Origin of the sequence: Streptomyces hokutonensis (assembly GCF_042751305.1) — a bacterium.
Classification (GTDB): Bacteria; Actinomycetota; Actinomycetes; order Streptomycetales; family Streptomycetaceae; genus Streptomyces; species Streptomyces hokutonensis_A.
This window is the reverse complement of sequence record NZ_JBHYWD010000029.1, coordinates 1-42,474: the sequence shown is the minus strand read 5'-3', so window position 1 is coordinate 42,474 and position 42,474 is coordinate 1. Positions and strand designations below refer to the sequence as shown.

Genomic DNA, 42,474 nt, shown 5'->3' with positions numbered 1-42,474 from the left:
CCGCTCGCCGCGCGCGGGCGGGGGGGCGCGTGCCGCGCCGCCCCCCCCCCCCCCCCACCGCTGGGCTGCTGTGAGGTCAGACGACTCGCTGGGTCCGGTAGTAGTCGGCGACCTGCTCGTGGTAGCCGGCGTCGCCGACGTGCTTGTCCTTGTCGAACTCGGGGGACTCCCTGATCTGGTCCCTCGTGAGACCGACGTAGATCTTCTGCTCGGCCTGGTCGACCGTCTTCACGGTTCCGGCGGGCAGCAGGACGTGCTTGCCGAAGATCCACACACCGGTGTCGACGACGAGGTAGGAGGAGTTGACGTCGTCCGAGTGCTTGTCGACCTTGCCGATACCACCGTCGGTGGCCTCGACCTTGTATCCGATCAGGTCGGTGCCTGTGGTGTGGCCGGTGGTCGGCTGGTAACCCCAGATGCTGTCACTCATGGAGAACGACTCCCTCATCGAGATTGTTTGTTGCTTCCGCATTTGCGCCCGTATTTGCACTACGAACTCGTGCGGGCGTCATCGAATTCGGTAACGCCTGTTCGGATCTTCGGGAATCCGAATTCCTCGGCCGGCTGGCCGGAACGTGATGGGTGTCCGCCTACCAGCGGTACCAGCGGCCACGCTTGCCACCGCTTGCCGTGGGGCGGATCACGAAGCCGAGAACCCACACGACCAGCACGATGACGGCTATCCACCACAGGGCCTTGAGTGCGAAACCGGCTCCGAAGAGGATCAGGGCAAGCAGAAGAACAAGAAGAATAGGAATCATTGTTATCAACCTCCGGCCCTTCGTGTGCCCTGGGGGGCGATCTTCACTCCTGCGGATTTAATGTGTTTCTTGGGGTGGCCATAAGCTGCGGCTTCACTGGAGGTGGGCTTCCGCAACCCGCGCCGTTTCCAGGTGTCGGCAGCTCGGGGTTGTGGTCGTGCACGGTCCCCTCGGTGCTGTCCGGGTGCAGGTGCCGCCGCCGTGTCGCAGGGCGCCGGAGATCTTCGAGGAAGTCCGTGGCCGGTTGAGCGGGTGCTGGCGGCCCTTGCTCCTGTGTCGGTCACTGTTCGAGGCTGATTGCCTGTCTGTCGAACACGCGGAAATCTGTGTTTGTTGGAGTAGACATTGGGGTGTGGGTGTGATTATGGTTCTCTCGTAGCCCAGAGAGACAGCAGGGCCTGGCAGACACGAACTGCCGGGCGGAGCAGTACATGTGAGTGCAGTTGGCAGGACGGTGCGGTGGTGGAGTCGCGAAGCCAGGGCGGTTGCAGGACGGCGACGCGGCTGGCGACCGTACCGGGTGGCCCGTAGTGATCAGGGGCCGCCGTGAGCAGGACCGCAGTGGCAGTACCCCCGTTGTAGGCAGTTGATCCCAGAGGGAAGAACGGAGGAGCCGAGCGCCATCAGGATCGCCCGGGCCGGATTTTGAACCCGGGTACCGCAGGACATCGACAGTGAGGTGGTCTCCGGTCAAGCAACCGCGATCCCAGCAGGCCCGGCAGAATGCCGGTCGGGTCTGCGGAAGCAGAGGGCCGACGCCCTGTCAGGGTCGGCAGATGGTGTAGTAGTTCCTTCGGGGCCCTGGTGCGATGAGCACCAGGGCCCCTCCACGCGTTCCATGGAGAGGTGCAGATGACAGCAGACGACTCGTTCAGCCGTATCGATGACGACGACTATCCCGCCTACACGATGGGCCGGGCCGCCGAGCTGCTCGGCACCACGCAGGGCTTCCTGCGCGCCATCGGCGAAGCCCGCCTGATCACCCCGCTCCGCTCCGAGGGCGGTCACCGCCGCTACTCCCGCTACCAGTTGCGTATCGCGGCCCGGGCCCGGGAACTCGTCGACCACGGCACCTCTGTCGAGGCCGCCTGCCGCATCATCGTCCTCGAAGACCAGCTCGAAGAAGCCCAGCGCATCAACGCCGAATACCGCAAAGCCGCCGACGCGCAGCGCGCGGCGGACGCCTGACCCGTCGGCGCGGAAGCCGACGGCAGGATTCCCGGGGCGGCCTCACACAGCGGTCGGCAGAACGGCGGCCCGCCCCGCCCGGCGGTACGAGGCGCCGGGCTCCGGCGATGTCGTCGGCGGAGCCCTTTCACGTTCCGACCGGCCGTCCACGCGGCGGCCAACCCGCCGATCAGCAACTCGTGCGGCTTTCTCCACCTCCCTGACCGCTGGACCCGGAACTGCCGGTGCTCGTCAGCCTCGCCCCGCAGGTCCAGGAAGGGGACCGGTCGGCGTGCGCATCGCGGCCGGTGGACGAGTCAGAGGAAACGTCGTATCGGCAGGACGGCCGTCTCCATGACGCGCTGGAGCAGCGCGCGTCGCTTCCACCGGCCGGCACTGATGAGTTCGCTGTGCTCAAGGTCTTCCGTGAAGTGGCGGTCCAGCGTCGCGGTGAACGTGGGGTCCAGCACGGCGAGCATGACCTCTTCGTCGTGGTCGAGGGAGCGACGGTTGAAGTTCGTCGAGCCGATGAGTGCCGTGGCCCTGTCGACGGTGACGACCTTGGTGTGGAGCATGGTCGGCTGGTAGTGGTAGATCTTCACCCCGCAGGCGGTGAGCTCCTCGTAGTAGCGCCGGCCCGCGAGTTGGCAGACCCGCTTGTCGGTGTACGGGCCCGGCAGCAGGATCTCCACCTCGACCCCTCGGCGGGCCGCGGCGCACAGCAGCTCGATGAAGTACGCGTCGGGTGCGAAGTAGGCGGTGGCCAGCCGGAGCCTTTCCTCCGCCGTCTCGATCATCACGCGGAACAGGGTCTGCATGTCCTGCCAGCCGAAACTGGCCGAGCCCCGCACCACCTGCACCACGGCATCGCCCCGGGGGATGTGGTCGGTGAACCGGTCGCGGTCGTCGAAGAGTTCGTCGTGGCACTCGGCCCAGTTCTGGGCGAAGGCGGCGGCCAGCCCGTCCACGGCGGGTCCGCGCACCTGGACGTGGGTGTCGCGCCATTCCTCCGGGCTGCGCGCGTCGCCGCACCATTCCTCGGCGATGCCGACGCCGCCGGTGAAGGCGGTCTCCTCGTCGACGACAAGGACCTTGCGGTGGCAGCGATGATTCTGCTTCAACGGAGACAGGTACAGCGGCTTGCGGAACCAGGCCACCTGCACCCCGGCCCGCTCCATCGCCTCCAACCGGTCCTTCTCGATGAGCCGGCTCCCGAAGCCGTCCAGCAGCAGCCGTACGCGCACTCCTTCCCGCGCCCGCTCCGCGAGCGCGTCGGCGAACTGCCGGGCGATGTCCCCCTTCCAGTACACGAACGTCATCATGTCCACGGTGTGGCGGGCGGAACGGATCCGGCCCAGCATGGCGCCGAAGATCTCGTCCCCGTTGCGCAACGGGAACAGCGCGTTGCCTTCCGTGGCCGCGATCCCTATGAGCCGTTCCAGCCGGCGTCTGGTGCGCCGGGCCCGATCGGCGAGGACGCCACCGGCGTCCTCCGCGCCGCCGGCCTCATCGGACCCGACGGTTCCCGCCGTGTCGGCGGCTGCGACGGCTGCGTTCTGCGTGTTCGGCATGGCTGCACCTTTCCTGGACACCGAGCCGGGAGACAGAACCCGGATGCCCTCGTACTTCGCGGGCATCCGGAATGGCATGGCTACTGGATCGGCAACGGCACGCGGACAGGGACAGGCCCGCCGTGCGGCGAACAGCAAGACGGTCGCGGCGGCGGCCCGTGCGGGCTTCGTCGCCCGCGGGGTCATCTACGTACTGATCGGCGTCCTCTCCCTGCGGATCGCCTTCTTCGGCGGGGGTGAGCAGGCCGACCGGGGTGGCGCGATCGCCGAGATCGCCCAAAAGCCCTTCGGCACCGTGCTGTTGTGGCTGCTGGGGATCGCTCTGGCCGGGATGTCCCTGTGGCGGCTGTCCGAGGCCGCCTTCGGGCAGGCGGGCCCCGACGGCGACAAACCGGGCAAGAGGGCGATGGCGGCGGGCCGTTTCGTCTTCTACGGCTTTGTGTCGTACTCCGTGCTCTCCTACGCGGCCGGGGACAAGGGCAGCGGCAGCGGCAGTTCCGACAAGAACTCCCAGGACGTCACGGCGAAGGCGCTGGACTGGCCCGGCGGGCAGTGGATCGTCGGCATCGCCGGTGCCGCGGTGACCGCTGCCGGCCTGTGGATCGCCGTCCGGGCCCTGCTGCGCAAGTTCGAGAAGCACCTCAAGATGGCCGAGATGTCCCCGAAGACGCGTCAAGTCGTCACCTTCCTGGGCGTGTTCGGCGGCACGGCCCGCGGCATCGTCTTCGCCACCGCGGGAGGCTTCGCCATCAGCGCGGCCGTCCAGCACGAGCCGGGCAAGGCCAAGGGCATGGACGACACCCTGCGAACGTTCGCCGACACCCCGGCGGGCCCCTGGCTGCTGACGGCGATAGCGATCGGCCTCATCGCCTTCGGGGTCTTCTCCTGGGCCAACGCACGGTGGCGCAAGATCTGACGGACAACAGAACACGGCCCGCCGGGCGAGGGCGGCTGCGCCCTCTCCGGGTTCCCGGCCCGCCGGCGCCTGAGCCCGAACCGCCTCGTCCACGGCATCGGCCGGCCCGCAGCCGATCCGGGCGCCCCCGCCGAGGCACCCGCCCGTTTCAAGTCGGCCGACGCGAGCACGTCCTGGGCGTCGGTGGAAGAAGCCGCCCTCCCCGCCCTGCTGGTGTGGTTCCACCGTGGAGGCGTCTGACCGGGCTTTCCGCTGGCGGGTGGGCTGCCCGAGTCCTCCCTCCAGGGTGAGGTCACGGGGCTGAAGATCGCCTGGCCGCCGTGGCGTCCCTCTCGCGTCCGCCGGCAGTCGGCGGCGCCGATCCGGCCGAGGCGCGGGACCGGCTCGTCCTCGTGCTGTCGACAAGACGACGCTGGTCTCCAAGCTGGACCGACTTGAGCGGGAGGGGCTGATCGTCCGCACCTTCTCCGCACGTGATCGCCGGGTCCGCATCCCGGAGGCGACGGCCGGCGAGCATCCCGGCCGCCCAGCAGGCGTTCCTGAGCCTGGCCACGTCCACCTCGGCGGCGGTGACGGCGGCGGGAGCGCTGTGTAAACATCGTGGTACCCGTCTCCGGGGCCGACCGGGGGACGGGCCCCGGGACTATGCTTCTCGTGGACGTCCCAGACCCCGGCGGGCCACCACTGCTTGGCCACTTGGCCACGTGCCTGCGGAGAGCGGAGCATTCGTCCCCTCGCCGCGCGCATCCCCGAGGGAACCGGCTGGGTCCCACGCCCGGAACATCGGCTGCCGGACCGGTCATTCACCTGCCCGCACGACAGTACGACCGTCCCGGTTTCCCGGCGCGGTCTCGTGAACCGAGGCACCCCGCCATGCGCGTCCCACCCGTCCTGAACGTCCACCGGCACGACACCGACAACCAGGCGTTGATCACCCTGACCGGCGAGATCAACCTCAACTCCGCGCCCCTGGTGCACGCGTCACTGGAGCGCTGCCTCCACGACGGCATCCGCGCCATCGACGTCGACGTCACCGCCGTGACCTTCTGCGACCGCAACAGCCTCAACGGCTTCCTCTACGCCTTGATGCACACCGCCGCAGCGGGAGGAACCCTGCAACTGCACCACCCCAGCCCGGCGTTGGAACGCCTCGTCGCGCTCACCGGCTACGGTTCCCTGTTCCTCACCCTCCCGGATGCCCACGCCGGGTACCGGACGCCTCCGCAGCCCTTTCTCCTGCCCCCGGCCGCACAATGGCTCGCTCCGACCCTCCCCGCTCTCCCGGGCGGTGTGCTGTGACGGCCCCACCCGGGTCGAGCCGACCGCGGACGGGCGCAGGCCGTCCGCCGCTCGCCACGCGCACGACGCGCCTGAGTCTGCGGCGGCTCAACCGCTGGCAGGCCGAGGGACTGCGCGAGGACCTGGCAGACCTGTACGCGGAGTCCTGCGCCACAACGCCCGGTTGGGAGCACCGCCGCCGTAAGGACTTCCTGCGGCGTCTCACTCACGACACCTGGCGACCGGGGTTCACCATGCTGACCGCCCAGGCACCCGGCCTGGTGGGATACGCGTTCGGATTCCCCGTAGCGCGTGACGGCTCCTGGTGGAGCGGGTTCCGTGGACCACTTCCGCAGGACGTCGCCCAACTCACCACGTCCGGACGGGTCTTCGCCCTCAGCGGGACGGTGGTCCGTCCCTCCGAGCGTCACCACGGCCTGGCCGACCGGCTGCAGGAACATCTGCTCGCCGACCGCCGGGCCCTGCTCGGCGTAACCCTGGTGGACCGGACCCATCGTGCGGCCTGTGCCGGCTTCCGGTCCCGGGGATGGCACGACATCGGCCTGCTCTACAGGCCACCGGGCCCGACCGTGCTGCGGGCCCTGGTCCTTCCCCTCGGGGACCAGGGGTGAGGCACCCGCGTGGGGGATCACCGGATGAACGGCGGGCAGGCAGGCGTGAGTTGTGCCGACTGCCACCGGGTCCCGCCGTTCGGCCGACAACCTGGTCGTCGGCTTCGACCCGATGAACTTTCTGTGCCTGCCGGCCGGCCGCTGTGTCGGCATCCTCGGGGTGAGCGCCGCGTGGAGGGCTTCCGCACCGACACCCTTCGCGGAGTCGTCCCCATGAACGGTCATCTGCGTCCGGTTCGTAACCTCGCCACCGCCGGCTCATCGGACGGTTGGTGCGTCGCACCCCCGGTCTTCCGCGTAGAGCCGCCGCAGCGCATGCCGCAGCGCGCGCCGCATGAGCCGTGAGAGCGGTTCACCCTCCCAGGCGGCGACCACGGCGGCTGCCACCTCGGGGAGTTGGGCGTTGCACTGCCGCGCTACGTCCACCAGCAGGTTCCTGGCGGGCTCGCGGCGACAGGGGGCCAGGACCATCACCATGCCGCACGCCTGGTCGACGACCGTCCGGCCGGCCAGCACGCGACGGAGCTGATCGATCTCGGCACGCAGCGCCACGACATCCTGGCCCGCCGGCCCCTCCTCCACCGGGGCTTCGGCCCTCGTCGGATTCCACCAGTCCTTCGGACGGAAGGCTGTGCGGCGCATGGCGTCTGCCTCTCGACGGGTTCCGCGCGTCCGGTGTGGCGAAAGCCGTCCCGGAGCCTCTGGACGTCGGGCGGTTCATCGCTCACCCACGCCGTTCACGGTCCCTGCGGTCCTCGCGCCTCCAGCGGGCCCGGTGCCGGCGGCTGTAGCGGCGGTCCCAGCGGTCCTGCCGATCCCGGAGGTTCTCGTAATCCCGGTACTCCTCGAGATCGGAACCGTCACGACGGATCCAGCCGCCACCGCCGCGGCCGTGCCGGGTGGTGGCGAAGACCAGCACGGCCGCGGCAACCCACCACAGGGGGTGGAGGAAGCCGAGGCCGAACAGGACCACGATCAGGACGAGAAGCAGAACGAACACGGCGGGCCTCCCCGGGGCGGAACAACGCGACACTGCCGGGGGCCGGGGCCTGTCCCAACAGCGTAGCTCTGCCGAGAGGCTGCGGACAGCGACCCGTGTAACGGTCTGCCACCCGGAACGAATGGCCACTTGACGCCTGTCGCGGGAGCGCGGCGAGGGGCTAACGTGAGGGGTACGGCCCGAGCCCCCGGCAGCGTCGATCGCATCTCGCGTCCCTTCGGGGGCGTATCTCGCGCATCAGTGCCGGAACCCGTCCCGCCCCCACGGGCCGCTCCCGCACCGCCGTAGCCACCGGACCCCGGCGCGGCACCGATGCGTCCCGGGCGGGCACTCTTCCACTGCCCGCCGCCTGGCACGCACACCACCGCAGGCGGCACACATGTACGCCCTGATCCTTCCGGCCTCGACCCCCTTCGTCCTCCTCGCCACCGTGCTGGGCCTGTCCTGGTGGGAGGACCACATCCTGCCGGCACCAGAGCCGGTCGAGGCCCTCATCGAGGACCTGTTGGCCCCAGCGGCCCCCGCGGAACCCAGGAACTCGCCCGACCTGGAGGCCCGGCAATGATCCTGTGGATCCTTCTCTTTCTGCTGATCCTGGTGGTGTTCGGGTTCGGCTTCACCACGCAGGCCCTCTGGGAGGACAGTCATGAGCATCGGACAGACCATCAGGCACAAGACCCAGGCATTCAAGGGCCGGGTCACCGAACGCATCGGCCGCACCACCCGCAACAAGCGCCTGCAGCGGCACGGCAGGACCGACCAGATCTCAGGAAACCTGAAGCAGTTCGGCGACAGGGCCAAGAAGGCCTTCAGGCACTGACCGGCACGGCGCCGAGCCGGAGTTCGTGACCGTCCTCACGTACGCGGGCGGTCATCCGGCAGGTGAGGCCGCAGGTCAGGGAGACGAAGGTGTCGTGGATTTCGAGGCGTCGTTCCCATCGGGTGGCGTGCCCGCTACCGGTCGGCCGTGAGGAAGTCCTCCAGGATCTCGGCGAACCGTGCCGGCTGCTCCTCGGCCGGGTAGTGGCCGCAGTCGTCGAGGACGACCTCCGTGACGTCGTCGGCCGTCAGCTGCATCGTCCGGGCGGCGTTCTCGCCGCTCCACAGCGCGCCGCCGACGGCGAGGACCGGCAGCGTCAGCCGGGTCCTGCCGCGCTGCTCGTTCTGCGCGATCGTCTCGTCCAGCGCCCGGTAGTACGCGAAGCTCGCCCGCAGCGCGCGGGGATCCGCGGTGATCGCGTCGACGTAGACGTCGACGGCGTACCCGGGGATCGCGGTCGGCGTGGCCGCCTTCGTGGCGAACTGCCAGCCGAAGAAGAGCCGTTCGCGTCCCCGGACCAGTTCCTCGTTGAGGTCGGTGAGCCGGTTGAAGCCGAACTGCCAGAGCTTGAGGTTGGCTTCGGCCGGGCCGAAGAACGGCGGGGACGGCGTGAGACCGGGGATCAAGGCTTCGACGATGGCGAGGCGGCCCACCCGCTCGGGGTGATCGGCGGCGAGGGCGTAGCCGGTCCACGTGCCGATGTCGTGGCCGACCACGTCGAAGCGGTCGTGCCCGAGCGCGGCCATCAGCGCGACCAGATCGGCGGCGAGCGTGCCTGCGTCGTACCCGTCGTCGGGCTTGTCGGAGAGCCCGGCGCCGCGCGAGTCGACGGCGACGACGGTGTGCCGGCGGGCGAGCGCGGGCATCACCTCCCGCCAGGCGTACCAGGTCTGGGGCCACCCGCCGATCAGCAGCAGCGCCGGCCCTTCCCCACCGGTGACCGCGTGCAGCCGCAGTCCGTTCACCTCCACGAGCCGGCTGGTGAAGACGTCGAGGAATCCGTCGGGCAGTCGCAGCGAACTCAAGTTGGTCATGCCGGGGACCCTACCCATCTTTGAACGATCAGTACAAGATGTGTAGAGTGACGGACCATGGCAGGCCGCAAGCAGTTCGACGTGGACGAGGCGCTACGACGTGCGATGCACGTCTTCTGGCGCTGGGGTTATTCGGAGGCCTCGATCGATCGCCTCACCGAGGGCACGGGCCTGGGCCGGGGCTCGCTCTACGGCACCTTCGGCGACAAGAGCGCCCTCTTCCGCAAGAGCCTCCAGCGGTACGCCGGGACCTACCACCCGCAGTACGAACAGGCACTGTCCGGGCCGCACCCGAGCCCGAGCGCCGTAGTGGCCGCCTACCTGCAAGTCGCCCTGAACCGCATCGCCGACCCGACGGTCCCGGACGGCTGCCTGCTCACGGTGTCGGCAACGCAGCTCCCGGCCCTCGACGCGGAGGGGCAGGCGATGGTCCGCGCCATGATCGACGGTCTGCGGGCGCGGCTGGAGCAGGCGTTGCTCGCGGCGGGGGCCGGTGAACAGGAGGCCGCGGAGCTGGCGTTGTGCACGCTGGCGACGAACAAATCCCTGGCGGTGCTGAGCCGCGCCGGCTTCTCGGGCGCGGACCTGGCGACCGTCGCGGCGGCCGCCGCCAGGAATGCCGAGGCTGTGCCGAGTCGAACGGCCGGACCGTCGGGGCCGCGCGGGAATTAGTCGACCTGCTTCGGCATCAGGGCGACCACCGATCAGTGGCCGACGCCGGTCACTCGCCCCCGGGCGGCTGCCAGTCCGCCGGCGCCGGCAGCGTGCCCTGCGCGATGGTGTTCGCGTAGACGCTCTCCAGCGCCTGGCTGAGCGGCCCGACGAGCTCGCGCGGCAAGCCGTCGAAGAACAGGCGGCGCACGAGTTCCACGTGTCCCGCGGCCGCGGCCTCCAGCACCTTCCGGCCGTGCCGGGTCAGACTCACCTCGGTCACGCGCCGGTCGTTCGCGGACAGGCTGCAACTCACCAGTTCCCGCTGGGTCATCCGCCGCACGTGGTGCGAGACCCGGCTGCGCTCCCAGCCGATCTGCGCGGCCAGCACCGTGATCGGCATCGGGCCCCCGTCGGCGGTGCTGAGGGCCGTCAGGACGTCGTAGTCCGGCAGGGACAGATCGCTGTCGGACTGCAACTGGCGATTCATCTCGTACGTCAGCCGCAGCTGGAGCCGGATGTACGCCAGCCAGGCCCGTTGCTGTTCGCCGTCGAGCCACCCGCCCTCGGGCACCGGTGCGCCGCCGTTGGCATTGCGTGACATGTCACCTATGCTTTCTGTCCAGCACCACCGTCGAGGCGTGCCGCCCCCGCATCATCTCGCGCGGACCGCCAGGAGCAGGAGGTACCGATGCCGTACGCGGCAGTGCTCACCGGATACGGATCGACCGAGACGCTCGTGTGGTCGGAAGTCGCCCTGCCCGTACCCGGGCCCGGCCGGATCAGGCTGCGGGTGCACGCGGCGGGAGTCGGCCCGACCGATCTGAAGATCCGGCGCGGCGACCTCCGGGAGGTCTTCCCGCTGCCCGACCCCGCCGTTCTCGGCTTCGAGGCGGCCGGCACCGTCGACGCCCTCGGCCCGGGCGTGACCGGTGTGTCGCCGGGTGACGAGGTCGCCGCCCTGCTGCCCACGCTCGGCGGGTACGGCGAGTACGCCCTCGCCTCGGCCTGGACCCTCAAACCGGCGAGCGTCGGCTGGGCCGACGCCGCGGCGCTGCCCGCCTCGGCCGAAGCCGCCGTCGGCGTCCTGCGGCAGCTCGGCGTCACCTCCGGCGAGACCCTGCTCGTCCTCGGGGGAGGCGGCTCGGTCGGTGTGATCGCCACCCAACTGGCCGTAGCCCAGGGCCTCACCGTCTTCAGCGCCACCGGCCCGGGCGACGAGCGGTTCGCCAAGGACCTCGGCGCGATCCCGGTCCGCTACGGATCGGCGCTCCTCGCGCAGTTGCGCGCACACGTCGGCAAGGTGGACGCCGTCCTCGACGCCGGCGGCAGGGGCGGCCTCCGCGACGCCGTCGAACTCGCGGGCGGCCCCGAGCGGGTGATCACCCTCGCGGACGAGCGCGCGGCCGACTTCGGCGTCGTCCTCTCCGCGCCCACCCCGGACCGTGCCCCCGACGCGGTCGAACAGACCATGCCCCTGCTCGCTTCCGGGCAACTCCGTCTGCGTGCCCAGCGGTTGCTGCCGATGCGGGACGCCGCGCAGGCGCACGCCCTCCTCGAAGCGGGCACAGCGCACGAAAAGATCGTCCTCACCGTCTGACGGTCTGTCGCAGCGCACTGTCGAGACCAACCACAGGGAGAGCCGGATGGAGAGCCCGATCGAGGTGGTGCGCAGGTTCTGCGCGGCGTGGTCGGACAACGCCGGGGCCGCCGAACTGGCGGCCTTTTTCACCGACGGCGCCGTCTACCACAACATCCCGCTGGAGCCGATCACCGGCCGGGAGGCCATCGCCGACACCATCACCTCGTTCATCCGCCCCGGCCCGCCGGGCATCGAGCACATCGAGTTCCGCGTCCTCGGCATCGCGGCCGACGGACCGATCGTGATGACCGAGCGGGTGGACGTCTTCAAGCTCCCCGGCAAGTCGTTCGAACTGCCGGTCATGGGGACCTTCGAGGTCACCGACGGCAGGATCAGCGCCTGGCGCGACTACTTCGACATGAACCAGTTCACCAGCCGGATGGGATGAGGCCGGAGCTCCTCGGCGCTCCGGCTCACGTCGTCAGTCCGGCTTGGCGGCGAAGAGTTCCAGGTGGGCGCAGGTGGGGCAGCGATAGGCATCGATCTGCCAACGCGGTCGGCCCATCTTCCTGGCATTGCCGAGCGGGCCCCGCTGAAGGGGGCCCGCGATCCACCGCGCGAACCCGCGAGCGCCTTGTCCGGAGTCCTCGACGAAGCCCGGCTCCAGCCCCACCGCACCGCATTGGGTGCACCGTATGTTGTCCATCGCCGGAGTGTAGTGAGCCGCAACGGCTGTGGTCACCAGGGCCGGTCGCCCTCGCCCCAGCCCCTCCCTCTCCCGCCGAAGCTCCCCCCCCCCCGAAGCCCCGCGACGGCCACCGCCCGGGTCAAGTTTCCATAATGATTTTCATTAGAGATAACCCACCCTCTAGTAGTGACAATCATTTCCATCTACGGTCGAGGCGCCCCCGTTCCACAGGACCCCGCCCCCTGTGAGCCCCCAGCGCCTCAAGGAGACCGAGTCGTGCGCACCACCCCCCGCCTGATCGCCGCCACCCTGGCCGCCGGCGTCGTACTGGCCGTCACCAGCGGCTGCTCCACCGCGTCCTCCGCCTCCTCCGACACGGCCGGCACCGCCGACGCCGGTTCGACGACAGCCGGGAAGACCATCAGGGTCGTAGCGGCGGAGAACTTCTGGGGCAGCATCGCCACCCAACTCGGCGGCACCCACGTGCAGGTCAAGAGCATCATCGACAACCCGAACGCCGACCCGCACGACTACGAGCCGACCGCGGCGGACGGCCGACTCGTGGCCGGCGCGCAGTACACGATCGTCAACGGCATCGGCTACGACGCCTGGGCGGACAAGCTGCTGTCCGCCAACCCCGAGAGCGGCCGTACCGATCTGAAGGTCGGCGACCTGGTCGGCATCAAGCCCGGCGGCAACCCGCACCGCTGGTACTCGCCGGACAACGTCCACCAGGTGATCGAGAAGATCACCGCCGACTACAAGAAGCTCGACCCGGCCGACGCCGCCTACTTCGACGCGCGGAAGACGGCCTTCGAGACCAGGACCCTCGCGCCGTACAGCAAGCTCATCGCCGACATCAAGGCGAAGTACGCCAACACCCCCATCGGCGCCTCGGAGTCCATCGTGACCCCGCTCGCCGAGGGCCTGGGACTGAAGATGCTCACGCCCGAGTCCTTCCTGGACGCCATCAGTGAGGGCACCGACCCGACGGCCAGGGACAAGCAGACGATCGACCGGCAGATCAGCCAGAAGCTGATCAAGGTGTACGTCTACAACAGCCAGAACGCGACCCCGGACGTGCAGGCCCAGGTCAAGGCGGCCAAGGCCGAGGGCATACCGGTCGCGACCGTGACCGAGACCCTCACCCCGGCCGGCGCTTCCTTCCAGGCGTGGCAGGTACGGCAGTTGCAGGGCATCGAGAAGGCCCTGGGGCAGGCGACGGGTCGGTGAGTACGGTGAATCCGGCCGCCTCCCGGCCGGGCGGCACGGCCCGGCACCGCGTCCCCGCGCAGCCGGCCGCCGCCGAACTCCCTTCTCCCGTCGTGTCGTTGCGCGGCGCGGGCGTGCGCGTCGGCGGCCGGACCCTGTGGTCGGGGGTCGATCTGGAGGTCGGCGCCGGGGAGTTCGTGGCCGTCCTCGGTCCCAACGGGGTCGGGAAGTCGACCCTGGTCAAGATGCTGCTCGGCATCCTGCCGCCGGCCGCCGGTGCGGTCCGTGTGCTGGGCGAGGCGCCCGGCCGGGCGGGGCACCGGGTCGGCTATCTGCCGCAGCGGCGCAGCTTCGACGCGAGCCTGCGCATCCGTGGCACCGACATCGTGCGGCTCGGCCTCGACGGCGACCGCTGGGGCGTACCGCTGCCGTTGCCCGGCCGGTTCGGTGCCCGGCGGCGGGCGGCCCGGGACCGTGTCGCGGAGTTCGTCGAACTGGTCGGGGCGAGCGCGTACGCGCACCGGCCGATCGGGGAGTGCTCCGGCGGCGAGCAGCAGCGGCTGCTGATCGCCCAGGCACTCGTCCGCGGTCCCGAACTGCTGCTCCTGGACGAGCCGTTGGACAGTCTCGACCTGTCCCATCAGGGCGCGGTCGCCGCGCTGATCGGGCGGATCTGCCGGGAGGCGGGCGTCGGCGTCGTCATGGTCGCGCACGACGTCAACCCGATCCTGCCGTGGCTGGACCGGGTGGTGTACATCGCCGAGGGCGGTGCGGTCGCCGGACGCCCGGAGGAGGTGATCACCACCGAGACGCTCACGCGGCTGTACGGCGTGCCGGTGGAGGTGCTGCGCACCAGCGACGGGCGGCTGGTGGTCGTGGGCCAGCCCGAGGCACCCGCCCGCCACACCGACCGGCACGGCGAGGGAGGCCGTCGTGAACTGGGCTGACACGGGCGCCGGTTGGTCGTGGAATCCGGTGACCGACCTCCAGCAGATCTGGACGTTCCCGTTCATGGTCAACGCCTTCCGGGCCGGTACGGTCGTCGCCGTACTGGCCGCCGTGATGGGCTGGTTCATGGTGCTGCGCCGGCAGAGCTTCGCCGGACACACCCTGGCCGTGGTCAGCTTTCCCGGCGCGGCCTGCGCGACCCTGCTGGGCATCGGCGCGGGCTTCGGCTACTTCGCGTTCTGTGTCGGCGGCGCCCTGGTGATCGCCGCGATCCCGCGCGCCGGAGCGGGCGGCGGCGGTCAGGAGTCGGCGCTGACCGGCACCGTCCAGGCGTTCCTGCTGGCCTGCGGATTCCTCTTCGTCGCCCTCTACAAAGGGTTCCTCGGCGGGGTCAACTCCCTGTTGTTCGGCAGCTTCCTGGGCATCACGGCCGTCCAGGTGACCGTGCTGACGGTCGTGGCGGTCCTGGCGCTCGGCGCGCTGGCGGTCATCGGGCGACCGCTGCTGTTCGCCTCCGTCGACGAGGACGTCGCCACCGGACGCGGGGTGCCGGTACGCGCCCTGTCCGTGGCCTTCCTCGTCCTGCTCGGCGCGGCGACCGCCGAGGCCAGCCAGATCACCGGCACGCTCCTGGTCTTCGCTCTGCTGGTGATGCCCGCCGCGACCGCGCAACAGCTCACCGCACGGCCCGCGTCGAGCCTGGCGCTCTCGGTGGTGATCGCGATCGCGGTGACCTGGACCGGGCTGATCGCCGCCTACTACTCGCCGTACCCGATCGGTTTCTACGTGACGACCTTCGCCTTCGCCGGCTACGTCCTGGCCCGCACGGGCCGCACCCTCACCAAGCGGACGGTGGGAGCGGGTGCCGTCGCATGAGCGCCTTCACGCACCCGTACTTCACGCACGCCCTGCTGGCCGGCACGGCGATCGCCCTGGCGGCCGGTCTTGTCGGGTACTTCCTGGTGCTGCGCGCCCAGGTGTTCACCGGCGACGCGCTCAGTCACGTCGCGTTCACCGGGGCGCTCGCGGCCCTCGCGCTCGGCTACGACCTGCGGCTGGGGCTGTTCGCGGCGACCGTGCTGCTCGCCGTGGTGCTCGGCGCGCTGGGCCGCCGCAGCCGCGCCGACGACATCGTCATCGGCAGCCTCTTCTCCTGGATCCTGGGCCTGGGCGTCTTCTTCCTCACCCTCTACACCACGTCCCGCAACACCGGGAACGGCACCGCAGGCGTCAACGTCCTCTTCGGCTCGATCTTCGGCCTCTCCGCCGGGCAGGCACACGTGGCGGCCGTCGTCGCGGGCGTCATCTGCGCCGCCGTGCTCGCGGTCGCCCGCCCGCTGCTCTTCGCCTCCGTCGACGAGGCGGTGGCGACGGCCCGCCGGGTGCCGGTACGACTGCTCGGCCTCGCCTTCCTGGTCCTGGTCGGCGCCTGCGCGGCCGAGGCCACCCAGGCGGTCGGCTCACTGCTGCTGCTGGGCCTGCTCGCCGCCCCCGCCGGCGCGGCCCAGCGGCTCACCGACCGGCCGTATCACGCCCTCGCCCTGTCCGCGGGCCTTGCGGTCGCGGAGATGTGGGCGGGCCTCGCCCTGAGCTACTACGTCCCCCAACTGCCGCCCAGCTTCGCCATCATGGCCGTCGCCACGGCCGTCTACGCGACAGCAGTCGCCGTCGTACGGCGGCCCCGCACCCGCACCGGCCTCGTGGCGGCGTGATGGCCGGACAGGCCGACGACCTCGCCCTCATCGGACGCCGCACCACCCAACGCGCCGGTGTCGTAAGGGCGTTGATCGACCACGGCGGCTTCGTCGGCGCCCGCGCCCTGCACGGCATCCTGGAGGCCCAGGGTGTGCGCGTGGGCCTCAACACCGTCTACCGCACCCTGGCCGCCCTGGTGGACGCCGGCCGCGCCGACGTCGTACGCGACCGGGGCGGTGAACGCCTGTTCCGCCACCGCCCGTTCCCCGAGCACCAGCACTATCTGCTGTGCCGCGCCTGCGGGTTGAGCACCCCGGTCGACTCCGAGGCGGTCGAGACCTGGGCCGAGCGGGTGGCCGAAGCCTCCGGTTTCGCGGAGGTCGAGCACACCGTCGAACTCACCGGACTCTGTCCGCGCTGCCGGTCCGGCCGGTCCAGCCCATCCAGTTAGTAATGGTATCCATTTTCATATAGCGTTTCCCGTGACTCGCACCCCGCGACCCACCGACCAGGAGGATCCCCATGGCCGTCCCCAAACGGAAGATGTCCCGCAGCAACACCCGCCACCGCCGCGCCCAGTGGAAGGCGACCACCCCGACACTCGTCCCGATCACCATCGACGGCGTCCCGTACCTGGTCCCCCAACGACTGGCCAAGGCGTACGAACGCGGGCTGCTGCGCCCCGAGGGCTGACCCGTCCGTAAGGGATTGCCAAAGAGTCGGCCCGCGGGCGGTTGTGGTCCGTGGTTGTGGACATCTGACTGCACCGGGGCGCGGGAGGCCGGCTCCAGCGGGGAGGGGATTCTTTGGCGGTGGGGCTTCGACGGGACGCGGCCGGGACCGCGGTCTTCCTCGTCCTGATGATCGACTCGGTGGTCAACGGGCTCTTCGTTCCGCTGTCCATGCTCTATCTGTCGGCCAGTTCGGGTGCGTCGCTGGTCAACGTGGGGGCCCTGCTGAGCCTGGCCGGGCTGGTGTCGCTTCCCGTGCCGTTGTGGGTCGGGAGGCTCGTCGACCGGCACGGGCCCAAGCCGGTCGTGCTGGTGGCGCAGTTGCTGCAGGCGGCGGGCCTTCTCGGGTACCTCGTGGTGCGCGACGGCGGGGGGATCCTCCTGGCCGCGACCGTCGCGTCGCTGGGGCAACGGGCCTTCTGGTCCTCCGCCTTCACCCTCGTCAGCAATCTGTCCGACCGTGATCCCGGCGGGCATTCCCGCGAGCGGTGGTTCGGCGTCATCGGCTCGTTGCGGGCAGTGGGCTACGGACTCGGGGCCGTGGTCGCGGGAGTCGCCCTGTCGGTGAAGTCGGACCTGGTGTACCGAGGGTCGATCGGCGCCTGCGCCTTCCTGCTGCTGGTGGCCGCCGTGCTGCTCGAACGGGGAGTTCCACGGAGCGTGACTCTCCAGGAGAAACCGGCGAACGAGGAGGCGGGCAGCCGTGGTTACCGGGTGCTGTAGGCCGATCGTCCCTATCTGGCGCTCGTCGGACTGAACACGGTGTTCGCGCTCTGCAACGTCATGCTCAGCATCGCCTTCCCGCCGTTCGTCGACCGCCAACTGCCCGCCGTCACCTGGGTGGTCGGCCCGCTGCTGGCAATGAACACCGTGGTCCAGGCCGTGCTTCAGACGTCGGTCGTCCGTCTGATACGGCCGCTGTCCCGGCCCGTGTCCCTGTGCCTGGCCGGAGTCCTCTGGGCGTCATGGGCGGGCCTGACCGCCGGCCCGCTCTGGCTGCCCCGGGTCTTGTGGGTCCCCTGTCTCACCGTGGCCGTACTCTGCTACTCCGCCGCTCAGCTCGTGCACTCTCCCGTGTCGAACGCGCTGTCCGCCGATGCCGCGCCCGCCGACATCCGCGGGCGCTACATCGCCGTATTCCAGTACTCGTTCGCGATCGCCACGGTCGTGGCACCGCTGCTGTTCTCGGTGCTGTTCGACCTTTCGGGCGCGGCTCCGTGGGCTGTCCTGGCGACGCTCGCCCTGCTGACGGTTCCGGGCATGCTGGCGCTCGCGCCGCGGCTGCCGCGGGCCGCGCGGGTGACGGGCGGGGCCGTACGGAGCGCTGCTCGGCGGCGTGGGGGAACTTCCTGACCTGCGCGGGCTTGAGGACGGCGACTGTGTTCGCGTCGGCCTCGACCCCGTCGGGGCTCAGCTTCGGCGGTCGTCCCCCGGCCCGCTCGCCACGGGCTTCGTCGCGCGGACGATCGCCGAGTGCATGCCGTCCGCGACCGGGTGGGTCGGGGTGATGTCGACGTCGGTGAAGCCGGCGGCTTCGAGGCCGGTGCGGTACTCGGTGAAGGAGAGCGCGCCCGCGATGCAGCCGACGTAGTCGCCGCGTTCGGCGCGCTGGGCGGGGGTGAGGGTGTCGTCGGCGACGACGTCCGAGACGCCGATACGGCCGCCGGGGCGCAGGACGCGGAAGGTCTCGGCGAAGACGGCGGGCTTGTCGACGGACAGGTTGATCACGCAGTTGGAGATGACCAGGTCGATCGTGTTCGCGGGCAGGGGGACGGCCTCGATGGTGCCCTTGAGGAACTCAACGTTCGTGGCGCCCGTCCGCTCCGCGTTGCCGATGGCGAGGGCGAGCATCTCCTCGGTCATGTCCAGCCCGTACGCCTTGCCGGTCGGGCCGACGCGGCGGGCGGAGAGCAGGACGTCGATTCCGCCGCCGGAACCGAGGTCCAACACCCGTTCGCCCGCGCGGAGTTCGGCTACGGCGGTGGGGTTGCCGCAGCCGAGGGAGGCGGCGACCGCTTCGGCGGGGAGGGCGTCGCGGTCGGCGGTGGGGTAGAGGGCGGAGCCGAAGTTGTCGTCGGTCTCGACGGGCTCGGGACCGCAGCAGGCCGTGCCGCCCTCGGTGACCTTGAGGGCCGAGGCGGCGTAGCGCTTGCGGACGGTTTCGCGCAGGTCGGTGGAGTGTTCGTCGCTCATTGGGTCGCTCCCGGGCGAGGTGGGTGGGGTGGGCCAGCCTGTATTGATGTTCGTTGATACAAGCTTGCGCCTTGTATCGAAAGACGTCAACATAGAGGCATGTCGAAACAAGAGCTCGGGGTCCTTGAAGTGATCGGTGAGGCGACCGGTCAGGACGCCGCGTGCTGCCCGGGCCTGGCCGCCGCGCCGCTGGACGACGAGCGCGCCGCGGAACTGGCCAGGGTTTTCAAGGCACTTGGCGATCCCGTACGTCTGCGGCTGCTGTCGATGATCGCCTCGCGGGAGGGCGGCGAGGTCTGCGTGTGCGAGATGACACCGGCCTTCGACCTGTCCCAGCCGACGATCTCCCACCACCTCAAGCTCCTGCGCCAGGCCGGCCTCATCGACTGCGAACGCCGTGGAACGTGGGTGTACTACTGGGCGCTGCCCGGCGTCCTGGACCGGCTCGCGACGTTTCTGACGACGGCGCGGACTGCCGAAGTCGGGCAGGCATGACCGCGTCCCTCGGCCGCCGTGTCGCCGCCGAGGCGATCGGGACCGGACTGCTGGTGACGGTCGTCGTGGGCTCCGGCATCCAGGCGACGGAACTGTCGCACGACGTCGGCGTACAACTGCTGGCCAACTCGCTCGCCACCGTCCTCGGCCTGGGCGTACTGATCACGCTGCTCGGGCCGGTCTCCGGAGCGCACTTCAACCCCGTTGTCACCCTGGCCACGTGGGTCGTCGGCCGTCGGGACGGCACCGGGCCGCGGCTGCGCGAGGTCGCCGCGTACGTTCCGGCGCAGGTCGGCGGGGCGGTCGCGGGGGCGGTGCTGGCGGACGCCATGTTCGCCGAGCCCTTGGTGCGGTTCTCCGGCCACGACCGGTTCGCCGGTCATCTGTGGCTGGGGGAGGTCGTCGCCACGGGCGGGCTGATCCTCCTCGTCCTCGGCCTGGAACGGGTCGGCCGCGCCTCCCTGGCCCCGGCAGCCGTGGCCTCCTACATCGGGGCCGCCTACTGGTTCACCTCCTCGACCTCCTTCGCGAACCCCGCGGTCACCGTCGGCCGCGCCTTCACCGACACCTTCGCCGGGATCGCGCCGGGTTCGGTCGCACCGTTCGTCGGGGCCCAACTGGTGGGCGCCGTGGTCGGGTTGGCCGCCGTGGCTGTCGTATGCGAGCGTCCCGTCCGTACGACGGACGCGGTCGTCCCGCACAGCGATCCCGAACCCGAACTCGCCCCCTCCTGACCGCTTCTGCCCCCTCCCCGCCCGCAAGGACACCGCCATGACCACGAGTTCCACCGCCCCAACGCCGTCCGTGCTGTTCGTCTGCGTCCACAACGCCGGCCGTTCCCAGATGGGCGCGGCCTTCCTCACCCACCTCGCCGGTGACCGGGTCGAGGTCCGGTCGGCGGGCTCGGCCCCCGCCGACGCGGTCAACCCGGCGGTGGTGGCGGCCATGGCGGAGGTGGGGATCGATGTCTCCGCCGAGACGCCGAAGGTGCTCACCGTCGAGGCCGTACGGTCCTCGGACGTCGTGATCACGATGGGCTGCGGGGACGCCTGCCCCGTCTTCCCCGGCAAGCGGTACCTGGACTGGCAGCTCGACGACCCGGCGGGCCAGGGGGTCGACGCCGTACGGCCCGTCCGCGAGGAGATCGAGCGGCGGGTGCGCGGTCTGCTGGCCGAACTCGGAGTCGCCGTATGACCCTTCTCGTCGCCGCCGTCATCGTCCACGACCGGGCCGAGGGCCGGGTCGTCCTCATCCAGCGGGGTGAGCGGGCCAAGTTCGGCCGCGGCATGTGGGACCTCCCCGTCGGCAAGAACGAACCCGGCGAGCCCGTCACCGAGACCGCCGTGCGCGAGCTGTACGAGGAGACCGGGCTCGTCGTGGCGCCGGAGTCCCTGAAGGTCGTGCACCTCATCCACGCCGCCCGCGGAGTGGACGCACCGCACGGCTTCCTCACCGTCGTCTTCGCCGCCGACAAGTGGACCGGCGATCCCGAGAACCGCGAACCCCTCAAGCACGCCCAGGTCCGCTGGGTCCAGGTCGACGCCGTACCCGAGGAGTTCGTACGGGGAAACGGGCAGGCCCTACGGCAGTACCTGGACGGTGTCGAGCCGCAGGTGTCGCCGTACGGGTGGGAGTAGGCGGAGCCCCGCGTTACCTCTCAGGTGTGAACCGGGCCCGCTCCGTCGTGGCTGAAAGCGGCAGGTGGCCGCGGTCACCAAGTCCCTTCAGGACAAGGGGCTTTCGGCCGCCGCGGTGTCCGACCGGGTACGTGACCCGCCCGGGTTGTTCGGTGCCGCGGATCTCGCGATGCGCGTCGGTGTGCTGGTCCTGGCGCTCGGCGCCCTCGCGCTCGGTGCGGTCCGGGCGGCGGACAGCGCGCGGGCCCGGATCGGCCAGTTCGCGATCCTGCGGATCCTCGGGTCCGGGCGGCCCGAACAGCGCGGGATCCTGCTGGGAGAAGCCGTGCTCTCGGGTGGGTTGGCGGGGGTGGTGGGCGCGATCGTCGGCACGGTCGCGTCGGCGGCGCTGGCCGGGCCGTTGAGTGACGTACTCGGCCTGCCCATCTCCGTCACCGACGCACTACCCGGGCCGACTTGGGCCGCCGGGGCGTTGCTGCTGCCCGCCGCCGGACTGGCCGCCGGCACTCTCTTCGGCAGCCGCGAGGTCCTCCGCCGGGACCCTTGTCTCACGGCACGGGCCCACAGTTGACTCCTGCTCGGTTCTCCGTCTCGGCTGGGGCGGGTTGACGCGGAGCCGACAGCGGAAGGGTGACCATGGCACGGACCGAGTACTACGACGACCCGGGCGCACCGGAGCCGAACAGCCTGGTGGTCGCCGCGTCCGCCGTGGTCACGGACGACGAAGGGCGCGTGCTGCTCCAGCGCCGTCGGGACAACGGTCTCTGGGCGCTGCCGGGTGGTGGCATGGAGATGACCGACTCACTTCCGGGGACCGCGGTCCGCGAGGTGAGGGAGGAGACCGGTCTGGACGTGGAGATCACCGGGCTCGTGGGCACGTACACCGACCCCCGCCACGTGATCGCCTATTCGGACGGTGAGGTGCGCAGGCAGTTCAACGTCTGCTTCACCGCCCGCGCGGTCGGCGGCCGGCTCGCGATCTCGGACGAATCCACGGAACTGCGATTCGTCCAGCCGGAAGAGATCGATCGACTACCGATGCACCACACGCAGCGGCTCCGGATCCGGCACTTCCTGGAGCACCGCGCCGAGCCCTACCTCGGCTGACCCTCACGTTGTGGCTCTACAACGCCGACCTCACCGCCCGCAGCACCGCCTCCGCCATCCCCCGCTCTCCCCGGGCATTCGGATGCACCGGAGCCGCCGGATTCTCCGGTACGAGCGGTTCGATCCAGCGGGTGGCCTTCGCCGTGCAGGCGTTGTGGTCGGTGGACGGGGTGTACGTGTCGACGTAGCCGACCCCCGCCTCCGAAGCCCGTTGGCGCAGTGCGGTGTTGAGGTGTTGCTCCTTCTCGCGGAGGTAGGTCACGTCGCCCGGGGCGAGGGACATTCCGCGGCCGCAGCCGGCGCTGTCGGTCGGGAGGATCGCCGGGTAGGAGACGACGTAGACGCGGGCCTCGGGGGCGCGGCGTTTTACCTCGGTGAGGATTCGGGTGAGCCGGTCGCCCGCCGTGGCGATCTTCTTTTCTACGGCGTCGGTGACGGAGCCGGAGTCCGCCTCGCGTGCGCAGGGTGCGTCCTCGGTGAAGTACTTGCCGCTGCCCGTGAGTTGGTACAGGGCGCCCATCGCGACGCACCGTTTGATCATCGAGCTGAAGCCGATGTCGTTGCCGCCGATGCCGACCGTGACCAGGCGGGTGTCCGAGGAAAGTGCCCTGAGCTGGGGCGGGTTGGTGCCATTGTCGGTGTGCTGGGAGCCCGTGAGGTCGGCCGTCGTGGCGCCGCTGCAACTCACGTCGCGGAACTTGGCGCCTTTCAGGCCGAGTTCGGCGGCCACGAGGGCGGGGTAGTTGCCGGCGGAGCGGTCGCAGCCGGCGGGGGTGCCGGTGGGGTCGGTGATGCCGGGGCCTGCCGTGTAGGAGTCGCCGAGGGCGACGTAGGGGCCCTTGGACGTGGTGGAGTAGGTGACGCCGGTGTGGTTGTCGTCGCCGTCGCGGTTGACCAGGACCACGGTGAGCAGCGTGCCGCAGGCGAGGAGCCCGGCCACCCCGGCCCGCACTGAGGTTTTCATCGAAGTGCCCTCTCTTGCCGTCTCCGGCTGGTGAGTTGTGGACTGTGGACGTCCGCGGGCCCGGCGACGGGCGGGGGGGAGTGCCCCGTCGCCGGGCCCGGGACAGGGGGTGTCGTGTGGATCACCGCGGATCAGGCCGCGGCGCCTGGTGCGGTGCATCGCAGCGCGGAGCATCACCCGCGTACTGGGCGTACTCGGGTTGTGCGACAACGCGGCGAGGTGCCTTGCCAGGCGTCGCGGACCCGAGGTGATCCACCCGACACCCCCTGGCGCCCGATCCCCGTCCCCACGGGATCCGGGCGCCGCGGGGCCGCCTCCGCTCTCGGCGGCCCCGGTCTGAGGGGTCCTTAGGGGACCGGGGTGAGGTGCGGGGTCGGGGTGTCGGCGACCGGGTCCGGGATCTTGCGGCTCAGGGCCTCGCCCTCGACGTCCATGCGGGGGAGGATCCGGTCGAGCCAACTCGGCAGGTACCAGGCCTTGTTGCCGAGCAAGGACAGGACCGCCGGCACGATCGCCATCCGGACCACGAACGCGTCGAACAGGACCGCGATGGCCAGCCCGAAGCCGATCATCTTGATCATCGAGGCGCCCGCGCCGATGAAGCCCGAGAACACCGCCATCATGATCAGCGCGGCGGCCACGACCACCCGGGCGCTGTGCCGGAATCCCGACACCACCGCCTGGCCGGGGCCGTCCCCGTGGACGTACGCCTCGCGCATCCGGGAGACCAGGAACACCTCGTAGTCCATGGCGAGTCCGAAGACGATGCCCACCAGGAAGATCGGCATCAGGCTCATGATCGGGCCGGTCTGGTCGACGCCCAGCCAGGAGGCCAGGTGCCCTTCCTGGAAGACCGCGACCACCGCGCCGAGCGCCGCGAGGACCGAGAGGAGGAAGCCGAGGGCCGCCTTGAGCGGTACGAGCAGCGAGCGGAAGACCAGGAGCAGCAGCACGATCGCCAGGCCCACCACCAGTGCCAGGTACGGGATCAGCGCGTCCTGGACCTTCTGCGCCACGTCGATGTTCAGCGCGGTCGTCCCGGTGACCTCGAAGCTCGCACCCGAGGCCTGGGACTCGATCCCCGACCGTTCGTCGCGGATCGTCTGGACGAGCTGCTTGGTCTTCTCGTCGGTGGGGCTGGTGGCGGGGGTCGCGGAGAACACCGCTGTGTCGCCCGCCGAGTTGAAGCGGGTCGGGGAGACGGAGACCACTCCGTCCGTGGCGGCTATCTCCTTCGAGATCGTCGCTACGGCGGTCTTCGCGTCGCCCGCCTTCTTCGCGTCCACGACGATGGTCAGCGGGCCGTTGAAGCCGGGGCCGAAGCCTTCGGCGAGGTCGTCGTAGGCGCGGCGTTCGGTGGTGGCGGTGGATTTCGCCTCGTCGCCGGGCATGCCGAGCTGGAGGTTGAGGGCGGGGAGGGCCATCGCGCCGAGGCCCACGACGCCGAGCAGCAGGACGGGGATCGGGCGGCGTACGACGATCCGGGCCCAGCGGCTGCCGCCGTTCTCGCCGTTGCCGCGCTTGGGCTTCTTCTTGCGGTCGCGGCGGGAGAGTACGGCGTTCGGCCAGAAGCCGAGGACCGCGGGGACCAGGGTGAGGCAGATCAGGACGGAGAGGAGGACCGCGCCGGCCGCCGCCAGGCCCATCTTCGTCAGCATCGGGATGCCGACCACCGACAAACCGGCTAGAGCGATGACAACGGTCAGGCCGGCGAACACAACTGCCGAACCCGCCGTCCCGGCCGCGAGTCCGGCCGCTTCGCGAGGCGCGTGCCCCTTCGCCCGCTCCTCGCGGTAGCGCGATACGACGAACAGCGCGTAGTCGATTCCGCAGGCGAGGCCGAGCATCGTGGCGAGGGTGCCGGTGGTCTCGGAGAGGCCGAAGGTGCTGCCCAGGGCGAGGACCCCGGACATGCTGATGGCGACGCCGATGATCGCGGTCAGGAGGGGCAGACCGGCCGCGGCCAGTGAACCGAAGGTGATCAGCAGGACCACGGCCGCTATCGCGATACCGATCGCCTCGGCGCTGCCGCCCGCCGCGGGCTGGGTGGCGAGCGCGTCGCCGCCGACCTCGACGGTCAGGCCCGCGTCCCGGGCCGTGTCGATGGCCCGCTCCAGATGGGTTTTGGCGGAGTCGGTGAGGTCGTCGGCCTTCACCTTGAAGGTGACCGTGGAGTACGCCGTGGAAGCGTCCTTGCTGACCGCCTTCGCGGTGAACGGGTCGACGGCGGAGGCGACTTGGGAACCGTCGGCCGCCTCGGTCACCAGCTTCTCGATCGCCGCCTTGTTCTCGGTGGCGGTGACCTTCTCGCCGTTCGGGGCGACGAAGACGATCCGCGCGCTCGCGCCGTCCGCCGCCGTGCCCGGGAAGCGCTGCTCCAGCAGGTCGAAGGCCTTCTGCGACTCGATGCCGGGCATCGTGAAGCCGTCGTCGGGGGCGGCGGGGGCCTTGGTGGCGGCGAATCCGACGGCGCCGAGGACCGCCACCCACAGGAGGGTGACGAACCAGCGCCACCGGAAGGCCGCACGGCCCAAGTGATAGAGGAGAGTAGCCATGGCTGGGGAAGGCCTCCACGTCGGCGGTCGGTCGAGATCGTGGTCTCAACCCTTCCGCCGACGGCTCTCCGTCACGAGGGAGTGCCCTCCCGAATGGATGGTGTAGCCCGCTACACCATCCGGAAGCGGGTCAGCCCACGTTCAGTTCCGTCAGCCGGCCCAACGGGAGCGTGTGGTGGGTCTGCAGGACCTTCGCGCGTAGATACCGGACGTTGTGGGGCGTGGTGAACACACCGGTCGGCACCCGGTCGTGCACGTCGATGCCGAGGCCGCGCAACTGGTCGGCCTTGTCAGGGTTGTTGGAGAGCAGGTCCAGGGACGTGACCCCCAGGGCCTGGAGCATCTGGGCGGCGGCCGTGTAGTCGCGGGCGTCCTCGGGGAGGCCGAGCGCGGTGTTGGCGGCGTAGGTGTCGAGGCCCTGGTCCTGGAGGGCGTACGCGTCGAGCTTGTTGTAGAGGCCGATGCCCCGGCCCTCCTGGCGCAGGTAGAGCAGGACGCCTCCGCGGTCGGCGATGCGCTCGACGGCCTCGCGCAGCTGGGGTCCGCAGTCGCAGCGGGCGGAGCCGAAGACGTCTCCGGTCAGGCACTCGGAGTGCAGCCGGACCAGCGGGGTGGTGCCGGGGGCCGGATCGCCGAGGACGACGGCGAGATGTTCCTGGCCGTCGGTGAGGCCGTGGAAGGTGACGAGTTCGGCGTCGACGCTGTAGCCGTCCTGGAAGCGCAGCGGTACCCGGACACGGGCACGCGGGGTGGCGGCGGGGAAGTCGGGCATGCGGGTCTCCGAGTCCGAAGGGTGTCGTAGCGATGTGCTTCAAAACTGAAGCACATCCACGATCACGGACCCTACCTCATGCTTGAAATTTGAAGCAACAGATTTGTGTGACGGCTCACGAACACTGGGGTGAGGAGCGGCGGCGCCACGGCACGTCCTCCGGGGTCTCCAGCGCCCGCACGATGCCCGTACTGATCTCCTCCAGCTGCCCCACCTGCTCCGGAGTGAGATGTTCGAAGATCGCGGCCCGGACGGTCTCGACATGCCCCGGCGCCGAACGCTCCAGCACGGCCATCCCCTCGTCGGTCAGGATCGCGGTACTGCCCCGCTTGTCCGACGGACACCCCTCCCGCCGCACCAGCCCGTCCTTCTCCAGCCGGGTCACGGCGTACGTCAGCCGGCTCCGGGTGATCTTCGCCTTCTCGGCGAGGTCGGTCATCCGCAGCCGGTGGTCCGGTACGTCGGAGAGGTTGGCCAGGATGGAGTAGTACAGGTGGGGCATGCCGGCCTCCTGCTGGAGCTGCCGGTCGATCGCGTCCTCCAGGAGGTGCATCGCGGCGATGTAGGCGCGCCAGGCGCGCTGCTCCTCTGTGGTGAGCCAGCGAGTCGTCATGCCCCCAGTGTAGGTTTGTTTCAAACTTGAACCAAGCCCCGCCGTTCCACCAAGCCCCGCCGTTCCACCAAGCCCCGCCGGTCTCCAGGAGAGAGCGCGTCGATGTCCCTGCCCCACGTCCTGCTGTCCGCCGCCGTCTCCCTCGACGGCTACCTCGACGACACCGGCCCCGACCGGCTGCTCCTCTCCAGCCCCGCCGACTTCGACCGCGTCGACGAGGTCCGTGCGTCCGTCGACGCGATCCTCATCGGCGCCGGCACGATCCGCGCGGACAACCCGCGCCTGCTGGTGAACTCCCCGGAGCGCCGCGCGGCCCGCATCGCCGCAGGCAAGCCGGAGTACCCCCTCAAGGTCACGGTCAGCGGCTCCGGCGACCTCGACCCGAGCGCCAACTTCTGGCACACGGGCGGCGACAAACTCGTCTTCACGACGGACAAGGGCGCGGAGCGAGCCCGCCAACTCGGCCTCGCCGCCGACGTGTTCGCCCTCGGCCCCGAACTCGACTGGCGCCGCCTCCTTGAACACCTGCACGCGGTAAGGGGAGTTGACCGCCTGATGGTCGAGGGCGGCGGCACGATCCACACCCAGCTCCTCCAGCAGGGCCTGGCCGACGAACTCCAACTCGTCCTGTCCCCCCTCTTCGTGGGCACCCCGGACGCCCCCCGCCTCTTCGGCCCGGGCACGTACCAGTCGGGCCGCCTGCGCCTGCTGGAGACCCGCCCCATCGAGGACGTCGTCCTCATGCGCTACGAACCCACCGCCCCCGGCACCGGCGACCTCCCCTCCGCCGCCGACCACCACTGGCTCGCCCTCGCCTGCGACCTGGCCGCCGACTGCCCGCCCTCGGAGACGGCGTTCAGCGTCGGCGCGGTGGTGGTCGGGGCGGACGGCACTGAGCTGTCCCGGGGCCACTCCCGCGAGGCCGGCGACCTGGTGGTCCACGCGGAGGAGGCGGCCCTCGCCAAGCTGCACCCGGCGGACCCCCGCCTCCCCACCGCCACGGTCTACACCAGCCTCGAACCCTGCACCCACCGCGCCTCCCGCCCCAAGCCCTGCGCCCGCCTGATCCTCGACGCGGGCGTACGACGCGTGGTGACGGCCTGGCGCGAGCCCGACACGTTCGTCACGGGCGCCGACGGCAGCGGGGCGCTGGCCGAGCAGGGGGTCTCCGTGGTCGTACTCCCGGAGTACGAGGAGCGGGCGAAGGCACCGAACGGGCATCTGCTGGGCTGAGCCGACACCCCCTACCCTCCGCGCCCCGCTCCGGCTCCGGTGCTCACGGGACCAGGACGATCCGGCCGCGCAGACCGCCCCGGGCCAGGCGGGCGTGGGCCTCGGCTGCCTGCGCCAGCGGATACACCTCGGCCACGCGCGGAGTCAGCACGCCGACCTCGGCGAGTGCGGAGAGATACGCGAGCCGGGGCGCGTCGGGACCGGCGGCGGTGTGGCGCACCACCACGCCCCGCTCCGGCGCCGGCAGCACGTCCAGCCGTACGCTCACGTAGACCCCGCCGTCCCGGACGGCCGCCATCGCGGGTGCGCCCAGCGCCGCCGCGTCGAGCACGCCGTCCACACCCTCCGGCACCAACCGCCGTACCGCCGCGCCCGGTTCCTCGTCGCGGGACACGAACCAGGTGGCGCCCCGGCCGCGCAGATACTCCTCGTCCTCGGGCCGTCCCTGCGCGACGATCCGCACGCCCCGCGTCCGGGCCAGCTCCACGGCGTAACCGCCGACGGCCCCGGCGGCACCGGTGATCAGCAAGGTGTCGCGGGGGCGCAGCGGGAGGTGGTCCAGGGCCAGCGAGGCGGTCGTCGCGTTGAGCGGGATCGTCGCCGCGAGCGTCGGGTCCATGCCCTCGGGGGCGGGGGCGAGGGAGTTGAGGTCGGTCACGAGGTATTCGGCCTGGGCCTTCGTGGGGCGCAGTACGGGGGCGTCGAACACGATCACCGGTGTGCCGACCGCAAGGAGCACACCCGGGCCGACGGCGTCGATGGTCCCGGCGGCGTCCAGCCCGAGACCGGTGTGGTCGACCTCCGGCATCGGCCCGAAGTACCCGGCCCACACCGCGGAGTCGGCGGGATTGAGCGCGGCGGCGGCGACCTTGACGCGGACCTCCAGAGGACCCGGTTCGGGCAGCGGTACCTCCAGGACCTCGACGACCTCGGGTCCCCCGGTCTTCCTGACGACTGCTGCGCGCATGATATTCGCTCTTCCGTTTGCGAAATAGAACTACTCAAACGGTAGGCGCGTCGCGATCGATACGTAAGAAGGCACTTTCAAGTGCGTTACACCCCCGCGTCGTAGCGGGCCCGCGCCTCGTCGACCTCGCCGGTCTTCTCGGCGGCCCAGTCGCGCACCTGGGAGATCAGGCCGTACAGGCCCTGTCCGAGCGGGGTCAGTTCGTAGTCGACGCGCACCGGCACGGACGGTGTGACCGTCCGCCGCACCATGCCGTCGCGCTCCAGCATGCGCAGGGTCTGGGTGAGCATCTTCTGGCTGACGCCCGGGATTTCGCGGCTGATGTGGTTGTACCGCATCGCGTCGCCGTGGGACCCGAGGGTGCAGATCGCCAGGCTGACCCACCGGTTGCTGATCGTCGAGAGCAGGGCCACCGCGGGGCAGTCGCGCAGGTACGCCTCGTACGCCTTCGTGGTCATCGTCGCTCCAGTCCCTCCCGTCAGGGAGTAACGCACTCAGAAGTGCCTACTTACCAATCGATCGTAACTCACCTAGAATACGGAGAGTTGGCGTTCGCAAATTCAAGGGCATCCATCCCGGGCGGACGACCGATCGGCCCATCAGATCCTGCGGTCCGCCGTCCGCCGGGTCACGCTCACAGGGAACCGGTGCGGACAACGGCGGAGGTAGGGCACATGAGGGCAGTGGCGGTGCTGGGCGCGTCCGTGGCCGTAGGGCTTCTCGCCTCGTGCGGGGCGGCGGACACCAGTACGCGGACCATGGCACGGGCACTGCCCGCCGGCGCGGCGTTCACACACCCCGGAGTGCTGGTCAGCAAGGCGCAGCTGGACGCCGTACGGAAGAACGTGGCGGCCGGGAAGCAGCCCTGGCTGAAGGCGTACTTCGGGATGCGGGACAGCAAGTACGGGTCGTACAAGTACACGGCGAAGCCCTACGCCGACGTCGACTGCCCCTGGAACGGCAAGGCCGCGCACGGATGTGTCGAGGAGCGCGAGGACGCGATCGCGGCGTACACGCAGGCGCTGCTGTTCAGCATCACGGGCAAGGAGCACCACGCGCTCAAGGCGCGGGAGATCATGGACGACTGGTCGGCCAGGATGAAGGAGCACACCTCCGAGGACGCGGGGCTGCAGACCGCGTGGGCGGGGTCGACCTGGGCGCGGGCGGCGGAGATCGTGCGCTACGCGCCGGGGGCCGGGTGGCCGGCGGACCGGGTGCGGCGGTTCGCGACCATGCTGCGCACCGCCTATCAGCCCGAGGTGACGAAGGACCTGCCGGACTACAACGGCAACTGGGACCTCGCGATGACCGACGCGGCGATCGGTATCGCCGTCTTCCTCGACGACCACAAGGCCTTCGACGCGGCCGTCGCCCGCTTCCGCGACCGCGTGCCCGCCTACTTCTACCTGGAGAAGGACGGCAAGGTGCCGCTCACCCCGGCCCGCTCCACCGTCTCCACCCCGCAGAAACTCACGACGTACTGGTTCAAGCAGACCACCTTCAAGGACGGCATCGCCCAGGAGACCTGCCGCAACTTCAAGCACGTCGGGTACTCCCTCGCCGCCACCGGGCACATCGCCGAGACCGCCTGGCACCAGGGCGTCGACCTCTACGACGGCGTCAAGGACCGGCTCCGGGCAGCCCTCGAATTCCACTCCCGCTACCAGCTCGGCGAGGCCGCGCCCGCCTGGCTCTGCGGCGGCAGGGTCGACCGGAACATGGGGCCCGACCTGGAGGTTCCGCTCAACCACCTGGAGGACCGGCTCGGCATGAAGCTGCCCGCCGCGCACCACCTCGCCGAGACCACCCGGCCGGCCGGCAGCGACGACCTCTTCGTCTCCTGGGAGACCCTCACGCACGCCGGTAACCCCGCCGACTGAAACGTGTGTGACATCGGACCCCGCGGATGGCGTATAGTTGGGAACACAACGGCGCGGGGTGGAGCAGCTCGGTAGCTCGCTGGGCTCATAACCCAGAGGTCGCAGGTTCAAATCCTGTCCCCGCTACTAAGGCCAAGGGCCGGAATCCGGAAAACGGATTCCGGCCCTTGGTGTTTCTCCCGCCCGGTCGGCCCACCCCGCTCGCCGCCCGCCCGCGGCCAGGAAAAACTGGACGTGTGGAGGCGGAGGGTCCGTATGTGCGAGCCGGCGGGCGGCTGCCCGGCGATCCCGTGCCCGACCCCGGCCTCGGCCCCGACGAGGGACGGCGGACCGCCCGTGTCCTCACCCTCGTCCGCCGGCTGCCCGCGCTGCTGCTGATCGTCGGCGCCTGCTACGACTACCTCACCCCGCAGGCCTTCACGGCGGCCCCCTTCTTCACCGCCGCCCCGCTCGTCGCCGCCCCGCTCTACTCCCGGCGCGGCACCGTCCTCACCGGCCTGGCCTCGGTCGCCGTCGTCCTCGCCATCCACATCAGGCTAGGCATCGTCCTCCGCGTCGACGCCGTCACCGAGATGGCCACCGTGGCCACGGTCGCCGTCCTGGCCGTCCTCATCAACACCCTCGTCCGCCGCAGCAGCGAACAGCTCGCCTCCGTGCGCGAGATCGCCGAGGCCGCCCAGCGCGCCGTACTGCCCGAACCGGCCGAGCGGATCGGCGGGTTCGAGATCGCCGCCCGGTACGACGCCGCGCAGGAGGGCGCGTTCATCGGCGGCGACCTGTACGCGGTGCAGGACACCCCGCACGGTGTACGGCTGGTCGTGGGCGACGTACGCGGGAAGGGCATGGGCGCGGTCGCCGCCGTGGCCGTGGTCATCGGGGCGTTCCGGGAGGCCGCCGAGCAGGAGACCACCCTGGAGGCGGTCGCGGAGCGGCTGGAGAGGGCGCTGGCGCGTGAGGGCACCCGGAGGGACGGGCTCGACGCGTTCGAGGGGTTCACCACGGCCGTCCTCGCCGAACTCCCGCACGGCGACGGCGTGTTGCGGATCGTCGACCGGGGTCACCCGCCGCCGCTGCTCCTGCACGCGGACGGCGCCGTGGACACCCTGCTCGTCAAGGAGCCCGCACTTCCGCTGGGAATGGGGGAGTTGGGCTTCTGGCCCGACCGGGCCGAGGAGTTCGCGTTCCCCGCCGGCGCCACGCTGCTCCTCTACACCGACGGCCTGTCCGAGGCCCGCGACTGCCACGGCGTGTTCTACGACCCCGGGGAGCGGCTGGCCGGGCGGACCTTCCGTAGCCCCGGGGCGCTGCTCGGCATCCTCGCCAAGGAGGTGCGCCGGTATGCCGGGGGCGGGATGACGGACGACATGGCGCTGATCGCCGTACGCCATCCATGACCGGTCAACTCACCCGTTTTTCACCGGTCATGGGCCCTTCGTCCAGCAAGGAAAGGTTAATGATCAAGCGAACGGGCTTGGAAACGGGCGCCCGCGTCTATTAACGTTCGATAACGCAGCACGGTCGTCCCAGCCGTCACAAGAGACAGCTCCGTGCGCACGCGCCGAATCCCGCAAGGGAACCGGGGAACCACCACTTGGGGTGAATCGCACGTCGGCAGTCGTGGCAACACGACCGGTTTACGCGCGTAGGAGACCTTCCTGCTCCGAACCCGTCAGCTAACCCGGTAGGCGAGAAGGAAGGAAAGGAGCACGCCCACGTGGCGTCCAACCAGGCTGCCCCAGAAGCCCCGTTCGTCTACGGCGGATACCGCCCCGACGAGGGCCCCTGGGAGGAGTGGAACCCCAGCGCGGAGTCCGTTCTTCCCAACCGCGGCAAGCACCGTGTCGCCAAGCAGCGTGGTGGCGGGGGATTCGCCCGCAGCTCCACCGTCCTGGGCGTCGGTGTCATAGCCGCCGTCAGCGCCGGCGGGATGGCCAGCGCCAACACCGGCAAGCCGCCCGTCTCGATCTCCCTGCCCGACCTGCCCTCCGTGGGGCATCTGCTGGACGACTCCTCCAGTACGCCGAAGGGCTCCGCGACCGCGCTCAGCAGCGTCGGCGTGACCACCACCGAGACCGCCAAGGGCACCTCGGACGCCGGTGAGCTGCTGCGCAACCGGATCATGGAACAGGCCGAGCTCCAGCAGCTCCAGGTCGACGGCAAGTCCCAGGCCGCCGCCGAGGCCGCCGTCGCCAAGCAGGTCGACGCTGCCGCCGCGAAGGCCGAGCAGGCCGCCGCGAAGAAGGCCGCCGCCGCGAAGAAGGACGCCGAGGCCGCCGCCAAGAAGAAGGCCGAAGCCGCGAAGCTCGCCGCGCTCGCCAAGCAGTACACGCTGCCGGTCGCCTCGTACACGATCACCGGCACCTTCGGTCAGGCCGGCTCCATGTGGTCCTCCGGGTACCACACCGGACTCGACTTCGCCGCGCCCACCGGCACGCTGATCAAGGCCATCCACAGCGGCACGGTCACCGAGGCGGGCTGGGCCGGGGCCTACGGCTACCGCACGATCATCACCCTCGACGACGGCACCCAGCTGTGGTTCTGCCACCAGTCCTCGATCAGCGTCAGCGCCGGGCAGAAGGTCGCCACCGGTCAGGTCATCGGCCGCGTGGGCGCCACCGGCAACGTGACCGGGCCGCACCTCCACCTGGAGGTACACCTCAACGGCTCCGCCACCGCGAGCGACCCGGCGCCCTGGCTGCGCAGCAAGGGCCTCAACCCCTGAGTCAGCGCTGGAATATCCGGTTCCGGCCCGGCAGTTGACGTAGAGCATGACTTCTCTTCGCAAGCTGGGCCGGTCCGACCTCGAGATCTTCCCGCTCAACCTCGGCGGCAACGTGTTCGGCTGGACCGCCGACGAGCCGACCTCCTTCGCCGTGCTCGACGCGTACACGGCCGCGGGCGGCAACTTCGTCGACACCGCCGACTCGTACACCGCGTGGGTCGAGGGCAACAAGGGCGGCGAGTCCGAGACCGTCATCGGCAAGTGGCTCAAGTCCCGGGGCAACCGTGCCGACGTCGTCATCGCCACCAAGGTCAGCCAGCACCCCGACTTCCCGGGCCTGTCCGCCGCCAACATCAAGGCCGCCGCCGACGCCTCGCTGAGCCGCTTGGGCACCGACTACATCGACCTGTACTACCCGCACTTCGACAAGGAGGAAGTGCCGGTCGAGGAGATCGTCGGCGCGCTCGACGACCTGGTCAAGGCGGGCAAGGTGCGGCACATCGCCGCCTCCAACATCACGCCCGAGCGCCTTCAGGCCTCCCTCGACTTCTCCGACCGCGAGGGCCTGGCCCGCTATGTCGCGATCCAGCCGCACTACAACCTCGTCTCCCGCGACACCTACGAGGGCGAACTCCGGGACGTGGCCGAGCGCAACGGCCTGGCTGCGCTCCCCTACTTCTCCCTCGCGGCCGGCTTCCTCACCGGCAAGTACCGGCCCGGCACCAGCGTGGACAGCCCGCGGGCCGGACGCGCCGAGCAGTACCTCGCCTCGGAACGCGGCCAGCAGGTCCTGACCGCCCTGGACGAGATCGCGCGGGCCCACGACGCCGCCGTCGCGACGGTCGCCCTCGCCTGGCTCGCCGCCCAGCCCACGGTCGCCGCACCGATCGCCTCCGCCAGGAGCCTGGAGCAGCTGCCCGACCTGCTCGCCGTGGCCGAACTGGCCCTCACGGACGCCGAGATCGAGCGGCTGACGCAGGCTTCGGCCTAAGGGGCATCAGGACCGGTACGGGTTGTACACCGGAGTCCCGTACGACCCGTACACCGGCCACGGCGGCACCACCACCGGCACCGGTGGCGCGATCCGCCGCGCCGCGTACTCCAGCGCGGGCCGCGCCACCTCCCGCCGCTGCCACAGCTCGTGCAGCAACTCCCTTTCCCGTACGGCGAAGTCGGCGCCGGCGCGGCCCCGCGCGGCCCGGTGGCGCAGGAACGCCAGGGAGGTCGCGCAGGCCTCGTAGCGGGCCACCGAGCGGGCCCCGGGGCGGCCCAGGTGGTGGCCGGCGTAGTCGCGGGCCAGCCGGCGGGCCTTCATCGAGCCGAGCACGAACGGTTCCACGGGAGTCAGCCAGCCCGCGAGGACGTACACGGGCAACTCCTCGCGCACGGCGCGCAGTTCGCGCTGCCGGGTCCAGACCGCGAGCCAGGTCAGCAGGCCGAACGCGGGCACCATGAACAGGCCGTAGACCTCGAAGAAGCCGTACTGGCCGAAGGTCGAGGAGCCGTTCCAGACCGCGTGCATGCCCATCGCGAGGAGCAGTCCGGTCAGCGGTACCAGGACGCGCCGGACGTGCTGCCGGTCGGGGGTGAGCGCGGCGATGCCGAAGCCGATGCCGGTGAGGACGGTGAACAGGGGATGCGCGAACGGGGACATGACGATGCGCACGAAGAAGGTCGCCGCGGTCACGGAGGTGAAACCGCGGTCGCCGGTGAGCTGGTCGGTGCCGAAGGCGGTGCCGAGATAGAGGATGTTCTCGGTGAACGCGAAGCCGGTGGCGGTGACCCCGGCTATCACCACCCCGTCGACGATCCCGGTGAAGTCCCGTCTGCGGAACAGGAAGACGAGCAGGACGGCCGCCGCCTTCGCCGACTCCTCCACGATCGGGGCTATCACCGTCGCGCCCAGGGTGTCCGCGCTCGTCGGGTCCGCGGTCGTGGTCGCTATCCATCTGGTCGCGAAGCTGTTGGCGACGATCGCTATCAGCGCGGCGGCACAGGCGCCCCAGGCGAAGGAGAAGAGGAGATTCCGCCAGGGCCCGGGGTCGACCCGGTCCAGCCAGCGGAACGCGGCGACCAGCAGCGGCACGGGCAGTACGGCGAGCCCGAGGCCCACCAGGAACCCTTCCGTGCCGGTCTGTTGGCGCACCAGCGCGAGGATGACGAGCCCGGAGAGCGCGAGCAGGGTGATCAGCGCGCCGTAGCGGACCCCCGTCCGGTGCCACCAGCGCCCGCGCGGCACGTGCCCGTGGACACCACCGGCCGGGTGGCCGGGGTGCGGGGGGTAGGGCGAAAACGTGGCCACGGCATCGACCCTAACGAGGTAAGGGCACGGCCCGCGAGGGAGCCTGGCGTCAGCGCTGGTCGTCGTGGGGTACGCGACGGAACAGCAGATCGTTCACGACATGACCCTTGTCCAGTCCCTGCCCCTCGAAACGGGTCAGCGGCCGGAAGTCCGGACGAGGCGCGAAATCACCGTCGGATTGGCTGTTCTCGAAGTCCGGGTGCGCGCCGAGCACTTCGAGCATCTGCTCCGCGTACGGCTCCCAGTCCGTCGCGCAGTGCACGGTCGCGCCGGGCTTGAGCCGGGTCGCGGCCAGCGTCAGGAACTCCTCCTGGATCAGCCGCCGTTTGTGGTGGCGCTTCTTCGGCCAGGGGTCGGGGAAGTAGACGCGCAGCCCGTCGAGCGAGTCCGGGGCGAGCATCTCGCGCAGCAGGATGATCGCGTCCCCGTTGGCGACCCGGATGTTGGAGAGCCCGTGGTGGTCGGCGAGGCCCAGCAGATTGCCCTGGCCCGGGGTGTGCACATCGGCGGCGAGGATGTTCGTCGCCGGGTCCGCGGCGGCCATCTGCGCGGTGGCCTCGCCCATCCCGAAGCCGATCTCCAGCACGACGGGGTTGTCGTTCCCGAACAGCTCGGCGAGGTCGAGGTTCCGCTGCCCGTCGATGTCCAGCCCCCACTTGCCCCACAACCGCTCCAGCGCGTCCGCCTGCGCCGTCGTCACCCGACTCCGGCGCGGCTGGAAACTCCGGATGCGGCGCTCGTAGTGCGAGCCGGCGGGGTCGGGCTTGGGGCCGTCGGGGAAACGGGGCTCGTCCCTGCGGGTGCGCTGCGCTGGCTGGGCCGGGGGGTGGGGGGTGTTGAGGGAGTCAGACATGATGCAGTGATTTTACGGGGCGTGCGCATGGGCGTCTGCGTGGCTTGTGCCGGGTTGCGGGTGCGGGTGCGGTGTGGCTGGTCGCGCAGTTCCCCGCACCCCTTAGGGGGTTGTCGTTCGCGGCGTTTGAAGCGGGAGGCGATTCTCCTGGCCCAGTACGGCCAGTGCTCGCCTGGCCACCTCTCTCCCGATAGGGAGCGACGCGGTTGCCGCCGGGCTCGGGGCGTTGAGGACGTGGACCGCGCGCGGGCCCTCCTTGATCAGGAAGTCGTCTACGAGGGTGCCGTCGCGGAGGACGGCCTGGGCGCGTACTCCGGCTGCCGACGGAGTGAGGTCGTCGGGTGTCACTGCGGGGAGCAGCCGCTGTACGGCGCTGGTGAACGCGCTCTTGGACACCGACCGCCGCAGCTCCCCCGCCCCGTACCTCCAGTGCTGCCGGGCCATCCGCCACACCCCGGGCCAGGCCGCCGTGGTCGCGATCTCGCGGGGGCGTACGACACCCCAGCCGTAGCCCTCGCGGGCCAGCGCCGGCACCGCGTTCGGCCCCACGTGCACGCTGCCGTCGATGCCGCGCGTGAGGTGCACACCGAGGAACGGGAACGCCGGGTCCGGCACCGGATACACCAGTCCGCGCACCAGCTCGGGCCGCGTCAGCGTGTAGTACTCGCCGCGGAACGGCACGATCCGCATCCCGGGGTCGTCACCGGTCAGCCGGGCCACCTCGTCGCACTGCAGGCCGGCGCAGTTCACCAGCACGCGCGCGCGGACGATGTCTCCACCCCCGGCGCCGTCCGTCGTCCGGACGGCGACCCCGCGCTCCGGGCGCCGGTCGACATGGGCGACGCGCGCGCCGTAGCGGATCTCCGCGCCGGAGGCCTCGGCCAGGTGCCGGGCGACCGCCACGTAGTCACAGATCCCGGTCGTCGCGACCTCTATGGCGGCGAGGCCGCGCACCTCCGGTTCGTACTCGGGGATCTGGGCCCCGCCGAGCTCGCGCACCGGGATGCCGTTCTCCCGGCCGCGCTGCACGAGCGCGTGCAGGCGGGGCAGTTCGGCGCGCTCCGTGGCGACGATCAGCTTGCCGGTGACGGCGTGCGGAATGCCGTACTCCGCACAGAACTTGACCATCTCGGCGGCACCGCCCACCGCATACCGCGCCTTGAGCGAGCCGGGCCGGTAGTAGATCCCGCTGTGGATCACCCCGCTGTTCCGCCCCGTCTGATGCCGGGCGGGCCCCGCCTCCTTCTCCAGCACGGTCACCCGCGTCCCCGGCGCGGCCCGCCCGATCGCATACGCGACCGACAGCCCGACGATCCCACCCCCGACCACGAGCACATCACAGTCGTACCCGACCACCGCGCACCACCTCCCGCATCCGATAGTGCACTGCACCACTGACAGCCACTTCAAACGCGGGGAACTGCAGCGCCCCTGAGGGGCGCTGGGCTGTGACATTTGCGGCTCCGCCGCGCGGGCGCGACCAGCCACAGCGGACCGGCACTCGCAAGACCGGACAAGCCAGGCAAATCCCTAGGCGGGCGCCATCAACAACGGCCGAGCCCGCTCCCGCAACTCAACCACCCGAGGCTCATCCCCATACGGCTCCAGCCGATGCAGAAGATCCTTCACATACTCGGTAGTCCGAGCCGACGAGATGCGCCCAGCGACCTCCACCGCCCGCACCCCCTGCTCACAAGCCGCATCAAGGTTCCCCGACTCCAACTCGGCCACCGCGGAAACCACCAACCGCAGCCCGTGCGACCGCACGAACTCCTCAGTCGGCTTGGACAACGCCTGCTCAGTGAACCGCCGCACCTGCCGAGGCGCCTTCAGATCCCGATAGCACTCGGCCGCGTCCGCCGCGAACCGGTCGTACCCGTAGAACCCCAGCCAGGACGGATCGTTGTCACCCTCACGAGACCGCTCAAGCCACCCCTCAGCAGCCTTCAGCGCCGCACCCGCCGCCTGCGCGTCCCCCGCCTTCGCGTGGGACCGCGCCTCGACAAGCCGGAAGAAGCTCATCGTGCGGGCGGTCGCGAGCCCCCGGTTGCGCTCGAGCGCGGCCTGCGCGAGATCGACACCCTCGTCGCCGAATCCCCGGTAGGTCGCCTGCAAGGACATCGAGGCCAGGACATAACCCCCCAGCGGCACGTCCGCCGCCGCGCGGGCGAGCCGCAGCGCCTGGATGTAGTACCGCTGCGCCGCCTCCTGCTGCCCGGTGTCGAAGGCCATCCACCCGGCGAGACGCGTGAGTTCGGCGCTCGCGCCGAAGAGCGCTCTGCCGACCTCGTCGGAGTACGAGCCGAGCAGCAGCGGTGCCGCCTCCACCCGCAGGCATTCGGGCACCATGGACGAACGCCAGTCGCCGCCCCCGTACTTGGAGTCCCAGCGCCTGGCGTCCTCCGCGGCCTCCCGCAGCTTCTGCACGTCGCTGTGGCCGACTTTCAGCGGTGCCCCGGAGCCCTCCGCGGAGTTGGCCTCGCGCGCCACCGAACTGTCGGCCGGGGTTATCAGCCACCGTGAGGCGGGCGTTGCGTATGCGCTGACTGCGAACGACCCGGCGAGGGACTGCCAGATGCCGCCGGAGCCGGCCCGGCGGCCGGCGAGGTCGAGGCGGTACAACTCCGTTGCGGAACGCACGGCTTGACCGACGTCCCGGGGGAATGCGAGGCCCACTTCCGGCGCGGGATCCGCGTCCGCCAGGCCGATCTCGTGGAGCGGCACCGGGCGGCCGAGCTTCTGGCCGATGGCGGCCGCGATGAGGTGCGGGGCGGCGCCCTGGGGCACCATTCCCTTCGACACCCAGCGCGCCACCGACGTCTTGTCGTAGCGAAGTGTCAACCCGCGTTGAGCGCCAAGATCGTTGACGCGACGCGCGAGTCCTGCGTTGCTGATTCCCGCGAGGGCGAGAACGGTGCCGAGTTTTTCGTTCGGCCCGCGTTGCTCCCTGGACATGCGCCACCCCTCGACACAGACGGCTGCCGCGCTGGCATAACCATGCGGCATTCGTAAACCCAGCGTAGTTCGCCGCATCCCAAGCGTTAAGGGGCATTGTTCCGGATGGCGGGATTGTGGTCCGTACGCGAGTGCGGGGTTTGCACGGAGGGTTGCGACGTGCCCCCGCCGTGTGGCCGTGCGCCCGTGTGTGCGCTCTTCTCCGGCCATCGCGGGAGCGCTTCGATGGATCGTGCGTGGGTCGGCCCGCTGTACTGGATCCAGTGGGCTGGGGGACACCGCCGCCTACATCCCCGCGGGCGGCGGACCGGTCCGGGAGGCGTACTCCGCCTCCCGGACTGTGCGCGGCAGGAAGCGGTGCGCACGGCATGTACGGAGCGTGCGCGAGCCTGTGCTCGTAACACCGATTTGGCCGAAAATCGCCCCCGCCTCTCGGTGCCGAATACCGCTCCTACCACGGGAGTTGAGGGCGCGTTAGGGGTTTTGGGGGAGCGTATCGGGGGCGCATTCGCGTCGCGGACGTAGGGTCGTCCTTGTCCGGTTGTCCCTCGTCCAGGGCGTCTTCACGCGATCTCGAGCGGCTTCTCCGGCCCTCCGGAAGGCGTCCTTCATGGCAGCATGGTGCCCAGTTCGTGCGGTGCACTGGTTGTCCACAGCCTGTGGAGGCGTCGATGCGGTGGTTGGTGGGATGGAGCAGTACCGCCGCTGGAGCCGCCGCGATCGGTTCGGCGGGGGCTACCGGACTCGACGGTGAGACGGTGCATCCGGTGGGGTCCCAACTCCTGTGGGGAGACCCGGATCCGCTGTGGGCGGTCGGCGACTGGCGGCCCGACGAGGTGCGCGTCGTGAAGGTCGACGCGGAGACCCGGATCGCGGTCCTCGGTACGTGCGGCGCCACCGACGAGGAGCTGCGCCTCAGCCTGTTCTCCGCGCGTGGAGGGGCACTTCGGCATCTGACGGCCTGGTCGGGGAGTTACACGGCGGTCGTCAAGGTCGGCCGCCGCACCATGGTCTGCGGCGATCTCGCGGGCGCCAAGCCGGTGTTCTACACCCCCTGGGCCGGTGGTACGGCCTACTCGACCGCCGCGCTCCCGCTCGCCGACCTCATCGAGGCCAACCTCGACTTCGGGCACCTGGCCGCGCTGCTCGCGGCCCCGGACGTGCCCGCCGCGCTGCACGACTCCACGCCGTACGACGGCGTACGTCGCATTCCGCCGGGGCATGCGCTGATCCTGCGCGCCGGGGCGCGCGAGATCGCCGGGTACGAGCCGGTCGCCTCCCTCGCCGTCGCCGCCGCGCCCGTTGACCCCGACAGTGCGGTGGACGCCGTACGCGACGCACTGGTCGACGCGGTGCGTGCGCGCCTGTCCGCGCCCCGGCACGTTCCCGACATCGACCCGGGCCCGGTGCCCGGCATGGGACCCGCCGAACGGCGTGCCGCGCGCGGGATGCCCGTCCCCGGCATCGGCGCCGACCTCTCCGGGGGGCCCGCCTCCGGAACCCTGGCCCTGCTCGCCGCCGGACTGCCGGGAGCGCCCGGCACGGTCCTCGGGCACGGCACCGGCGCGGGCGAGCGGCTCCTCGCCGTCACCTTCAACGACCTCGCCGTTCGCGGGCGCGAGTCCGAGGTGGAGCGCGCGGGCACCCTCGCGGCCAACCCCCGCCTGCACCACGTAGTGGTCACCGGCGGCGAGGACGTCCTGCCGTACGCCGAACTCGACGGGCCCCTCACCGACGAACCCGGCCCCTCCCTGATCACCGCCGCCCGCCACCGCGCCCGGCTCGCCGCGGGCAGCGCCGACCACTTCACCGGATACGGCGCCCGCCAGGTCCTGGACGCACACCCCGCGCGTCTCGCGGATCTGCTGATGGACCGCAAACGACGTCATCTGGTGCGCCCGGTGGCCGCGTTGGCGAAGGCCGACGGTTCGGTGATGGTCCCCGCGCGCGTGTACGGCGCGGCCCGGCGGCTGGCCCGTACGCCCTACGGCGCGGGTCTCGAGGTCCTCGCCGACCGGCTGATGAACCAGCGCTTCGACGAGCCCGGCGGTGCCGTCGGGGCGTCCCTCGCCGCGCTCACCTGGGCCAGACCGGGCCCCGCCGCCCGCTGGCTGACCGGTGAGGCCCTAGCTGAAGTATCGGTTCGCCTACAAGGGGCGCCCGGCCGTCAGGGCCAGGGAGTCGGCCCGGGACAGCGCCCCGGCGACTTCCGCGCGCGGGCCGCACTCGCCAGACACGCGGGCGACCTGCGCGTCCTCGAACAGGCCGCCGAGATCCGCTCCCAGCGGCTGCACATGCCCTTCCTCGACAACCAGGTGGTCCGCGCCTGCCGCACCCTCCCCGAGGCGCTACGCGTCCAGCCAGGGGCCCGCGCGGCCATCCTCCGTACGGTCCTGGAGGGCGCCGGCGTCGGCGACCTCCCGCCCGGCTGGGGCGCCCCCTCCCACGCGTCGGCGGCAGCCGCGTCCCGCACGGGACTCCGGGTCGCCGCGGACTCCCTGATGGCCCTCTTCGACACACCCCTCCTGGCACAGGCCCGC

The 42,474-nt window shown here is 70.9% G+C and carries 48 protein-coding genes, 1 tRNA gene and 1 riboswitch; of the genes, 30 read left to right on the top strand and 19 right to left on the bottom strand.

Translation table 11 applies throughout. The features are described from left to right. Positions 1-76: 76 nt before the first annotated feature. Positions 77-430, bottom strand: a complete 354-nt coding sequence (locus tag ACFXC1_RS44705; RefSeq protein WP_381254469.1) for a PRC-barrel domain containing protein — start codon at positions 428-430, stop codon at positions 77-79. A 160-nt stretch (positions 431-590) separates the two neighbouring features. Continuing rightward, positions 591-761: a hydrophobic protein gene (locus ACFXC1_RS44700; protein WP_381254467.1), complete on the bottom strand. Its 171-nt coding sequence runs from the start codon at positions 759-761 to the stop codon at positions 591-593. A gap of 852 nt (positions 762-1,613) precedes the next feature. Here ACFXC1_RS44700 and ACFXC1_RS44695 point away from each other — a divergent pair. After that, positions 1,614-1,949, top strand: coding sequence for a MerR family transcriptional regulator (locus tag ACFXC1_RS44695; protein WP_381254464.1), 336 nt, complete (start codon positions 1,614-1,616; stop codon positions 1,947-1,949). Positions 1,950-2,245: 296 nt separating this feature from the next. Here ACFXC1_RS44695 and ACFXC1_RS44690 read toward each other — a convergent pair whose 3' ends face one another. Then, positions 2,246-3,499 carry a phospholipase D-like domain-containing protein gene (locus tag ACFXC1_RS44690; protein ID WP_381254462.1) on the bottom strand — a complete coding sequence of 418 codons (1,254 nt, stop codon included), beginning with the start codon at positions 3,497-3,499 and terminating at the stop codon, positions 2,246-2,248. A gap of 76 nt (positions 3,500-3,575) precedes the next feature. Between ACFXC1_RS44690 and ACFXC1_RS44685 the strand changes: the two genes are divergently transcribed. The 3 genes from ACFXC1_RS44685 (at position 3,576) to ACFXC1_RS44675 (ending at position 6,325) form a co-directional block, all read left to right on the top strand. Continuing rightward, positions 3,576-4,415, top strand: a complete 840-nt coding sequence (locus tag ACFXC1_RS44685) for a DUF1206 domain-containing protein (RefSeq protein WP_381254459.1) — start codon at positions 3,576-3,578, stop codon at positions 4,413-4,415. 873 nt (positions 4,416-5,288) lie between these two features. Beyond that, the gene (locus tag ACFXC1_RS44680) at positions 5,289-5,714 is read left to right on the top strand and encodes an STAS domain-containing protein (protein WP_381254456.1); all 426 of its coding nucleotides are present in this window, start codon (positions 5,289-5,291) and stop codon (positions 5,712-5,714) included. Then, on the top strand, positions 5,711-6,325 hold the full coding sequence (locus ACFXC1_RS44675; RefSeq protein ID WP_381254454.1) for a hypothetical protein: 615 nt from the start codon (positions 5,711-5,713) through the stop codon (positions 6,323-6,325). Before ACFXC1_RS44680 ends, ACFXC1_RS44675 begins: the two co-directional genes overlap by 4 nt. A 258-nt stretch (positions 6,326-6,583) precedes the next feature. Here the strand turns inward: ACFXC1_RS44675 and ACFXC1_RS44670 are convergent, their stop codons facing one another. Further along, positions 6,584-6,967, bottom strand: a complete 384-nt coding sequence (locus ACFXC1_RS44670; protein WP_381254452.1) for an ANTAR domain-containing protein — start codon at positions 6,965-6,967, stop codon at positions 6,584-6,586. Positions 6,968-7,049: 82 nt separating this feature from the next. Then, positions 7,050-7,325 carry a hypothetical protein gene (locus tag ACFXC1_RS44665; RefSeq protein ID WP_381254449.1) on the bottom strand — a complete coding sequence of 92 codons (276 nt, stop codon included), beginning with the start codon at positions 7,323-7,325 and terminating at the stop codon, positions 7,050-7,052. 379 nt (positions 7,326-7,704) lie between these two features. On the opposite strand from ACFXC1_RS44665, the gene ACFXC1_RS44660 reads away from it, so the two are divergent. Both ACFXC1_RS44660 and ACFXC1_RS44655 read left to right on the top strand, forming a co-directional pair. Continuing rightward, positions 7,705-7,890, top strand: a complete 186-nt coding sequence (locus tag ACFXC1_RS44660; protein ID WP_381254446.1) for a hypothetical protein — start codon at positions 7,705-7,707, stop codon at positions 7,888-7,890. A gap of 81 nt (positions 7,891-7,971) precedes the next feature. Continuing rightward, complete coding sequence (locus tag ACFXC1_RS44655; RefSeq protein ID WP_381254443.1) at positions 7,972-8,145, top strand: CsbD family protein; 174 nt, start codon at positions 7,972-7,974, stop codon at positions 8,143-8,145. Between the two features lie 134 nt (positions 8,146-8,279). Here ACFXC1_RS44655 and ACFXC1_RS44650 read toward each other — a convergent pair whose 3' ends face one another. Then, positions 8,280-9,179, bottom strand: coding sequence for an alpha/beta fold hydrolase (locus ACFXC1_RS44650; protein WP_381254440.1), 900 nt, complete (start codon positions 9,177-9,179; stop codon positions 8,280-8,282). A 57-nt stretch (positions 9,180-9,236) separates the two neighbouring features. On the opposite strand from ACFXC1_RS44650, the gene ACFXC1_RS44645 reads away from it, so the two are divergent. After that, entirely contained in the window at positions 9,237-9,851 is a 615-nt protein-coding gene (locus ACFXC1_RS44645) for a TetR/AcrR family transcriptional regulator (protein ID WP_381254437.1), read from the top strand. A 49-nt stretch (positions 9,852-9,900) separates the two neighbouring features. Here the strand turns inward: ACFXC1_RS44645 and ACFXC1_RS44640 are convergent, their stop codons facing one another. After that, positions 9,901-10,434 carry a MarR family winged helix-turn-helix transcriptional regulator gene (locus ACFXC1_RS44640; RefSeq protein WP_381254434.1) on the bottom strand — a complete coding sequence of 178 codons (534 nt, stop codon included), beginning with the start codon at positions 10,432-10,434 and terminating at the stop codon, positions 9,901-9,903. Between the two features lie 87 nt (positions 10,435-10,521). Between ACFXC1_RS44640 and ACFXC1_RS44635 the strand changes: the two genes are divergently transcribed. Then, positions 10,522-11,430 (top strand): alcohol dehydrogenase catalytic domain-containing protein, encoded by a 909-nt coding sequence (locus ACFXC1_RS44635; RefSeq protein WP_381254431.1) that lies wholly within the window; start codon positions 10,522-10,524, stop codon positions 11,428-11,430. A gap of 46 nt (positions 11,431-11,476) precedes the next feature. Further along, complete coding sequence (locus ACFXC1_RS44630) at positions 11,477-11,860, top strand: limonene-1,2-epoxide hydrolase family protein (protein WP_381254428.1); 384 nt, start codon at positions 11,477-11,479, stop codon at positions 11,858-11,860. 33 nt (positions 11,861-11,893) lie between these two features. Here ACFXC1_RS44630 and ACFXC1_RS44625 read toward each other — a convergent pair whose 3' ends face one another. After that, complete coding sequence (locus ACFXC1_RS44625; RefSeq protein WP_381254641.1) at positions 11,894-12,085, bottom strand: hypothetical protein; 192 nt, start codon at positions 12,083-12,085, stop codon at positions 11,894-11,896. Between the two features lie 291 nt (positions 12,086-12,376). Here ACFXC1_RS44625 and ACFXC1_RS44620 point away from each other — a divergent pair, with 291 nt between their 5' ends. From ACFXC1_RS44620 to ACFXC1_RS44585, 8 genes are all read left to right on the top strand, one after another. Next, positions 12,377-13,333 carry a metal ABC transporter solute-binding protein, Zn/Mn family gene (locus ACFXC1_RS44620; RefSeq protein WP_381254425.1) on the top strand — a complete coding sequence of 319 codons (957 nt, stop codon included), beginning with the start codon at positions 12,377-12,379 and terminating at the stop codon, positions 13,331-13,333. Between the two features lie 92 nt (positions 13,334-13,425). Next, entirely contained in the window at positions 13,426-14,259 is an 834-nt protein-coding gene (locus ACFXC1_RS44615) for a metal ABC transporter ATP-binding protein (protein ID WP_381254639.1), read from the top strand. Continuing rightward, positions 14,246-15,136 carry a metal ABC transporter permease gene (locus ACFXC1_RS44610; protein ID WP_381254422.1) on the top strand — a complete coding sequence of 297 codons (891 nt, stop codon included), beginning with the start codon at positions 14,246-14,248 and terminating at the stop codon, positions 15,134-15,136. The genes ACFXC1_RS44615 and ACFXC1_RS44610 overlap by 14 nt, the downstream gene beginning before the upstream one ends. Continuing rightward, positions 15,133-15,972 carry a metal ABC transporter permease gene (locus tag ACFXC1_RS44605; protein ID WP_381254420.1) on the top strand — a complete coding sequence of 280 codons (840 nt, stop codon included), beginning with the start codon at positions 15,133-15,135 and terminating at the stop codon, positions 15,970-15,972. Before ACFXC1_RS44610 ends, ACFXC1_RS44605 begins: the two co-directional genes overlap by 4 nt. Beyond that, on the top strand, positions 15,972-16,406 hold the full coding sequence (locus tag ACFXC1_RS44600; RefSeq protein ID WP_381254418.1) for a Fur family transcriptional regulator: 435 nt from the start codon (positions 15,972-15,974) through the stop codon (positions 16,404-16,406). The genes ACFXC1_RS44605 and ACFXC1_RS44600 overlap by 1 nt, the downstream gene beginning before the upstream one ends. A gap of 71 nt (positions 16,407-16,477) precedes the next feature. Further along, on the top strand, positions 16,478-16,648 hold the full coding sequence (rpmF, locus tag ACFXC1_RS44595; protein ID WP_093628134.1) for a 50S ribosomal protein L32: 171 nt from the start codon (positions 16,478-16,480) through the stop codon (positions 16,646-16,648). 119 nt (positions 16,649-16,767) lie between these two features. Further along, positions 16,768-17,409, top strand: coding sequence for an MFS transporter (locus tag ACFXC1_RS44590; RefSeq protein WP_381254417.1), 642 nt, complete (start codon positions 16,768-16,770; stop codon positions 17,407-17,409). Between the two features lie 39 nt (positions 17,410-17,448). Then, complete coding sequence (locus ACFXC1_RS44585) at positions 17,449-18,039, top strand: MFS transporter (RefSeq protein WP_381254414.1); 591 nt, start codon at positions 17,449-17,451, stop codon at positions 18,037-18,039. A 57-nt stretch (positions 18,040-18,096) separates the two neighbouring features. Here the strand turns inward: ACFXC1_RS44585 and arsM are convergent, their stop codons facing one another. Further along, a complete protein-coding gene (gene arsM, locus ACFXC1_RS44580) occupies positions 18,097-18,879 on the bottom strand; it encodes an arsenite methyltransferase (protein WP_381254411.1) in 783 nt (260 codons plus the stop codon). A 99-nt stretch (positions 18,880-18,978) separates the two neighbouring features. Between arsM and ACFXC1_RS44575 the strand changes: the two genes are divergently transcribed. The 6 genes from ACFXC1_RS44575 (at position 18,979) to ACFXC1_RS44550 (ending at position 22,118) form a co-directional block, all read left to right on the top strand. After that, complete coding sequence (locus tag ACFXC1_RS44575; protein ID WP_381254409.1) at positions 18,979-19,374, top strand: ArsR/SmtB family transcription factor; 396 nt, start codon at positions 18,979-18,981, stop codon at positions 19,372-19,374. Further along, positions 19,371-20,108: an aquaporin gene (locus ACFXC1_RS44570; RefSeq protein WP_381254406.1), complete on the top strand. Its 738-nt coding sequence runs from the start codon at positions 19,371-19,373 to the stop codon at positions 20,106-20,108. The genes ACFXC1_RS44575 and ACFXC1_RS44570 overlap by 4 nt, the downstream gene beginning before the upstream one ends. Positions 20,109-20,145: 37 nt before the next feature. After that, the gene (locus ACFXC1_RS44565) at positions 20,146-20,568 is read left to right on the top strand and encodes an arsenate reductase ArsC (RefSeq protein WP_381254403.1); all 423 of its coding nucleotides are present in this window, start codon (positions 20,146-20,148) and stop codon (positions 20,566-20,568) included. Continuing rightward, complete coding sequence (locus tag ACFXC1_RS44560) at positions 20,565-21,011, top strand: NUDIX domain-containing protein (RefSeq protein WP_381254400.1); 447 nt, start codon at positions 20,565-20,567, stop codon at positions 21,009-21,011. The genes ACFXC1_RS44565 and ACFXC1_RS44560 overlap by 4 nt, the downstream gene beginning before the upstream one ends. 64 nt (positions 21,012-21,075) lie before the next feature. Next, positions 21,076-21,582, top strand: coding sequence for an FtsX-like permease family protein (locus tag ACFXC1_RS44555; protein ID WP_381254397.1), 507 nt, complete (start codon positions 21,076-21,078; stop codon positions 21,580-21,582). 65 nt (positions 21,583-21,647) lie between these two features. Then, positions 21,648-22,118, top strand: a complete 471-nt coding sequence (locus ACFXC1_RS44550) for an NUDIX domain-containing protein (protein ID WP_381254394.1) — start codon at positions 21,648-21,650, stop codon at positions 22,116-22,118. A 16-nt stretch (positions 22,119-22,134) separates the two neighbouring features. On the opposite strand, the gene ACFXC1_RS44545 is transcribed toward ACFXC1_RS44550, so the two are convergent. The 4 genes from ACFXC1_RS44545 to ACFXC1_RS44530 all read right to left on the bottom strand — a co-directional run bounded on the left by ACFXC1_RS44545 (position 22,135) and on the right by ACFXC1_RS44530 (position 27,022). After that, a complete protein-coding gene (locus ACFXC1_RS44545) occupies positions 22,135-23,082 on the bottom strand; it encodes an SGNH/GDSL hydrolase family protein (RefSeq protein WP_381254391.1) in 948 nt (315 codons plus the stop codon). Positions 23,083-23,429: 347 nt separating this feature from the next. After that, complete coding sequence (locus ACFXC1_RS44540) at positions 23,430-25,637, bottom strand: MMPL family transporter (RefSeq protein ID WP_381254388.1); 2,208 nt, start codon at positions 25,635-25,637, stop codon at positions 23,430-23,432. A 130-nt stretch (positions 25,638-25,767) separates the two neighbouring features. Then, positions 25,768-26,409, bottom strand: coding sequence for a GTP cyclohydrolase II (locus ACFXC1_RS44535; protein ID WP_381254385.1), 642 nt, complete (start codon positions 26,407-26,409; stop codon positions 25,768-25,770). Positions 26,410-26,524: 115 nt separating this feature from the next. Beyond that, a complete protein-coding gene (locus ACFXC1_RS44530; protein ID WP_381254382.1) occupies positions 26,525-27,022 on the bottom strand; it encodes a MarR family winged helix-turn-helix transcriptional regulator in 498 nt (165 codons plus the stop codon). A 102-nt stretch (positions 27,023-27,124) separates the two neighbouring features. Here ACFXC1_RS44530 and ACFXC1_RS44525 point away from each other — a divergent pair, with 102 nt between their 5' ends. Further along, on the top strand, positions 27,125-28,255 hold the full coding sequence (locus ACFXC1_RS44525) for a dihydrofolate reductase family protein (protein ID WP_381254379.1): 1,131 nt from the start codon (positions 27,125-27,127) through the stop codon (positions 28,253-28,255). A 43-nt stretch (positions 28,256-28,298) separates the two neighbouring features. On the opposite strand, the gene ACFXC1_RS44520 is transcribed toward ACFXC1_RS44525, so the two are convergent. Both ACFXC1_RS44520 and ACFXC1_RS44515 read right to left on the bottom strand, forming a co-directional pair. Beyond that, positions 28,299-29,222, bottom strand: a complete 924-nt coding sequence (locus ACFXC1_RS44520) for an NADP-dependent oxidoreductase (RefSeq protein ID WP_381254377.1) — start codon at positions 29,220-29,222, stop codon at positions 28,299-28,301. Between the two features lie 86 nt (positions 29,223-29,308). Beyond that, positions 29,309-29,680, bottom strand: coding sequence for a winged helix-turn-helix transcriptional regulator (locus ACFXC1_RS44515; protein WP_381254374.1), 372 nt, complete (start codon positions 29,678-29,680; stop codon positions 29,309-29,311). A 216-nt stretch (positions 29,681-29,896) separates the two neighbouring features. Between ACFXC1_RS44515 and ACFXC1_RS44510 the strand changes: the two genes are divergently transcribed. From ACFXC1_RS44510 to ACFXC1_RS44490, 5 genes are all read left to right on the top strand, one after another. Continuing rightward, on the top strand, positions 29,897-31,102 hold the full coding sequence (locus ACFXC1_RS44510) for an alginate lyase family protein (RefSeq protein WP_381254371.1): 1,206 nt from the start codon (positions 29,897-29,899) through the stop codon (positions 31,100-31,102). Positions 31,103-31,154: 52 nt separating this feature from the next. Next, positions 31,155-31,228 (top strand) — tRNA-Met (locus ACFXC1_RS44505). Positions 31,229-31,338: 110 nt separating this feature from the next. Continuing rightward, positions 31,339-32,496 carry a PP2C family protein-serine/threonine phosphatase gene (locus ACFXC1_RS44500; RefSeq protein WP_381254369.1) on the top strand — a complete coding sequence of 386 codons (1,158 nt, stop codon included), beginning with the start codon at positions 31,339-31,341 and terminating at the stop codon, positions 32,494-32,496. A 152-nt stretch (positions 32,497-32,648) separates the two neighbouring features. Beyond that, positions 32,649-32,805, top strand: a riboswitch (cyclic di-AMP (ydaO/yuaA leader). A gap of 11 nt (positions 32,806-32,816) precedes the next feature. Beyond that, positions 32,817-33,824 (top strand): M23 family metallopeptidase, encoded by a 1,008-nt coding sequence (locus ACFXC1_RS44495; RefSeq protein WP_381254367.1) that lies wholly within the window; start codon positions 32,817-32,819, stop codon positions 33,822-33,824. A 46-nt stretch (positions 33,825-33,870) separates the two neighbouring features. Next, complete coding sequence (locus tag ACFXC1_RS44490) at positions 33,871-34,815, top strand: aldo/keto reductase (RefSeq protein ID WP_381254364.1); 945 nt, start codon at positions 33,871-33,873, stop codon at positions 34,813-34,815. Between the two features lie 6 nt (positions 34,816-34,821). On the opposite strand, the gene ACFXC1_RS44485 is transcribed toward ACFXC1_RS44490, so the two are convergent. From ACFXC1_RS44485 to ACFXC1_RS44470, 4 genes are all read right to left on the bottom strand, one after another. Continuing rightward, positions 34,822-36,126, bottom strand: coding sequence for a PrsW family intramembrane metalloprotease (locus ACFXC1_RS44485; protein WP_381254361.1), 1,305 nt, complete (start codon positions 36,124-36,126; stop codon positions 34,822-34,824). 49 nt (positions 36,127-36,175) lie between these two features. Then, positions 36,176-36,979 (bottom strand): tRNA (guanosine(46)-N7)-methyltransferase TrmB, encoded by an 804-nt coding sequence (trmB, locus tag ACFXC1_RS44480; RefSeq protein ID WP_381254358.1) that lies wholly within the window; start codon positions 36,977-36,979, stop codon positions 36,176-36,178. 102 nt (positions 36,980-37,081) lie between these two features. Further along, positions 37,082-38,335, bottom strand: coding sequence for an L-2-hydroxyglutarate oxidase (lhgO, locus tag ACFXC1_RS44475; protein WP_381254355.1), 1,254 nt, complete (start codon positions 38,333-38,335; stop codon positions 37,082-37,084). A 174-nt stretch (positions 38,336-38,509) separates the two neighbouring features. Further along, positions 38,510-39,934 (bottom strand): MFS transporter, encoded by a 1,425-nt coding sequence (locus ACFXC1_RS44470; protein ID WP_200715240.1) that lies wholly within the window; start codon positions 39,932-39,934, stop codon positions 38,510-38,512. 671 nt (positions 39,935-40,605) lie between these two features. Between ACFXC1_RS44470 and ACFXC1_RS44465 the strand changes: the two genes are divergently transcribed. Next, positions 40,606-42,474 (top strand): asparagine synthase-related protein (locus ACFXC1_RS44465; protein WP_381254352.1); only part of this gene is annotated, 1,869 nt, incomplete at its 3' end.

Excerpts from the sequence above, each read along its gene's own strand:
- ACFXC1_RS44510 (WP_381254371.1), top strand. The coding sequence starts at position 29,897 with ATGAGGGCAGTGGCGGTGCTGGGCGCGTCCGTGGCCGTAGGGCTTCTC.
- ACFXC1_RS44635 (WP_381254431.1), top strand. The coding sequence starts at position 10,522 with ATGCCGTACGCGGCAGTGCTCACCGGATACGGATCGACCGAGACGCTC.
- ACFXC1_RS44655 (WP_381254443.1), top strand. The coding sequence starts at position 7,972 with ATGAGCATCGGACAGACCATCAGGCACAAGACCCAGGCATTCAAGGGC.
- ACFXC1_RS44650 (WP_381254440.1), bottom strand. The coding sequence starts at position 9,179 with ATGACCAACTTGAGTTCGCTGCGACTGCCCGACGGATTCCTCGACGTC.
- ACFXC1_RS44600 (WP_381254418.1), top strand. The coding sequence starts at position 15,972 with ATGGCCGGACAGGCCGACGACCTCGCCCTCATCGGACGCCGCACCACC.
- ACFXC1_RS44700 (WP_381254467.1), bottom strand. The coding sequence starts at position 761 with ATGATTCCTATTCTTCTTGTTCTTCTGCTTGCCCTGATCCTCTTCGGA.
- ACFXC1_RS44605 (WP_381254420.1), top strand. The coding sequence starts at position 15,133 with ATGAGCGCCTTCACGCACCCGTACTTCACGCACGCCCTGCTGGCCGGC.
- ACFXC1_RS44490 (WP_381254364.1), top strand. The coding sequence starts at position 33,871 with ATGACTTCTCTTCGCAAGCTGGGCCGGTCCGACCTCGAGATCTTCCCG.
- ACFXC1_RS44680 (WP_381254456.1), top strand. The coding sequence starts at position 5,289 with ATGCGCGTCCCACCCGTCCTGAACGTCCACCGGCACGACACCGACAAC.
- ACFXC1_RS44535 (WP_381254385.1), bottom strand. The coding sequence starts at position 26,409 with ATGCCCGACTTCCCCGCCGCCACCCCGCGTGCCCGTGTCCGGGTACCG.
- ACFXC1_RS44545 (WP_381254391.1), bottom strand. The coding sequence starts at position 23,082 with ATGAAAACCTCAGTGCGGGCCGGGGTGGCCGGGCTCCTCGCCTGCGGC.
- ACFXC1_RS44685 (WP_381254459.1), top strand. The coding sequence starts at position 3,576 with ATGGCTACTGGATCGGCAACGGCACGCGGACAGGGACAGGCCCGCCGT.
- ACFXC1_RS44640 (WP_381254434.1), bottom strand. The coding sequence starts at position 10,434 with ATGTCACGCAATGCCAACGGCGGCGCACCGGTGCCCGAGGGCGGGTGG.
- ACFXC1_RS44570 (WP_381254406.1), top strand. The coding sequence starts at position 19,371 with ATGACCGCGTCCCTCGGCCGCCGTGTCGCCGCCGAGGCGATCGGGACC.
- ACFXC1_RS44525 (WP_381254379.1), top strand. The coding sequence starts at position 27,125 with ATGTCCCTGCCCCACGTCCTGCTGTCCGCCGCCGTCTCCCTCGACGGC.
- ACFXC1_RS44670 (WP_381254452.1), bottom strand. The coding sequence starts at position 6,967 with ATGCGCCGCACAGCCTTCCGTCCGAAGGACTGGTGGAATCCGACGAGG.
- ACFXC1_RS44550 (WP_381254394.1), top strand. The coding sequence starts at position 21,648 with ATGGCACGGACCGAGTACTACGACGACCCGGGCGCACCGGAGCCGAAC.
- ACFXC1_RS44560 (WP_381254400.1), top strand. The coding sequence starts at position 20,565 with ATGACCCTTCTCGTCGCCGCCGTCATCGTCCACGACCGGGCCGAGGGC.
- ACFXC1_RS44565 (WP_381254403.1), top strand. The coding sequence starts at position 20,146 with ATGACCACGAGTTCCACCGCCCCAACGCCGTCCGTGCTGTTCGTCTGC.
- ACFXC1_RS44660 (WP_381254446.1), top strand. The coding sequence starts at position 7,705 with ATGTACGCCCTGATCCTTCCGGCCTCGACCCCCTTCGTCCTCCTCGCC.
- ACFXC1_RS44520 (WP_381254377.1), bottom strand. The coding sequence starts at position 29,222 with ATGCGCGCAGCAGTCGTCAGGAAGACCGGGGGACCCGAGGTCGTCGAG.
- ACFXC1_RS44630 (WP_381254428.1), top strand. The coding sequence starts at position 11,477 with ATGGAGAGCCCGATCGAGGTGGTGCGCAGGTTCTGCGCGGCGTGGTCG.
- ACFXC1_RS44690 (WP_381254462.1), bottom strand. The coding sequence starts at position 3,499 with ATGCCGAACACGCAGAACGCAGCCGTCGCAGCCGCCGACACGGCGGGA.
- ACFXC1_RS44470 (WP_200715240.1), bottom strand. The coding sequence starts at position 39,934 with ATGTCCAGGGAGCAACGCGGGCCGAACGAAAAACTCGGCACCGTTCTC.
- ACFXC1_RS44705 (WP_381254469.1), bottom strand. The coding sequence starts at position 430 with ATGAGTGACAGCATCTGGGGTTACCAGCCGACCACCGGCCACACCACA.
- ACFXC1_RS44695 (WP_381254464.1), top strand. The coding sequence starts at position 1,614 with ATGACAGCAGACGACTCGTTCAGCCGTATCGATGACGACGACTATCCC.
- ACFXC1_RS44645 (WP_381254437.1), top strand. The coding sequence starts at position 9,237 with ATGGCAGGCCGCAAGCAGTTCGACGTGGACGAGGCGCTACGACGTGCG.
- ACFXC1_RS44515 (WP_381254374.1), bottom strand. The coding sequence starts at position 29,680 with ATGACCACGAAGGCGTACGAGGCGTACCTGCGCGACTGCCCCGCGGTG.
- trmB (WP_381254358.1), bottom strand. The coding sequence starts at position 36,979 with ATGTCTGACTCCCTCAACACCCCCCACCCCCCGGCCCAGCCAGCGCAG.
- ACFXC1_RS44575 (WP_381254409.1), top strand. The coding sequence starts at position 18,979 with ATGTCGAAACAAGAGCTCGGGGTCCTTGAAGTGATCGGTGAGGCGACC.
- ACFXC1_RS44540 (WP_381254388.1), bottom strand. The coding sequence starts at position 25,637 with ATGGCTACTCTCCTCTATCACTTGGGCCGTGCGGCCTTCCGGTGGCGC.
- arsM (WP_381254411.1), bottom strand. The coding sequence starts at position 18,879 with ATGAGCGACGAACACTCCACCGACCTGCGCGAAACCGTCCGCAAGCGC.
- ACFXC1_RS44530 (WP_381254382.1), bottom strand. The coding sequence starts at position 27,022 with ATGACGACTCGCTGGCTCACCACAGAGGAGCAGCGCGCCTGGCGCGCC.
- rpmF (WP_093628134.1), top strand. The coding sequence starts at position 16,478 with ATGGCCGTCCCCAAACGGAAGATGTCCCGCAGCAACACCCGCCACCGC.